This is a genomic window from Manganibacter manganicus, assembly GCF_002075885.1.
Taxonomy (GTDB): Bacteria; Pseudomonadota; Alphaproteobacteria; order Rhizobiales; family Rhizobiaceae; genus Mesorhizobium; species Mesorhizobium manganicum.
The window spans coordinates 114,599-170,831 of sequence record NZ_MDET01000056.1; the positions used below are offsets into that span (position 1 = coordinate 114,599).

A 56,233-nucleotide genomic window follows, 5' to 3' on the forward strand; every position below is an offset into this window, starting at 1 on the left:
GGCGCACCTATTTCAAGGAGGAGGTCGGAGGACTGGTGATGGGCGGCTACGAGCCGGATCCGATCGCCTGGGAGACCGGCTTGCCCGGCGGCGACGTGCCGGACGATTGGGAATTCCGCCTGTTCGACGACGACTACGACCATTTCGAGCAGCATATGAGCGAAGCGATTGCCCGCGTGCCGGCGCTCGCCAATGTTGGCGTCAAGCAGATGATCAACGGCCCTGAGAGCTTCACGCCGGACGGCAATTTCATCCTCGGCAACGCGCCCGAATGCGCCAACATGTTCGTCGGCGCCGGTTTCAACGCCTTCGGCATTGCGTCCGGCGGCGGCGCCGGCTGGGTGTTGGCTGAGTGGGTGATCGACGGCGAAGCGCCGCTCGATCTGTGGACGGTCGATATCCGCCGTTTTTCCGGCCTGCACCGCGACCGGCAATGGGTGTGCGAGCGCACGCTGGAAGCCTATGGCAAGCACTATACGGTCGCCTTCCCGCATGAGGAATATGAGAGCGGGCGGCCGCGCATCGTCTCGCCGCTCTATGAACGACTGAAGGCGCAGCGCGCCGTGTTCGGCTCCAAGCTCGGCTGGGAGCGGCCCAACTGGTTCGCGCCGCAAGGCATGGAAGCCAGAGATGTCTATTCCATGGGGCCGCAGAACTGGTTCGAGGCGGTGGGCGAGGAGCACCGCCACGTGCGCGAGGCTGTCGGCATCTTCGACCAGTCGTCCTTTGCCAAATACGAGCTTGCCGGGGCGGATGCGGCCAAGGCGCTGGACTGGATCTGCGCCAACCATGTTGCCAAGCCAGCCGGTCGGCTCACCTATACGCAACTGCTCAACACCCGCGGCGGCATCGAGGCTGATCTCACCGTGGCTCGATTGGCGGAAGAAAAGTTCTACATCGTCACCGGCACGGGCTTTCGCACGCATGATTGTGCCTGGATCGGCGAGCATATCGGCAGGGAACTGGATGCGCGCCTCACCGACGTGACGGAAAAATTCGGCACGCTGTCGCTGATGGGGCCGCGCGCCCGCGACACGCTTTCCGCCATCACGGAAGCCGACGTTTCCAATGCCGGCTTTCCCTTTGGCCATGTCCGCGAGATTATCATTGCCGGGCATTCGGTGCGGGCGCTGCGCGTCACCTATGTCGGCGAACTCGGCTGGGAACTGCATGTGCCGATCGCCGCCATCGGCGAGGTTTTCGACGCGCTGATGAAAGCGGGGGCGGCGCATGGCATCCGGCCGGTCGGTTATCGTGCGCTGGAATCGCTTCGGCTCGAAAAAGGCTATCGCGCCTGGGGTTCAGACATTACCCCCAACGACACGCCATTCGAGGCCGGTCTCGGCTGGGCGGTGAAGCTGCGCAAGCCGGTCGATTTCCTTGGCCGCGCGGCGCTCGAAAAGGCCGCCGGCACACCGCTCGCCAAACGCTTTGCCGGCTTCACCGTGGACGACCCGGATGTCGTGCTGCTCGGCCGCGAAACCATCCTGCGCGATGGCGCGCCGGTCGGCTATCTCACTTCGGGCGGCTATGGCTACACGGCGGGCAAAGGGATCGGCTACGGCTATGTGCGCCATGCCGATGGCGTCTGCGACGAATACCTGAACGCGGGCGCTTACGAACTGGTGGTGGCGATGGACAGGGTGCCGGCCCGCATCCATCTGGAGCCGCTCTACGATCCGCGCAACGAGCGGGTGAAGGCGTAAGGAGCCTGCGGCGCGCAGTCATTACGTGCTTCGAGACGGCGCCCCCTCATGCTGAGGAGGCGGCATGGCCGCCGTCTCGAAGCACGCACCACCCGGCACCTTACGGCATCAATCGTTGAAGAAGCGCCCTTCCTTGACCTCCGGCACATAGCCGGCGCGGATGGCGAAATCGCCGAAATGCTCGTCCGGCTGCCGTTCTCGGGCGAAATGAGCGATGACGGTGCCAAGCTGGCCGAGGATCGCTTCCTCGCCGACATTTTCGAGAATCATCTTGTTCAGCCGCTGGCCGGCGAAACCGCCGCCGAGATAGAGATTATACTTGCCCGGCGCGCGGCCGGTCAGCGCGATCTCGGCGATATAAGGGCGCGCGCAGCCGTTCGGGCAGCCGGTCATGCGAATGGTGATCGGCTCCTTCGTCAGCCCGTGCTCGGCAAGGATCGCCTCGATCTTGCCGATCAGCGTCGGCAGATAGCGTTCGCTCTCGGCCATGGCGAGGCCGCAAGTGGGCAGCGCCACGCAGGCCATGGAATTGACGCGCAAGCCGCTGCCGGCATTAAGCGCGTCGAGCCTGTATTCCTCGATCAGTTTTTCGATGGCCGGCCGGTCTTGCGGATCGATATCCGAAATGGTGAGGCTCTGGTTCGGCGTGACGCGGAACGTGCCCTTGTGGATTTTCGCCAGTTCGCGCAGGCCATCCATCAGGCGGCCGATGACGCGGCCATTCTCGATGAACAGGGTGCAGTGCTCACGCCCGTCCTCGCCGCGCGCCCAACCGATCAGGTCGCCATTGGAGGTAAATTCGTAAGGCTGCGCCGGCTTGAACTTGAAGCCGAGCCGCTGCTCGATCTCGGCCTTGATCCAATCGACGCCCTTGTCGTCCACCGTATATTTGAAGCGGGCGCGGGCGCGGTTCAGCCGGTCGCCATAGTCGCGCTGCACTTCCATCGTCGCATCGCAGGTTGCAATCACCTTGTCTGCATCGATGAAGCCGATTACCGTCGCCAGCCTCGGATAGGTCTGCGGCGCCTGGTCGGTGCGGCCCATGCCGCCGCCGATGGCGACGTTGAAGCCTTTCAGGACGCCATTCTCGGAAATGGCGATGAAGCCGAGATCCTGGCTGAAAACGTCGATGTCGTTGACCGGCGGAACGGCGAAGCCGATCTTGAACTTGCGCGGCATGTAGGTGCGGCCATAGAGCGGCTCCTCCGGTCCCTTGACCGGCTTGCGCTCCTCGCCATACCAGATCTCGTTATAGGCGCCGGTCTTCGGTATCGCATGGTCGCTGGCCTGCTTGGCCAGCGCATAGACATGCGCATGCAGCGCCGACAATTGCGGGTTGACCGAGCACATGACGCCGCGCGCATCGTCGCCGCAAGCGGCGCGGGTGTCGAGCAGCACATCGCGCAAACCCTGCATCAGCGCGCGCAGATTCTTCTTGTGAACATAGTGGAACTGAAAAGTCTGGCGCGTGGTCAGCCGCAGCGTGTTGTTGGCATAGGCTTGAGCCAGTTCGTCCAGCTTCAGCCATTGGCTCGACGAAAGCACACCGCCGGGCAGGCGCACGCGCGCCATGAAGCGGTAGGCCGGCTCCAGCTTCTGGCGGCGGCGCTCGTCGCGTATGTCGCGATCGTCCTGCTGGTAGATGCCGTGGAACTTCATCAGCTTGATGTCGTCGCCGGGAACGGCGGCGGTCAGGTCGACTTCAAGCCCCTTGGCGATGGTGCCACGAAGCTGGTCGCTCTCGGCCTTCATCGTCTCGTCGGGACCAAGTTTTTCAAGCGGCTGCGACAGGTCGCGGCTGCGGTCGATCTCGATGGTATGCGCGGTCATTTTTGTCTCAATAAACGTCGATCTGGTAACGATGGTCGCGCTTGAGCGCGGCGATGTATTCGGCGGCCTGATCCTCGCCGCAGCCGCGCTGCTCGCCGACGATGGTGGTCAGCGTCGCATCCACGTCTGGCGCGAGATGGGTGCCGTCGCCGCAGACATAGAGATGCGCACCTTCCTCCAGCCAGGCATAGACGTCGCGCGCTTCCTCGCGCAGCCGGTGCTGCACATAGGTTTTTTGCGCGCTGTCACGCGAGAAAGCGACGCTCATGCGCGACAGCACGCCATCCTTCAGCAGGGACTGCCATTCGGTCTGGTAGAGAAAATCGCTGTCGGAATTGCGCTCGCCGAAGAACAGCCAGGACTTGCCCTGCGCACCGCGCGCCTCGCGTTCCTGCAAAAAGGCGCGGTAAGGCGCGACACCGGTGCCGGCGCCAACCATGATGATCGGCCGCTCGTCTTCGGGTAGGCGGAAATGCGGGTTGGCCTGAATATAGACCGGAAGCGTGGCATCCGGCTCGCCGCGTTCGGCCAGATGGCCGGAAGCAACGCCGGCGCGCGGTTCGCCGTTCAAATCATAGCGCACGGTGGAAACCGTCAGATGCGCCTCGTCGGGCATCGAGGCCAGGCTGGATGCGATGGAATAGAGACGTGGCTGGAGCGGGCGCAGCCCGGCGGCAAAACCGGCGGCGTCGATACCCACCACCGGGAAGCGGCGCACGATATCGATGATATGATTGCCGCGCAAAAATTCGGCGCGTGCCGCGGCACCCGCCTCGCCGCGCAGTGCTTCCAGTTCGGCAGCGCCGCTCAGCGTCGCCCAATGGTCGATGAAGCGCGGCGTCGCGGCCGTAATCTCAAGCGCCCCGACAAGTGCGGCGCCAAGCGTGGTGTCGCCCGCCTTCAGCGTCAGCGGCGCGTCACTGGATAAGCCCAGCGTCTCGACCAATTTGTCGGCCAGCGCGGGATCGTTGCGCGGCATGATGCCCAGCGCGTCGCCCGGCTCATAGCTCAGGCCGGAGCCATCCAGCGACAATTCGACATGCCGTGTTTCCTTTGTCGAGCCACGGCCGGTCAGCACCAGATTGTCGATGATGGTGGCAGTGAAAGGATTGCGCTTGTCGAATGCGCCCGATGCCGGCGCGGCGGCTGCGGGCGCGGCTGCACTGGCCGGGACCGCATCTTGCTTCGGCGTCAGCGCCTCTATCGCCGCCTTGCTCCAGCTTTCAGCCGGATCGTCATAGTCCACGTCGCAATCGACGCGCTCGCGCACCCGCTCGGCGCCCAGTTCGGCCAGACGCGCATCGAGCCGCTTGCCGGCGCCGCAGAACTGTTCATAGGTCGAATCGCCCAGTGCCAGAACCGTGTAGCGCACGCCCTCGAGCCGAGGCGCCTTGCGGCTTTCGACAAACTCGAAGAAACCGACACTCGAAAGCGGCGGATCGCCCTCGCCATGCGTGCTGGTAATGATCAAAAGATCCTGCTCGTCCTTGAGCTTGCGCGGCTTGTAGTCGGCCATGTCAACCAGGGTCGGCTCCAGCCCCTTGGCCTTCGCTGCCTCAACCAGTGCCTTGGCCAGCCCGGTGCTGTTGCCGGTTTCGCTGCCGTATAAGATGGTGAGCGTGCGCGCAGGGGCTGAGGCGGGAGCGAGAGACGGCGTCTCGCCTGCCGGCAACGGGATGATCGCCGCTTCGCCGCGCAGGGAACGCGCGGCATAATCGATGCCGGCGAAATAACCGCTGATCCACAACGCCTGACCCGGCTGGAGCGAGGTGGCGAGGCCGCTCAGGCGCTCCAACTGGTCTGCCGAAAAACCCGGACCGGGAAATTGCAATGCCGTCATCTGATCATATCCCTTGGCCAAGCCCGACCGCATCGCCATGGGCGGGGCCATGGATCGGACGGTGTAAATTACCCCGCCAAACAAGGTTTTGACGGCTGCCGGAGAACACAGGTGCAACGGCTTTTGCCTCGTTTCAAATGAATGATATTGCTTTATATAAGCAAAAAAATTGCATTTAATAATTCTTGAAACGGGCATTCTAGCGGCCACGCCGGATACGCATCTTCCTTCTAAGCAGCGCCGCCACAATGGTCGAAACGTGCGCCGGCGCGCGTGCAATTTTTTTTCGGAATGGCCGCTGGCGCGGCGGAAATCGAGGCCGCAGGCGAGGCATATCGCCCGGTTTTTGGCAAATCCGTTCGGCAAGGCCATTGTTCGGCCGAACGGCGAAGGCGAAATTCGCGCACCGTGAAGACGTCGGATTCCGTTCGTCTGAACGACGCTTCCAGCTTTGCATCCGAAAAATTTCCATGCATCTGTAGGAAGGCGATACAGGAAAGGACGAAGGCCGTGGCGATCGAGTGGAAAGACCTGGGCGAAGAGGAAAAGACGGCGCTCAAACGGATGAATCGCGGCCCCTATCCCGAACTCGATCCGGCCTTGGGCGAACGACTGATCGCGCTCGGCCTGGCCGAAAGCCGGCCGCGCGGCATCGGCATCAACCGGGCCGGCCGCGAGTTGGTAATCAGTACGCTGCTGGCCGCCCGCGACAAGGACTGAGGCCGCTCAGTCAGCCTTGCCGGCGGCAGCCGATTTCAATGCCTCCAGCGCCGCCCGCAGATCGGCACGCTCCTCTCCCGCCTCGGCATAGACGGCATAGACAGGAAAGCTGAATTGGCGCGCGCCTTCGACGATCTCCAGCGCGCCCGCCTCGATATGCCCGGCCACCTCGGTCGCGCGGAAATAACCGAGGCCGCCTTCACGCAGGATATAATCCAGCCCCAGAGCGCCGAGGCCGACGACGAGATCCGGTTCGCCGAGCGTGTCCGAAAAGGCTTCGGCGGGAAATTGCATCCCCCAGTCGACATGGACATGGACGCCGAGGTCCGGATTGTCCGCGCCGGAGCCGCGCTTGCGGCTGCGCACCAACAATAGCCGTTCCTCATGCAACAATAGCACCCTGAATTCCTGCGAAAGCGCAGGGGCGCGCAGAACAGCGATATCGAGCGCGCCAAGCTTAAGCAAATCAAGCAGTTGCGCGCCGGCGGCGGTGTCGGCACGCAGCGCGATCTGCGGATTTTGGCGCCTCATCCCAACAATCCAATCCAACAATAGCGGATTGCAAAAATTGGGTTCACAACCGAGCGAGATAACGCTGGTGCGGCCGGGCGGAATCGCAAGTTTCTGACGCGCGCGCTCCCATATTTGCACGAAAGACAGCGCAAAACGCTCGAACTCACGCCCCGCCGGCGTCAGATGCGCGCCCTTGCGGTTGCGCACGAACAGTTTGCGGCCAAGCTCGTCCTCAAGCGTGCGGATGCGCGCGCTGACCGTCGTCTGGGTGACGTGCAGCCTCTCGGCAGCGTGCAGGAAACTGCCGCATTGTATGATTTCCAGAAAGGTGCGCGCCCGGTCGATATCCAATCTACACTCCTTATGATGCAATAAAATTGCATCAAAAAGGCATTTAATTCAGTCCCGCTGCCTTTTTCAAGCGGTGCGATGCTTGGATTCACCAGGTAAAGGCCGGCAGAAGATAGTCGGGCCGCGCGTCGTGACGCTCGAACAGCGCCGTCAGTTCGGCATCCCCGGCATCGGCCAGAATGCCCGTGGCGACCAGCGCGGTCGCCAATCCGCTGGCCTGCCCGCCGGCAATATCATGCTCGACGCTGTCGCCGACGCAGACCACATTTTCCGGCTGCGGATTTCCGCAAAGCGCCAATGCGGCACGATAGATTTCGGCAAAGGGCTTGCCGATCCAGAACACTTTCCCACCCAGTTCCTGATAGAGTTCGGCGATGCGCCCGGCGCCGAATTGCCGTCCGGTGGCCGTCAGCATGATCTTGTCGGGGTTGGTGCAATAGCACGGCACGCCCCGGCGGGCGGCAGGCTCAAGGAGCTTGCGGTAGTGGCCGATTTCGTAACGATCGCCTTCACTTGCCGCCAGAAGCACAACATCTGCTTCACTGCCTTCAGGGACAAGACGAAGGGTGAGTCCATCGACCGCCGAGCGATCGCCGTCACGCGAAATCAGCAGGCATCGGGCTCCGGAAGAAAGCGCCCCGCCGGCAAGCATTTGCGCCAGACGTCGCCAGGCCACCTCTCCGGAACTGACGAAATGATCCCAGGAGCCGGGCGCAAAACCCAGCCGCACCAACCGCTCTTCGTTCGGTCCGGAGCGCTTGCCTGAATTGGAGATCAGCGCGATGCGCTTGCCTTCATCCTTCAGCCGGGCAAGGCAATCCACGGCGCCCGGATAAGGTGCGGCACCGTCATGCAGCACGCCGAACTGGTCGAGCAGGAACACATCGTAGCGACGCGCCAGGGCAGCGATGCCCGGCAGCCGCGACTCTTGTGACCGGACCTGTCGCATCGTTCATCCTTGCTGGCCGTGACACGTCATGCAGCGCACATTGCATGCCACGATTTCAGCCGCAACCGCATTGATCCAGGATTGCTCCAACCTCCTTGCGGGCGTTGCACCAAGCCGCCTGCGAGCCAACCAACAGTCAAACAAGAAAGGAATTCGGAATGAAGTTATTGCGGATTGCGATCATGACGCTCGCGGCTGGGCTGATGCTGGCCGAAAATGCGATGGCGGATGAGATCGTTCGCCACAAGATCCCGAACTAGGACTTTTGGCTCGCCAGCCCGGCCTTCCTGGTCGAAATCGAAGTGGCGGCGGTGCGCCCGTAACATCGGCAACCGCCCGATATTGCGAACGGCCCGGCACATTGTCGGGCCGTTTGCCTTCGGCTCAACCCATAATTCTTATTTGCCCAGCACCCGTGCGGTCGTGTCTTCGCGATATGACGGATCGCTTTTCTTGAGGAAGGCGGCGTGCCAGCTTCGCGACATCTGTTCGATGCCGGCGAGTTGACGGGCCAATTCTGGAGCCAACGCCGGAGAGAACCGTGCGGTAATGACCGTCGTTAGCGGCCAATCCGGCTGCGGCCTTTCCAGCAACGCAATGCGATCGCCTTCCTCGATGAAGCCTTCCTCAATTACCCGGTAATACCAGCCCGTAAGGCCGGATTTCTGGAAACGAGCGGCCATATCGGCCAGATCGATATGTGCCGATAGTTTCCAGCAAGGCTGCCGGCCTTGCGTGACCTGCACCACTGCGCCGCCGATGCGAAAGACATCGCCAATGCAAATATCCTTTTCCGTCAACCCGCTGGCGGAGATATTCTCGCCGAAACCGCCAGCGACGAAATATCCGGCCTTCTGCGGCAGTTGCTTTTTCCAGAAGGCGTAATTGTCGGCAGCATAATGATGCATCGCCTTTTCCGGGCCGCCATGCACCGCAAGGTCCGCCTGCTCGTCTCCGACAAGGCCGGTCAATGTCAGCCGCAACCTTTCGGCGGTCCGCGACTTGCCTATGCCGCTCGGCGGCCGTCCCGGCCAACGCGGCATGGCCTTGCCGATGAAAACAGCATCAACTCTTACCGTGCCGATCATTATCGCTCCGTTCCACTGCGCCAGACAACCCAACATCACGATAAGCAGCCGTTTTGAAAACGCTAGCGCCCACATGTGACGGGGCAAGGTGATATGCCTAGCCGTTGTCGTCTTCGACAACACGAAGCCGCAACTGACCGGTATGCGACTCGGCGGTACGGCTCTTTGCCTCTGGCGCGGCATCGTCATCGGCCTGAGTGCCAAATTCGAGCGACTCGATCTTCTGGCCTCGTTTCGTCACCTTGCCGGTCGAGACCAGAATGTCGTCGATATCGCGCGAAGCCTGGCCGAAATGCGTCTGTAATTTGCGCACGCGCTCATCGAGGCGCCCGACATCCTCCATCAGGCGCACCACCTCGCCCTGAATGAGATGCGCCTGTTCGCGCATGCGCGCATCCTTCAGAATTGCCTGCACGACCTGGATCGACAGCATCAGGAGTGACGGAGAGACGATCACGACACGCACGCGATGCGCGCGCTGCACGACGGCCTCGAAATTCTCGTGAATCTCGGCAAAGATCGATTCCGACGGCACGAACATGAAGGCCGTATCCTGCGTCTCGCCCTGGATCAGGTATTTTTCGGCGATGGCGCGGATATGAACCTCAACATCGCGCCGAAAAGCTTGCGCAGCGAGTTTCTGCGCCGCTTCGCCCTCGGCGGCACGAATGGCGTTCCATGCCTCGAGCGGAAATTTGGCATCGATGACCAGCGACGGCGCATTGTTCGGCATATTGACGAGGCAATCCGGCCGGCTTCCGTTCGACAATGTCGCCTGAAATTCGTACGCGCCATGCGGCAGACCGTCGGCGACGATCGCCTCCATGCGCGACTGGCCAAAAGCACCGCGCGTCTGCTTGTTGGACAGGATCGACTGAAGTTGCACCACTTGACCGGCCAGTGACTGGATATTGGTCTGTGCGGTATCAATCACCGCCAGCCGCTCCTGCAGTTTCGCCAAGCTCTCATGCGTCGATTTCGCCTGCTCGCTCATCGATTGGCCGAGCCGTCCGGTCATGGCGTCGAGACGCTGGCCGATAGATTGAGTCAGTTCGGCCTGACGCGCTCCAAACACCTCGGCCAGCGCACCCATGCGGCCCTGCATTTCTGATTGCGCCTGAAGGACCGAAGCCATGCGCGCTTCAGCCGCGCGCGATTGTTCCGCGGCATCCGCCGCCGCGCGCTGCCTAGCCTTGGCCGAACGCCAGAATACAAAAGCCAGCAATATCAGGCAGCCAACCAGCAGCAGGCTGGCGCCCACAAGGAAACCGCCTAGCGTAACGTTGGTCGTCCCCAGGCGAAATATCGGGGCTGAAAGCCCGGTACCCATACTTTCCATTGCCATAGCATACCCGATTCGCGGCAGGCGTGCAGATCAAAACATGAACATATGGAATCGCGAAGGTTGACGCTTTCCAACCGACGTCTTAGGTGAGCGGCATGTCGATCAAGCCGCTTGTCATTCTTCCCGATCCGGTCCTGCGCCAGCTTTCCAAGCCGATAGAGCGGGTGGACGAGCCTTTGCGCAAGCTGGCCGACGACATGCTGGCAACCATGTATGACGCGCCTGGTATCGGGCTTGCAGCGATTCAGATCGGCACACCGCTGCGCATGCTGGTCATCGATCTCGCCAAGGAAGACGAAGAGCCGGCGCCTCACGTCTTCATCAATCCGGAAATCCTGTCTCGCTCAGACGAGCGTTCGGTCTATGAAGAAGGCTGCCTGTCCATTCCCGATTATTATGCGGAGGTTGAACGCCCGGCCGCGGTACGCGCCAGATATCTCGATCGCGACGGCAAGATGCAGGAAATCGAAGCCGAAGGGCTGATGGCAACCTGCCTTCAGCACGAGATCGATCATCTCGACGGGGTGTTGTTCATCGACCATATCTCCAAGCTCAAGCGCGATATGGTGGTCAGGAAATTCAAGAAACTCGCCAAGGAAAAGGCACCCAGCCGGATGGTCGGCTGAGCGATCTTTTTCGTTTCGGCATCGCCCCGTCCATCGATCGAGAGGGAACCGTGTCGCTACGCGTCGTATTCATGGGTACGCCGGATTTTTCCGTACCAACACTTCGCGCCATTCACGAAGCCGGCCATGAAGTCGTTGCCGTTTACACCCAACCGCCGCGCGCCGCAGGGCGACGCGGTTTGGAACTTACCCCCTCGCCAGTACAGCGTGAGGCGGAGCGGCTCGGCCTCCCGGTGTACACACCGCTTTCCCTGAAAGGCGAGGCGGAACAATCCGTCTTTCACGCACACAACGCCGATATCGCCGTCGTTGTCGCCTATGGGCTGCTTTTGCCGAAAGCGGTATTGGAAGCGCCACAATTCGGCTGCCTCAATGGCCATGCCTCGCTGTTGCCGCGCTGGCGCGGCGCGGCGCCGATTCAGCGTGCCATTATGGCCGGAGATCGGGAAACGGGCATGATGGTGATGAAAATGCAGGAAGGGCTCGACACCGGGCCAGTGGCGCTGGTTGAAAAGATGCCCATCGATCCCGACATGACTGCCGGCGAGTTGCACGATCGGCTTATGGCGGTCGGTGCCGCTTTGATGGTACAGGCATTGGAGAAACTGGAGCGGAGTCGCCTCACCTTCACGCCGCAACAAACCGAAGGGATGACCTACGCCCGGAAGATCGACAAGGCGGAAACGCGCATCGACTGGCACGCGGCATCCGGCGGAGTGCATAACCATATACGCGGTCTTTCGCCGTTTCCCGGCGCATGGTGCGAAGTGGTAATTGGTGAGCGCACAGAACGCATGAAATTGCTGCGCTCGATACAGATAGAAGGTTCGGGTGCAGCCGGTGAGATTCTCGATGACGAATTCACGGTCGCCTGCGGGAGTGGAGCAGTCAGGCTGATCGAAGTGCAAAAGGCCGGTGGCAAGCCCACTGCTGCGGCGCAGTTTCTGCACGGCGCAAGATTGGAAAAAGGAATGAAACTGTCATGAGCATGATGGCGATACGCGCAGCCACGCCGCGCGACCGCGATGCAATCCGCCTCGTCGAGGAACATGCTTTCGGCCAGCGCAGCGAAGCCGGCTTGGTGGACGCCATCGTCGCGCAAGGCGGCGCGGTGGTCGAACTGGTCGCCGTGGAAGACGGCCAGGTCGTCGGCCATATCCTGTTCTCCCGCCTCTATATCGAGGACGATACGGGTGAGTTTCCGGCTGTGGCGCTGGCGCCGCTTGCCGTCGAGCCCTCCTTCCACGGCACGGGCATTGGCGGCGCTCTGGTGCGCGAGGCCCATATAAGGCTGAAGACTGCCGGCGAGCGACTTTCCGTCGTGCTGGGCGATCCTGCCTATTACGGCCGCTTCGGCTATAGCCACGCGCGCGCGGCCGGCTTCGAAAGCGAATATCAGGGCGAAGCCTTGCAGGCATTGGCCTGGGACGAAGCCCCGGAAGCCGGTCGGCTTGTCTACGCACCGGCTTTCGGTTCCGAACTGGCTGCCTGACAGACCCGCAGCCGGATGCCACGCTTTCGCCTCGACATCGAATATGACGGCTTGCCCTATGCCGGCTGGCAGCGGCAAGCCGGGCAGCCATCGGTGCAGCAGGCGATCGAAGAGGCGATCAAGAAATTCTGCGGTGAGGAGGTTTCATTGCGCGGCGCCGGTCGTACCGACGCCCGCGTTCACGCCACCGGCCAGGTGGCGCATGTGGACCTTGTAAAAGCATGGCCGGACGATACGGTGCGCGATGCCCTCAATGCCTACCTTTCACAAGCTGGCGAACGTGTCGCGATCCTGGCCGCCACGGCGACAAGCGACGAGTTTGACGCCCGTTTCTCGGCGATTGCACGCCACTATGTCTATCGCATCGTAAACCGGCGCGCTCCACCCGCGCTCGACAAGGGCAAAGTCTGGTGGGTGCCAAAACAGCTCGACGCAGAGGCCATGCAAGCGGCCGCGCGAGTGCTGCTCGGCAGGCACGATTTCACCACATTCCGCTCGACGCAGTGCCAGGCCAGCAGCCCGCTCCGCACGCTCGACCGGCTCGATGTGGAACGTATGGGCGAGATAATCGAAATCCGCGCCTCGGCCCGGTCCTTCCTGCACAATCAGGTGCGTTCGATGGTCGGCTCGTTGAAGCGCGTCGGCGAAGGCGCCTGGACGGGCAAGGATCTCAAGGCCGCACTCGACGCCCAAAGCCGCGCCGCCTGCAGCCAGGTCGCGCCGCCCGACGGGCTTTTCCTCGTCAAGGTCGATTATCCCTGATTTGTTTCTGGCGGTGCTATTCCAGCAAGGTAATGCCGAGCAGCGCTTGCAGGACAAGCAAAAAGGCAAGCGAAGCCAAAAACATGCCGCCAAAGACGGCGGTTCCGACAACCGCGCCCTTGCCGATGACGGCATTGGTCATGCGCCATGTCATGACCATCGCCAGGAAGAACAAAGTGAGTGAAACCAGCCAGACAACACCATCGCTGGCAGGCAGCACCAGCCGGACCAGCGCCGATGGCAGCATCATCCAGGCGATAATCGCCGAACTCCAGTTCGACGCCACGACATAATGGACGAAGCGGCCGCCGATGCCGGCATGCGGCGCCAGCACCGCAAGTCCGATCAGTGGCAGGACCCAGGCACCGAGATCGATCGCGGCAAGACGGAGGAGCACGCCCAGCCGTCCAAGAAAAAGATCGGGATCGCCGATCTCGTTGGCAACCTCCACCCAGCCGACAATCATGGCGGGCAGAGCCACCAGAATGGCAAAGAACGAATTCCAGAAGCCATCAGCCGAAAGGTCAAGCAACCGCAAGCCATCGGCTTTGCCTAGCATCAGGCGCCAGGCGCCAGTCAGCGCCGATTGGGTTTCATCCGCCGATAGCATGGCACCTAATTCCGCCCTTTTGCGAACCAGTCCCCGATGAAACGGAGATAAATCTGCGTCAGCGTCTCGAGATCGGCCAGTGCTACGCGCTCATCGACCATATGCATGGTCTTGCCGACGAGCCCGAATTCGACGACGGGGCAATAATCCTTGATGAAGCGCGCATCCGAAGTGCCGCCCGACGTCGATAGAGCCGGTTCGCGGCCAATCACTGCCTTTACCGAAGCACCGAGCGTATCGACGAGTGCCGCGTCTCGGGTCAGGAATACGTGACTAGGCCGATCGCGCCACACAAGATCGTAGTCGATCCGCTCCTTGCGTCCCGTGCGGTACTTCCTGCGACCGCTGGCGGTATCGAGCCGGTTGTGGATTTCGGCCTGAAGGGTTTCGGCGCTCCAATTGTCGTTGAAGCGGATATTGAACACGGCGGTTGCCTTGGCGGGGATGACATTGCTGGCCGGATTGCCGACATCGAACGACGTGATCTCCAGATTGGTCGGCTGAAAATCGGCACTTCCCTCGTCGAAGATCGGATTGAGCAGCGCATCCGCAAGGGTCAGAAGACCCCGCACCGGATTGTCGGCCAGATGCGGATAGGCAACATGGCCCTGCCGGCCATGGACCGTGATTGCGCCGGAAAGCGAGCCACGCCGGCCGATCTTGACCATGTCGCCGAGCCTGTCGGGATTGGTCGGCTCGCCGACAATCGCCGCGTCCCATTGTTCGCCGCAGGCCGCCGCCCATTCGAGCAATTTCACCGTGCCGTTGATGGCGGCCCCTTCCTCGTCGCCAGTGATCAACAACGACACAGAGCCCTCAGGATCACCCTTTTCAGCGATGTAGCGGGCCAGGGCCGCCACGAAACAGGCGATGCCGCCTTTCATGTCCACGGCACCACGTCCGAACATCTCACCGCCGGCAATGTCGGCCGAAAATGGCGGGTGGCTCCAGGCCGATTCATCGCCGACCGGCACCACATCGGTATGGCCGGCAAACAACAGATGCGGTCCGTTGCCGGAGCGGCGGGCATAAAGATTTTCGATATCCGGGGTGCCGTCTTCGGCAAAGACCGGCCGCTCGACAGAAAACCCGAGCGGTTCCAGCATTGTCTCGAGGGCTGCAAGCGCGCCGCCCTCGTTCGGCGTAACCGACGGGCATCGAATGAGGGTTGCAAGATTAGCGGCGGGATCGGTTGTTGAGCTCATATGAGAAGCGATAGGCGAAAGCGCATCGCCTGTCACGACCACAAGTAAGGGCCAGGCGCCGGTGACGATTGGACCTCACACCACGCCTTACATGGGCGCGTTGGTCTGCTTGCCATAGCGGTTGGCCCCAAGCTGGCCGGGAAACAGGCAAAGTACAAGGAAGGCAACAATGGACACGAAAGGCACGAACAAGACGATCGCCGCGAGGCCCGGCTTACCGAGATCGTGCAGCCGTTTTACCGCCAGAGCGATATTCGACCATAGCGACACGAGGAAAGCAGCCATGAAGAGCATCGACCAGAATTCGCTTTCCGGCGTGCCTTCGGCGACCAGCGTGAAACGGTACAGCGGGAAAGCCTGCAGGATCGCGATCAGCAATCCTCCGAGAAAATAGGCCGCGCGACTGACGCGGCCACTCATCCTGAAGAAAAACCAGACGAGTTGAGATCCGTTCAACAAAAATTCTTACCTCAGTCGTCTCAAACACGATTATCCGATTTGATGGCCGCGCTCACCGATAACAGATAGTTATCAATCCCTGAGCAGTTCGTTGATCGAGGTTTTGGAGCGGGTTTTTTCATCCACGCGCTTGACGATCACCGCGCAATAGAGGCTCGGACCGGGATCGCCGTTGGGCAGCGGCTTGCCGGGCATTGAGCCGGCAACGACGACGGAGTTTTCCGGTACTTCGCCATAGAATATCTCGCCGGTGGCGCGGTCCACGATCCGTGTCGATTTTCCAATGAATACGCCCATGCCGAGCACCGCTCCATGCCGCACGATGCAACCTTCGACAACTTCGGAGCGCGCTCCGATGAAGCAATTGTCTTCGATAATGGTCGGACCGGCCTGCATCGGCTCCAGAACGCCACCAATGCCGACACCGCCCGAGAGATGCACGTTCTTGCCGATCTGTGCGCAGGAGCCGACGGAAGCCCAGGTATCGACCATGGTGCCCGAATCGACATAGGCGCCGACATTAACGAAAGACGGCATCAGCACCACACCGGGCGCAACGAAGGCTGAGCGGCGCACGACAGCCGACGGTACGGCGCGAAATCCAGCCTTTTCAAAATCGACGGCACCCCAGTTTTCAAATTTGGAGGGCACCTTATCCCACCATGACGCCTGCCCCGGCCCGCCCTTGACGATTTCCATGGGGTTCAGGCGGAAGGACAACAGCACCGCCTTCTTCAGCCATTGATTGACATGCCAGATGCCGTTTGCCTGACGCTCGGCAACGCGGGCAACGCCCTTGTCGAGCAGGTCAAGCGCCGTGCCGATCGCGTCGCGGACTTCGCCGTGCGTAGATGTCGAAATGGATTCACGATCCTCAAAAGCCGCATCGATCGTCTTTTCGAGGCTCGCCAGATCGGGCTTCGACATGATTGTGCTCCACTTAATGCGCTGCTAAGGGCCGGCTCTTAACCTGTTTGAAAGCCGCGCGGACCCTATTTGAAGGTATGGCGAGGGTCAATCGCCACCGCGCCAACGGGGCTGCGCGTATCGACACACTGGGGAAATTCTCGGCATGAATCCAACGGAAAAGTCGGGCTGGACGCCTCTCCAGCATTCGGGAGAGGATCTCGAGCGTTCGAAAGGTGCGCCGGACACGCCGCAGACACGCGCCGCATCCTATCGGCTTGCCTGGAACGACGAGGACTTCATGACGCAGCGCGAACTGCGTCCGGTGCGCCTGCAACTCGAACTTCTGAAACCGGAAATGATCCTGGCCGAACGTGGCATCCACTCGACGGTCGTGCTGTTCGGCGGTGCGCGCATCCCCGAACCCGGCGGCGAGGCGTGGGCGGCCAAGAACATGACGCAGAAGAAGAACCTCGAACGGAATAGCCGCTATTATGACGAGGCCCGCAAGTTCGCACGGCTATGCTCACAACAGTCGGTGTCCTCCAACTATCGCGAATTCGTGGTCGTTACCGGTGGCGGGCCTGGCGTCATGGAAGCCGGCAACCGCGGTGCCGACGATGTCGGCGCACCTTCGATCGGACTCAATATCGTCTTGCCGCACGAGCAGGCGCCCAATCTCTATGTGACGCCCGAACTGTGCTTCAATTTCCACTACTTCGCAATTCGCAAGATGCACTTCGTCATGCGCGCCAAGGCCATTGCCGTGTTCCCCGGCGGTTTCGGCACGATGGACGAGTTCTTCGAAACGCTCACGCTGATCCAGACAGGCCGCATGGAGCGCGTACCGGTGATCCTGTTCGGCAAGGAATTCTGGCAGCGGGCGATCGATCTCGATTTCCTGGCCGAACAGGGCACGATCAGCCCCGGCGATCAGGACATCATCGATTTCGTCGATACCGCCGAGGAAGCGTGGGAAATCATCAAGCGGTTCTACAAATTATAAGGCTGGCGCCGCCCGTTTATCGCCGACCGGCGATCGAGGTCAAAAACCCGGCCAGATCATCCGTCACGAAATCGACATCGTCCTCATAAGCCGCGTCGCGCTCCCATATCTCGGAAAAGGTCGGCTCGAAATTGCGGGGCACCACCAACACCGTGGTCATTCCAAGTTCCTTGGGAACACAGAGGTTACGGGCAAGATCCTCGAACATCACCGCGTTGGAGCCGGTGATGGCATGTAGTTCGGCAAAGCGCTCATAAGTCTTGCGTGCCGGCTTCGGCGTCAGACCAGCCGCGACAATATCGAAAATGTCTTCGAAATGGTCGAGGATTCCGAGTTGCTGAGCTGCGCGCTCAGCATGCCTGCGGTCACCATTGGTAAAAATGAACTTGCGACCAGGAAGCTGGCGGATCGCGGCACCCAGAACCGGGTCCGGCACCAGCCAGGAATAGTCGATGTCGTGGACTTTCTGCAGAAAATCATCCGGGTCGATGGCATGGCGGATCATCAGCCCGTTCAGCGTCGTGCCATATTCCCTGTAGAGTTCCTTCTGCAGCTTGCGCGCCTCCTCGCGCGGCAGCGACAAAAGATCCGACACATAGGCCGTCATGCGTACATCGATCTGTGAAAACAGATTGGTGTGATGCGGATAAAGCGTGTTGTCGAGATCGAATACCCAATCGGTAACATGGGCGAAGTGTGTAGGGTCGGGTGCCTCGGTCATGCGGGGGGTTATGGCACGATCAGCGTGCCCGCGCCATGTTCGGTGAAGAGTTCCAGAAGTACCGAATGCGGGGTCTTGCCATTGAGGATGACGACGCCCTCCACGCCGCGCTCGATAGCCTCGATGCAGGTCTCGACCTTCGGGATCATGCCACCGGAAATAGTGCCGTCGGCAATCAGTGCTCTCGCCTCGGCAACCGTCAGTTCCGGTATCTGGCGCTTGTCCTTGTCGAGCACGCCCGGCACATCGGTGAGGAACAAAAGACGCGACGCCGAAAGGGCGCCGGCGATAGCGCCAGCAAATGTATCGGCGTTGATATTGTAAGTATGGCCGTCGCGGCCCGGCGCGACGGGCGCGATCACCGGGATCAACTCGGAACGGGCAAGAAGGTCCAGGAGAGTGCGGTCGATCTCAATCGGCTCACCGACGAAACCAAGGTCGAGCACGCGCTCAATATTGCTGTCGGGATCCTTGATGGTCTTGTGCGCCTTCTCGGCGAAAACCATGTTGCCGTCCTTGCCGCACAGGCCGATGGCCCATTCGCCTTCTGCGTTGATCAGCGCAACAATTTCCTTGTTGATCGAACCGGCCAGCACCATCTCGACGATCTCGACGGTCTTCTGATCGGTGACGCGCAACCCACCCTCGAATTTCGATTCAATGCCCATCTTGTCGAGCATGGCGCCGATCTGCGGGCCGCCGCCATGGACGACGATCGGGTTGACACCGGACTGCTTGAGCAGGGCTATGTCACGGGCGAAGGCTTGGCCGAGTTCGGCATTGCCCATGGCGTGGCCGCCATATTTGACCACGACGGTCTTGTTCTCGTAGCGCTGCATGTATGGCAGCGCCCTGGAAAGCAGCGCGGCCTGCATCTCGGCGTTGACGGCGGCATCCGTGGACATCGGGTTCGGCTCTCGGCTGGCTGGACGGTCCCGGCCTCTTAACGAGAATCAGGGCCGGGAGCAAACGGCTTCTCGGGCCTGTCTCCAATCGATGTAACGAAAAGGGCCACCATTACGAATAAGCAGTAAGATCGGCCGGATGGCGATCCCCGGCGCGCATCCGTTCACCACGATTTGATTTCCGTTCGGCCGTGCAGGTGCGCTCAAAATGCGGGAGTGAGAGAGATCATGGATAGACGTCAGCTTTTATCTGGTAGCGCAGCGGCGATCGCTGCAATGGGCGCAATACCGCTGCTGTGGCGTAGCGTACGGCCGGAGAAAGCGAGTGCCGAAACCTTCGCCGTAACCAAGACGGACGCGCAATGGCATGCCATATTGTCGGATGAGGCGTTCAACGTGCTGCGAAAAGAGGGAACCGAATATCCCGGATCGAGCCCGCTGCTCAACGAACACCGCAAGGGCACTTTTGCCTGCGCCGGGTGCGCGCAGCCGGTCTATTCCTCGACAACCAAATTCGAATCGGGCACCGGCTGGCCTAGCTTCTGGGAAGCAATGGCAGGCGGCGTCCTGACGCGGGAAGATACCTCGCTCGGCATGGTACGGGTCGAATGCCATTGCAGCCGCTGCGGCGGCCATCTCGGGCATATTTTCGATGATGGCCCGCCGCCGACCGGCAAGCGTCATTGCATCAACGGAGTGGCGCTGAGTTTCACGCCGGCGACGGCCTGAAGCTCCGCTCCACCCTCCCGACGGGAGGATGGAGCGGCACGGCAAGACAGGCCGCGGGGGAAGAAGCCTGTCTTGTTTCAAAATGCCGATTGCTAGTGTCCGCCACCGCCACCGGCCGATTCCGGCGGCTTGCGCATGAGAATGGCAAACAGCGCCAATGACGCGAACAGCGCGGTGATCAGATAAAAGACATCGGCAAAGGCCATCACCGAAGCCTGCTGATGAGCCATGCCGGAAAGCCTCGACAGCGCCGCAGTGGCCGCGTCCATGCCGCCATGTGAATCGAAATTGCGTGTCATGTTTTGAAGTTGCATTGCGGTCTCCGCATCACCCCAACGCACATGCTCCGCCAACCTTTCATAGTGGAAAGCACCACGGCCGATCAAAAGCGTATTGATGACCGCGAGCCCCACCGCGCCGCCGAGATTGCGCGTCAGGTTGAACACGCCCGACGCATTTTTCAGGCGCTCGGGCGGCAGCGTTCCGAGCGCGATATTGCTGATCGGCACCATGCACAGCATCATCGAGGCGCCGCGCAGGATCTGTGGCACAAACAGTTCCCAGAAATCCCAATCGGCGGTGAGGCGCGACATCTGCCAGGTGCCAAGCGCGAAGCCGAGGAAACCGATCATCATCATCAGGCGCGGGTCCATCTTGCGCGACAGAAAGCCGGATATCGGCGCCATGACGAACATCGCCAGGCCGGAAACAAACAACGCATCGCCGATCATCATGGAATCGTAGCCGCGAATGCGTCCGAGAAAGACCGGGTAGAGATAGGTCAGTCCGTAAAGGCCAATGCCCATGACGAAGGAAAAGATCGAGCCAAAGGCGAAATTGATGTTGGAGAAGGCGCTCATGTCGACGATCGGCTCCTCCGCGGTGAAGATCCGCCAGAAGAATATGAGTGCGCCGATCACCATGACGACGGCACAGACGAACACCGCCTGATCCTGCAACCAGTCGTGGTTCGGCCCTTCCTCCAGCACATATTCAAGCGAGCCGAGAAAAGCGGCCATGCCGGCAAGGCCCCACCAGTCGAATTTCTTCATGAGCGAAAGGTCCGGCTTGTCGAAGTCGATCAGCGCCCAGGCCGCACTCGCCACTAGGATACCGGGTACAACATTGATGAGAAACAGCCAGTGCCAGGAAAAGGCATGGCTGATATAGCCGCCTATGGTCGGACCGATGGTCGGCGCCATGGTTGCCACCAGGCCGATCATCGGTGTCACCACCGCGCGGCGCGACGGCGGGAAGATGGTGAAGGCAGCCGCGAAAACGCTCGGGATCATGCCGCCGCCGATGAAACCCTGCAACGCGCGATAGACGATCATCTGATCGATATTGGTCGCGGTGGCGGCGAGCGCGCTGGAAGCGGTGAAGCCGGCTGCGGCCACCGTGAACAAAACGCGGGTCGAAAGCATGCGTGAGAGAAATCCCGACAGCGGGATCATGATCACCTCGGCGATCAGATAGGCCGTCTGCACCCAGGCGATTTCGTCGGAACTGGCGGAAAGGCCCGCCTGAATTTCGGTCAGCGAGGCCGAGACGATCTGAATGTCGAGGATCGCCATGAACATGCCGAACACCATCGCCAGAAAGGCGACGGTGCGGCGTGGGTCGAGCGCATCTGCACGAGGCGCCGGGCGCGGCGTGGCGGATGCCGGCGTTCCCAGTGCGACGGTTGCGGTGGCCATGATCGCCTCCTCGAACCCGCGTCAGTTGGCGGCGAGCGCCATCGTTGCCGCGGGCGCGGTGCGGCTATCGACATCGGCAACGACCGAAAGGCCAGCGCGCAGTTTGCCGGATTCCAGCACCTTCGCAGGAAGATCGATGCGCACCGGGACGCGTTGCACCACCTTGGTAAAATTACCCGTGGCGTTTTCCGCCGGCAGCAGCGAGAAAACGGAACCGGAAGCCGGCGCCAACGATGAGACCGTGCCCTCGAAGGTCTTGTCCGGCAGGGCATCGACCGACAGGCGCACCTTTTCGCCCGGCACCATTCGCGCGAGCTGCGTTTCCTTGAAATTTGCGACGATGTAGAGCTTGTTCATCGGCACGACGACGGCAAGCTTCTGACCGGGACTGACAAGATCACCCCGCTCCACCGAGAGATTGCCAATGACGCCGTCATAAGGAGCGCGCAGCACCGTGAACGATAGATCGCGCTCGGCCTTGGCCTTGGCCAGTTTCAAGGAGCCTAGCGAACTTTGCGATTCCGCCCGCTGGGCCTCAAGCACGCCGATATTGGCCTTTGCGGCAGCGATCTGTGCTTCGGCACCGGCAAGCACCGCATTCGCCTGTTCGACCGCCGTGCGAGCATCGTCAAGTTGCGCCTGCGTGCCGACATGGGCCTTGAGAAGCCGCGCGGCGCGACTTTCCGTACGCGCTGCATTGTCGGCGGCAGCCTGCGCTGAGCCCTTCTGCGCGTTAGCCTGCTGGAGCGCCGCCTGTGCCGCGACGATCTGCGCATCAATCCGCTCAAGCGTCTTGCCCAAGGTCGTGATCTCGGCCTGTGCTTGCGCGGCGGCGATCTTGTAATCGCCGTCATCGACGACAAAGAGTGGCTCTCCGGCCCTCACCTTCTGGTTCTCGATCACCTCAACATGGTCGATATAGCCGGAAATCTTCGGCGACACGAATGCCATATCAGCCTGTACATAAGCATCGTCGGTCGAGATCATGAAGCGGCCGTCCGTCCAGTAGCCGTAGCCATACCAGGCACCACCGCCAAGCAGCACCAGAAGAACGATCAGCAAGAAGAAGGAACGCGCCGAACGCTTCTTCCCAGCGGGTACTGTGGCGGCAACTTCATCGGGCGCGGGCGGCAGCGGCGCTTCTGCCGCAGGCGGTGCCTTTGCATTGGGAAAAGGGCGCAATTCGGCTATTGTCGAGGCGGACGGCGAGGACATCTGATCTCTCTTGATCTATTATACTGAACCGTTCGGTTCGACATTGACATAAACTTGGCGAGCCGCCACATCAAGAAAAAATCGAACCAATTGGTTCGAATAATTTCGAAGGGCTCGGAAATGAGCGACAATGAATCCGACATATGCGGCAGCAGACCGGGGACTCCCGAATGTCCGCGTCGCGGACGGCCAGCCGCGGGTCACGACCCCGTCAAGCGCCAGCAGATCATCGAGGGTGCGCGCCGCGTCTTCATCGACAAGGGCTTCGATGCCGCCTCAATGAACGACATTACCCGTGCGGCCGGCGTTTCCAAGGGCACCATTTATGTCTATTTCACCAGCAAGGAAGAACTGTTCGAGGCGCTGATTGAGGAAGAACGCGGCACGATCTTCAAAAATCTTTACGCAGCGTTAGAGCAAGGAGGACCGCTGCGCGAAACGCTGGTGGATTTCGGCATTGCGCTTTCGATCAAGATTACGTCCCATAAAGTAATACTTGCGCAACGCACGATCATCGGCGCTTCGGAAAGAATTCCGGAGCTTGGCCGTCGCTTCTACGAGCGCGGCCCCAAACACGGACATGAGCATCTGGTTCATTTTCTGGAAATGGCCGTGAAACAGGGACTGCTCGATATCGCAGACCTGGATCTTGCGGCTTACCAGCTTAGCGAATTGAGTCTGGCAGGCTTGTTTCGCCAGTGCCTTTTCGCCTACCGAACCGAGACTCCGAACGAGACGGAGATCGAATATGTCGTGCGCTCCGGCATCGACGTATTTCTTAAGGCCTACGGCACCGCCAAACTAGCGCGGCAGGAACACGGCAGGAAGTAAAGTAAGCCCGTCATTCGGAATGTACAGGCATTGCGTCACAACCAATCGGTTTCTATAGAGAATGATAGGATTTGCGGGTTATGATGAAGGCCCGTCGATCAAAAAGAAAAATGCGGCCATTAGGCGATAGGCGCTTGGCCGGATTGGGGGAGAAAGGGACCGGATGGCTGATCAGCTCGCAACAGAAATTATCGACAAGATCAAGGCTCATGCCGAACCTGGTGATGAGGAGATCACGGTCAATACCGAGCTGACATCGTTGGGCATCCACTCTCTCGAACTCACCGAGATCATTTTCGACCTGGAGGAAGAATACAATATCGAGATCGAGATGAACACGGTCGACGCCTGGAGCAATCTCAAGAATGTCGGGGACATGGTCGAGGCGGTCCGCGCGCTCATAGACAAGAAGCGCGCCTGAATGCGCAGACGTGTTGTTGTCACCGGCCTGGGTGGAATTTGCGGTCTTGGAAACGATGTGACCACGATCTGGCACGAGATGCGTGCCGGTCGCTCGGCCATCGGTCCGATCTCCAATACATCCCTGCACGACATCAAGATCAAGACCGGTTGCGAGATCAAGGCGTTCCCCGAGCATGACATCGAGCGCAAGCAGCTTGTCTCCATGGATCGCTTCAGCCTGCTGGCGGTGATTGCCGCTCGTGAAGCTGTGAAGCATTCGGGCCTCAGCATCAGCGACAACAACACCTACCGCATTGGTACAACTGTCGGCGTCGGCGTCTGCGGCTGGGAAGCAATCGAGGAAAATTATCGCGCCATCCTGCTCGAAGGCAAGAATCGCGCCGGCATCTTCACCGTCCCGAAGGTAATGCCCAGTGCGGCAGCGGGGCAGGTTTCGATGAATCTCGGCCTACGCGGTCCTGTCTTCGGTGTCACCTCGGCCTGCTCGTCGTCGAACCACGCCATCGCCTCGGCAGTTGACCAGATTCGCCTCGGGCGTGCCGACGCCATGCTGGCCGGCGGCACCGATGCACCTATGGTCTGGGGCATCCTGAAAGGCTGGGAAGCGCTGCGCGTGCTTTCGCCCGACACCTGCCGCCCGTTCTCCGCCAATCGCCAGGGTCTGGTGCTCGGCGAAGGCGCCGGCATGGCGGTTCTGGAGAGTTTCGAGCATGCCAGCGCGCGGGGGGCCACCATTTTGGGTGAAATCATTGGTGTCGGCCTTTCAGCGGATGCGTCGGATATTGTCGCGCCCACGGTCGAAGGGCCGGAAAACGCCATGCGCGCTTGCCTGGCCGATGCCGGCCTCACACCCGAGGATGTCGACTACCTCAATGCGCATGGCACCGGCACCAAGGCCAATGACCAGATCGAGACCGCCGCGATCAAGCGCGTCTTCGGCCAGCATGCCTATGCGTTATCTGTATCCTCGACGAAATCCATGCACGCCCATTGCCTCGGCGCTTCGGGCGCGCTCGAGATGATCGCGTGCGTGATGGCAATCCGCGAAGCTATTGTGCCGCCAACCGCCAATTTCGTTGAGCCTGACCCGGAATGCGATCTCGACGTGACACCGAACACGGCGCGCGAACGCAAGCTGAATGTCGCCCTGAGCAACGCATTCGCCTTTGGCGGCACGAATGCGGTGCTGGCTTTCAAGGGCGTATGATCCTGGCGGCATATTGATTGCGAGTCTCAGCACACTAATTTTGAGGCATCCCGCCACGGCGTCCGCGCCGAACTTCTCCCGGAGCCCATGATGACCGACCTTTCCGCCTTTCCGATCGTCCGGCGTTGGCCGGCCAAACATCCGGACCGGCTTCAGCTCTACTCGGCGCTGACGCCGAATGGCGTGAAGGTTTCGATCATGCTGGAAGAAATCGGCCTCCCCTATGAGGCCCATTCCATCGATATCGGCAAGGACGAAAGCTGGACTCCAGAATTCCTGTCGCTGAATCCCAATGGGAAGATCCCTTCCATCATCGATCCCAACGGTCCTGAGGGAAAGCCGCTCGGTCTGTTCGAATCCGGCGCTATCCTGCTCTACCTCGCAGAAAAGACCGGAAAGCTTCTGCCCAATGATCCCTCTCTCCGCTACGAGACGATCCAGTGGGTGTTCTTCCAGATGGCGGCCATCGGCCCGATCTTCGGCCAACTCGGCTTCTTTCACAAATTCGCCGGCCGGCAGATTACCGACAAGCGACCGCTGGAACGCTATCGCGCTGAATCGCGCCGGCTGATCGGCGTGCTGGAAGGCCGGCTCGACGGGCGCGAATGGGTCATGGGCGAGGATTACACCATCGCCGACATTTCGATGCTGGGCTGGGTACGCAACCTGATCGGTTTCTACGAAGCGCGCGATCTGGTCGGCTTTGACGACTTTCCCAATGTCGCGGCATGGCTGGAGCGCGGCCTCGCGCGCCCGGCTGTGCAGCGTGGCCTGACGATCCCGGCAAAACCCTGAAAAACGCGAAGACCGGTTCGGCCTGCTGTCAAGGTACTGCGCGCATGCCGACAATCATGTCGGCGGGGCGACGATGCGAAAGCACACGCTCGATATTTGGCATGTCGTTGGAAGCGATCCAGGCGCGGGCATCCTCGTCGGATCGGCCAAGATCGCGCCAACGCTGCATAAGCCGCCGCTCCAACTCCGCGCGCGGAACATCAACAAAAACCGTCATGTCGAACAGCGGCGCCAGTCTCGCCCATGGCGCTTCGTCGAGCAGCAGATAATTGCCTTCGACGAGGATGAATTTCATCTCGCCTGAAATGACTGCAGCCGCGGCGCGCGACAATTCCACGCTGCGGTCGAAAATCGGGATTGCAATTTCCGACTCCCCGGCCCGGATGCGCTTCAGCAATGCCTCGAAGCCGGTGAAATCGAACGTCTCGGGCGCGCCCTTGCGAGAACGCAAGCCACGACGTTCCAGAATGGCATCGTCGAAATGGAAGCCGTCCATCGGCACCACCTCGACTGTCTCCTGGGGCAACACATCGCGGAGCCTGGCCGACAAGGTGGATTTGCCGGAACCCGGCGGCCCGGCAATCGCGACGACAAAGCGCTTGGCCTTGCCCGCATGTTTGAAGATCGTTGCGGCGATGGTGGCAATTTCAGACATGGAAACTCCCCACTTCTCAAGCCATCTTGATGAACCCAAACGACACCGTTTGCCATCAGTTCCCGAGGAACATGCCGTCGAACGGAATATCGCGCCGCGAACCATCGGGCATATCGAGTTGCAGACGGTCGCTTCGCGACTGGACCGAGAGCGGCGGCCGGCCGCCGACCAGCGGCACCGCTCCAATCACCTGCCGGAATGCAACACGGCGTCCAAGTTCAAAACAGGTGGCAACCCCCTCGCGCTTCAGCCAGTTATCGCCCAGCGAAGCCGCATGGCCAACGGCGGTACGGCCATCCTCAATGCCCAGAACACCACGATGCCGGCCACTCCACGGCGCATAGTCACGACCGCCATTACTGATCCAAAGCATGGTGACCGGAAGTTCGGAAGGATTCTTCAGAACCAGCACCAGATCGGCCTCGGCCTCGCGCGCCACGGCAGTCCAGCCCGGACCGTCATGCGCGGCTTCAACCAGGACAACGAAATCCTCGTGACGGCGGTCCATGCGATAGTCGGTCAGATCGACTGTGCCACCGTCAGCGGCGAGAAAATGCGAAGGATCATCGCTGCGCGCGGGGTAGGCCAGAAGATAGCGCCCGCGCGCCGGGTCCGGCTCCAACGGATCGCCTGATGTGGCCACGAGGCGCTTCGGCGAAAAGGATAGACGTCCGCCCGATGCCATGACCGTCATGGCGTGGTGGGCAACAGGCATCGCACCGACGCCCCCGTTAAAGACATGTTCCTGGTAGAGAAAAGGATGCCCATCGCGCAAAGTCAGGATCTTGTCTACCTGCGCACCCATAATCCTGCGCTGCAACCGCAGGCGCGCGCACCAGCCACCATCGACCGGTCCGTTCTCTATAACAGTCCACGGGCTGTTGGCGCTCCAGCCATGTAGCGGCGCTTCCTCGATATCGCTGGCCGAAAACGGTGCGCACAGGAAATCGCCTGAAAGGCGCGCGACACCCTCGGGCAAACCTTCCGGCAGCATTGCGGCAGGCTCGTCGATCCAGGGCGCGCGATGCAGCGGCGTCAGTCGACGTCCATCATTTTTGACTTCCATTTTGCTGAGATGGCCGATCGCCAGATCGACCGATACGGAAATGCCGTCTGCCTCGATTTTCAGTTCGTCCATTTTCCCTCCGATTCGCCTTTTTCGAGCAAAGCGACCCGCGCTCGATCGCGCAAGCATCTCTCATTGCCAAACGCGGTAACATCGGTGGATCATCCTTAAGCGAAATGGACGTCCTAGCCGGCTTGCTGTAGGGTCCTCACCTATAATACCCGTCTTGCACAGATTTTGCCCTTGCTGTCTCCTCATCTGTTATCTTCCTCATTCAAACTGCTCGTCGTGGCGGCTCTCATAGTCTTCGTCACAGGCTGCACGACGACCACATCACCGGAAGCCGTTCTGACCGTGCCGGCGGCGCCGCAAAAATATGCCGCCATCGTTGTCGATGCCCATACTGGCCAGCAATTGTTCGCCGAAAATGCCACGGCAGAGCGCTATCCGGCCTCGCTGACCAAGATGATGACGCTTTACCTGCTGTTCGAAGCCCTTCAGCAAGGGCGTGTAACAAGGACAACGCCAATCCCGGTTTCCGCGCATGCGGCATCACAACCGCCAACCAAGCTTTATTTCAAGCCGGGGCAAACGATCGATGTAGATACCGCCATTCATGCCCTGACAGTCAAATCCGCCAACGATGTCGCAGTGGCGGTTGCCGAATATCTCGGCGGTAGTGAGGAAAATTTCGCGGCAAGAATGACCGCCAAAGGTCGCCAGATCGGCATGCGCAATACCGTATTCCGCAATGCTTCAGGTCTGCCGGACCCGGCCCAACACACGACAGCCCGTGACATGGCCTTGCTGGGAATGGCGCTACGCAAACATTTCCCCCAATATTATTCCTATTTTTCGGCCACCGAATTCGTTTTCCGCGGCAAACGTATCCGCGGCCACAACAGAATGCTGAAGAAAGTGGCTGGCGTGGATGGCATCAAGACCGGCTACACAAGAGCGTCCGGCTTCAACATTGCGACGTCCTACAATGCAGGTGGGCGCAGCCTGGTGCTGGTGGTAATGGGTGCCGACAGTTCGCGTAAACGCGAGGCGCATTGCCAGGCGCTGTTGCAAAGGGTGCTTGGGAAGTCGCTGGACGACACAAGGCTGGTCTATGCCGACCAGCCCGCGCTTTAAATTAAGCGGGCAGGAACGCTCAGGCGACCTGCTCGACCTGCTGAACCTCCGGCACGAAATGGCGCAGAAGATTCTGGATGCCGTGCTTCAGCGTTGCTGTCGAGGACGGGCAGCCCGCGCAGGAGCCCTTCATGTGCAAGAACACGGTGCCGTTCTGGAAGCCGCGGAAGGTGATGTCGCCACCGTCCTGCGCGACCGCCGGACGTACGCGCGTATCAAGTAGCTCCTTGATGGTCAGCACCAGTTCTTCGTCGCCCTGATCGTAAAACTCATCGGTCTCGCTGGTTTCCTGAGCCGGACCGGCATTTGCCATGACCGGCTGGCCTGACATGAAGTGTTCCATGATGGCGCCAAGGATAGCCGGCTTGATGTGCTGCCAATCCGCCTCTTCCTTGCTGACGGTAATGAAGTCATAGCCGAAGAACACGCCGGTAACGCCTGGAATATCGAACAATCGGCCAGCTAGCGGCGAAGCGATCCGGGCGCTCTCGGCATCGCGAAAATCAGCGGTGCCTTCCACAAGCACCTCCTTGCCGGGCAGGAATTTCAAGGTTGCCGGATTGGGCGTCGCTTCGGTCTGGATGAACATCGTCGTCTCCATGCCCATTAGGGCCGCAAAGATTGGAATAATTCTAAATAGACTTTTGGCCGAGCGGTTTCAAGCAAGGACAGAAGCGATGGCGGTACAAATCCGCGCCGGACCTCTCGCGAAAGCAAGGCTGGCACAGGGCTGGCTGTGCCTCAGCCTTGTAACGCTCGATGGCATTGCCGAAAAGCTCTGGCGATCATTCATCCTCAGCTCAGGCTGTCGATCTCGTCGTCCGAAAGGCTTTGCGGTATAACTGTCACCGGAATCGGGAAGGCAGCCGCCTTGCCGGCGATCGACGCGACAAGCGGTCCGGGCCCTTCCTTAGTGGCACTGGCTGCCAGGACGAGGATCGAAATATCCTGATCCTCCTCGATCAATTTGTGGATTTCCTCCACGGCCTTGCCTTCGCGCACCACCAGTTCCGGCTCGATGCCAAAACGCTCGCGCACCTTGTTGGCATAAGTGTCCAGCGCGGAATGGGCGGCCGAACTGGCTTCCTCGCGCATGATCTTCTCGACGCCGAGCCAATGTTGAAAATCGTCCGGCTCGATAATGTAGAGCAGGACGAGTACACCATTGGTGCTTTTCATGCGGCTCGCGGCATAGGCGACCGCGCGCTCACACTCAGGCGAATCGTCTACGATCGATAGAAATTTGCGACGGTGGCCGGCTTCGCGGCTGAGGCGCTTTGAAACCATGGATCAGCTCTCCCTCACATGCGGGCAATCTGCCACCGGCGCGTCACCGCCGCAAGCAACGGATGGAACCGATGTGGCATCGGCGTGCAATGGCGCGTGGTTCGCGGTCATTCAACCCTGGATCAGGCCGATAATATCGCGCACATTCTTCATCGTGGCTTCCGCCAGAACACCGGCACGTTCGCCGCCATCCTTCAGCACGGCATCTATATAGGCGCGATCGCCGAGGGTCCGGCGCATTTCGGAGGCGATGGGGGCCAGCCTGTCCACCGCCAGATCGGCAAGCGCCGGCTTGAACGTGGAAAATTGCTGGCCGCCGAACTCCTTCAGCACGGCTTCCTTGGTCATGTCGGAGAGACCGGCATAGATTCCGACCAGATTTTCCGCCTCGGGACGCCCTGCCAGGCCTGCGATCTCGGAAGGCAGCGCTTCCGGATCGGTCTTGGCCTTCTTGATCTTCTTTGAAATGGCATCGGCATCATCAGTAAGATTGATGCGCGAGAGGTCCGACGGATCGGATTTCGACATTTTCTTCGATCCATCGCGCAGGCTCATGATGCGCGCCGCCGGCCCGCCGATCACCGGTTCGGTGATCGGAAAGAACCCGTTGACCACCTCGTCGCCCATCTTCATCTCGACGCCCAATCCGAGAGCGGCGATGCGGTCCGAAAAATCATTGTTGAATTTCTGGGCGATGTCGCGCGTCAATTCCAGATGCTGCTTCTGGTCTTCGCCAACCGGCACATGGGTGGCACGGTAGACCAGAATGTCGGCAGCCATCAGGCTCGGATAGGCAAGCAGGCCCAGCGACGCATTCTCGCGGTCCTTGCCGGCCTTGTCCTTGAACTGCGTCATGCGGTTCATCCATCCGATACGCGCTACACAGTTGAATATCCAGGCCAGTTCCGCGTGCTGCATGACCTGCGACTGGTTGAAGACGATATGCTTCTTCGGGTCGATACCGGCGGCCAGATAGGCAGCGGTGATTGCACGTATCTGATCCTTGAGATCGGGATAGACAAGTTGGGCAGTCAACGAATGCAGATCGACCACGCAATAGATGCAGTCATAGCTGTCCTGCAAGGCAACAAAGCGGCGAATGGCGCCGAGATAGTTGCCGAGATGCAGATTGCCTGTCGGCTGAACACCGGAAAAGACGAGAGGACGAAAAGAAGCTGAACTGACGGCGGTCATGATATCCTCATGGCTTGTGGAGGGCCGTTGAGCATGAGCCCTGAAAAGTTGCAGACTTTTCGGACAAGATCATGCGTCTGGAAACTGCGCGGCGAATGTCTTTCGACGGCGCGTTTATGGCTGATCGCGAAGGCACGATCAAGAGGCTTGCACACCGATCTGCATTACTGGCAAATCGTATCAACACAGATAAATTGCGAGCTTGCCGGAACCTTTTCAACCGTTCGCCATCCAAGGGAACGGAGGATGTCATGCCGCAAACGAGACAACAGAAACAACAGCCCCTTTTCGATGCCACCGATGCAACCCTTGTTCGCCTCGCTCTATCGCGCGAGGCAGAAGCATTTCGTGTCATCATGACACGCAACAACCAGCGGCTTTACCGCATGGCGCGTGCCATTCTGCACAATGACAGCGAGGCTGAGGATGCGCTGCAGGATGCCTATATGCACGCCTTCGCGCGGCTCGAAAGCTTTCGTGGCGATTCCGCGCTGGCAACATGGCTGTCACGCATTGTCATCAATGAAGCGCTGGGGCGCCTGCGCGAGAAACGCCGCGAAGCCGAAAGGAGATTTCCAACCGAACAGACGGTGCCGGACGCGCAGATCATACGCTTTCCCGTCGCCACGAGCGCCGACGATCCGGAGCGGAACATGGCACAGCGACAGATACTCGAATTGATAGAGCGGACAATGGACGGCCTGCCCGAGAAATTCCGCGTCGTCCTTATGGCGCGCACGATCGAAGGACTGAATGTCGAGGAAACGGCGGAACTGCTCGGCATCAAGCCCGAGACCGTGAAGACGCGGCTATATCGAGCCCGCAGGCTGCTGCACGAAAAGATCGACGAACAGATCGGACCGGTCATGCTCAACGCGTATCCTTTTGCCGGGCGCCGCTGCGAACGTGTCACAGAAGCGGTGCTTAGCCGATTGGCCCTCGAAACACAGGGTTAGACCGCCCGATCAGTGAAACCGCGGGAACCTTTCTTTAAACAACACATCCAATCGGGTGCTGGGTGCACGAGGCTGCACCCGAAAGGAGATCATGATGATAAAGACACTGCGTATGATCCTGGGCGGCACCTGCCTTCTGGTAATGGCCGGGCTCGCTCAAGCTGCCGATAAGCCGAACGATGCCCAGATCGCACATATCGCCTATACGGCCGGGGTCATCGATATTGATGCCGCCAAGCAGGCAATCAAGACGTCCAAGACCAAACTGGTCGTGGACTTCGCCAAGGACATGCTGCGCGATCACGAGGCGGTCAACAAGCAGGCCCTCGACCTGGTCAAGAAGCTCAAGGTCACGCCCGAGGACAATCCCACCTCGCAGGCGCTGACCAAGGCTGCCGAGGCCGAACGAGAAAAGCTCGCCAAGCTCCAGGGCGCCGCGTTCGACAAGGCCTACATCATCAATGAGGTGGCCTTCCACAAACAGGTTGATGATGCACTCAAGACCGTGCTCATTCCCTCGGCAACCAACCCCGAACTCAAGAGCCTGCTGGAAACCGGCCTGAAGATATTCGAAGGCCATGAGCAGCACGCCGAAATGGTTGCTGCCGAGATGAAATAGCGATGATGGCGAAACATATTTCGCTGATTGCGGGTGTTTTCGCACTGGCAAGCAGCGTATTGCCGGCACACGCCAGGACGATACAGGTCACCGTCACGGGGATGGCCTTTTCTCCGGCATCGGTGACGGCGAGCGTCGGCGACACGATCGAGTGGGTGAACAAGGACCCATTCGCCCATACGGCAACCGTCAAGGGAGCCTGGGAAGTGATGCTGCCGGTAGGCAAATCGGCAAGCAAAGTGATAAAGAAGTCTGGCATGGTCGATTATTATTGCCGCTTCCACCCCAATATGAAGGGCCGGATCACCGTGACACCTTGATTTGGAATGGCACTTGAACGGCAAACGGGCGACGGAGAAACCCGCCGCCCGTTTTGATTTTCGTGATCTGCCGCCGCTTCAGGCGTCGGCCTTGAACGTCTGCTTCTGAGAGCCAAGCCCCTCGATACCGAGTTCGACGACATCGCCCGCTTTCAGATAGCGTGGCGGCTTCATCCCCATGCCGACGCCCGGAGGCGTCCCGGTCGAGATCACATCGCCCGGATGCAGGCTCATGAACTGCGACAAATAAGAGACAAGGTTGGCAACACCGAAAACCATCGTTTTCGTCGAGCCATCCTGCATGGTCTGACCATTCACCTTCAGCCACATCTTCAGGTTTTGCGGATCCGCAACTTCGTCTTTCGTAACCAGCCATGGACCGATCGGGCCGAACGTGTCGCAGCTCTTGCCCTTGGTCCATTGGCCCTTGCGCTCGGTCTGGAAGGCACGCTCCGAAACGTCGTGCGAGACGCAATAGCCAGCCACATAGTCGAGCGCATCGGCTTCCGTGACATATTTGGCCGTCTTGCCAATCACCACGCCAAGCTCGACTTCCCAATCGGTCTTTTCCGAGCCGCGCGGGATCAGCACGTCGTCGTCGGGGCCGACAATGGCGGAATTTGCCTTCATGAAGATGATCGGCTCGCTCGGCACCTGGGCGCCGGTTTCGGCAGCATGATCGGAATAATTGAGGCCGATGCAGATGAATTTGCCGACATCGGCCACGCAAGCGCCAAGTCGCGGATTGCCGGAAACGACCGGGAGCGTCTTTATGTCGAGCTTCGAAAGGGCTGCAAGCGAAGCCGGCTCCAGTCCCTTGCCACCAAGATCGGCCACATGTGCCGACAGATCACGGATCATCCCCTCCGCGTCCAGCAGGCCCGGCTTCTCCGATCCTTCCTCTCCATACCGCAACAGTTTCATGAAAATCCTCTCCTGTGATCGTTGGTCTCAGCGAAACAATGTTCCGGTGCGAATGGAAGCTCACTCGCTTCGCTATTCAAAGTAAAATTACTTGCCTACAATGAAACTTAAATGTCAGCCGCGCAAGCTCTGTCAGATCGACCAGCCGCCGTCGATGTTATAGGCTTGGCCCGTTGTGTAGGTGGCGCCGGCAAGATAGACGGCAAGGTCGGCGATCTCCTCCGGTGTACCAAGCCGGCCCATCGGCTGACGAGAGATGAATGCGGCGCGGGCCGTGTCATAGTCACCCTGTGCCCGCATGCGCCCTTCCAGCGACGGGCTTTCCACCGTGCCGGGGCAGATAGCGTTGCAGCGGATGCCCTTGCCCACGTAATCGGCGGCGATCGCTTTGGTCAGCCCGACCACCGCCGCTTTGGTCAGCGAATAGACAAAACGGTTCGGCACGCCTTTCGGCGCGCCCGCCAACGACGACATATTGATGATGGCGCCCTCGCCCCGATCCAGCATGCCGGGCAGCACGGCGCGGATGGTGCGCACCATGGCGCGCACATTAAGATTGACGGCGAAGTCGAAATCCTCGTCCTTCACCTCCAATATGCTGCCGGAATGCACGAAGCCGGCGCAGTTAAAGAGAACATCCACCGGCCCGATCTCGGCAAAGCCGGCCTTCACCGCCGCATCGTCCAACACATCCAGCCGGCGCGTGACAACGCCAGGCGTGCCGGCCAATTCGGCCAGCGCCGCCTCATTGATGTCGGTGGCATGGACAGTCGCGCCTGCTGCGGCAAAGGCCAGCGCGCTCGCCTTTCCGATTCCCTGCGCCGCCGCAGTCACGACAACAACCTTGCCCGCCAGATTTGCCATTCCATATTCTCCCTGCTGCCTTCGCAAACGTTCTGTAGACAACCAAATTCCCGGTGTCGGGCCAAACAGCCTGGATCGCTCGGCAGACGGCCTGCGGCTAAATGTTTTTTCTGGCTAAAGAACACCTGCCACGCCGTCAAGGTGCTTGGGCACGCATTGCCATTCAGACTTGGCGCTCAAATCTGACAAATCACCTGGGCGAAGAACCTGTCACGAGAGTTGTAATCCGGATGATCACGCTGAAAGTGCCGGTCGCTCATGGCGAGTGCCGAAATACCTTCGACCGAAAAACTGCGAAAGCCCTTGCCGCTGCCACCCAAGACCTGGACTGCCGAAAGCGTCAATCCTCCCCCTTCCTCATAGCCCAGAATATAGGGTTCAACTGTGCGAATGCTGCCCTTGTAGACAAAACTCAACAAACGCTGCGTGCCGATCGCCCGACAGATGGTTTCGCTGGCTGACACGCATTGCTCCCGATCATTTCACCGGAAGACATAAGGCGCGGAAACGTCTCATCCAGAGATGTTTAATGAGAGGCCGGAATCTACCCGACGAAAGCCCGTTCGACGACGACGCTCGCCGGCTGGCTAAGGGAACCCTCGCGAAAACCCATTGTCTCCACCAGTTCCTTGACATCCTTGAGCATATGCATCGAGCCGCAGATCATGACGCGGTCGGTTTCGGGATCAAGCTTTTCCAGACCGAGATCGGCATAGAATTTTCCCGACCCGATCAATGCGGTGATACGCCCCATGCGCGGGGAATCTTCTCGCGTCGTGGAATTGTAGAGCGTGACGCGCCCATGCGTCAGTTCACCGATCAAGGGATCGGTTTGAAGCCCCGCAACAAGTTCCTGGCCATAGACCAATTCGGCCTTGTCGCGACAGGTGTGGGTAAGAACGACCCGCTCGAATTTCTCATAGGTGTCAGGATCACGCAGCAGGCTGGCAAACGGCGCGATGCCGGTGCCGGTCGATATCATGAACAGGCGCCGCGCCGGCGTGAGCGCGTCGAGTACCAGTGTTCCCGTCGGCTTCTGCCGCATGATGACAGTGTCGCCGGGCTGGACCTTCTGCAAGTGTTGGGTAAGCGGGCCATCCGGCACCTTGATCGAAAAGAATTCGAGTTCGTCATCCCAGGCCGGGCTTGCCACCGAATAGGCACGAAAGATCGGCTTCTCGGCATTGGGCAGGCCGATCATGACAAACTCGCCCGAACGGAAGCGCAGTGACTGCGGCCGGGTAATGCGAAAGGAAAACAGCCGGTCGGTGTAATGGCGAACCGATATAACCTTCTCGGCGTGGACATTGGCAGGAATGGGGAAGCCGAGCGGCTCGGCGCCGTCCGTTCTTGGCGTGGCAGCGGTGTTCATGAAACCATCCTTGGGCCGTGACCCACAGCAGCAGAGCGTCGCGTGCCGAACCTGAAGTCCGCACCTGCCCATGCTGGCAAAACGGTAAGACCTTGTCTGCGAAATTGATTAGTATACAAATGATATTTCCGTCAAGGCGGGCTCTCGAAACGACGTCTCGGGCAGCTCGTTCCATGTCCGCCCACCCCGTTTGCAGCGATGAACGAAAAACTCCTCGAACCGGCGAACGACCTCTCCGAAGGCAATGCTGTTGCCGGCATCGATGTCGGTGGAACCTTCACCGATCTCATCCTGATCGACAGCGGAGGCGGCAGGGTCCATATCGCCAAGACGCCGACCACACTCGACAATCAGGCATTCGGCGTGGTTTCCGCCTTAGGCGAGACGGGCTTTCCGATAGCCAATATCGATTTGATTGTCCATGGCACCACCACCACCACGAACGCGGTGCTGGAACGACGGTTGGCCAAGACCGGCATGATAACCACGCGCGGCTTTCGTGACATTATCGAGCTTGGCCGGCGCACCCGCCCACAGGCCTATGGCATGACTGGCAGCTTCGTGCCCGTCATTCCCCGCAATCTCAGGTTCGAAGTCTCCGAGCGTATGGAAGCGTCCGGTGCTGTGCGCACGCCGCTCGCCGAAACGGAAATGCGCGACGCCGTCGCCCGGCTTCTGGCTGCGGGATGCGAGTCGCTGGTGATCCATTTCCTGCATGCTTATGCCAACCCGGCGCATGAGCGCCGCGCGGCGGAGATTGCGGCCGAGACGTGGCCGAACGGCTACATCACAACCGGCCACTCGCTGCTTTCTGAAGCGCGTGAATTCGAACGCGGCGTGACGGCCGCCGTCAACGCATCGGTGCAGCCGATCCTTGAGCGATATGTCGAGAAGCTGCGCGCGGAACTCGCCGCCAAGGGCTATGCGCGCGAATTCCTCATCATGAACGGCAATGGCGGCATGATCTCGGCCCGCTTCGTAACGAAGGAAGCGGCCAAGACCGTGATGTCGGGGCCGGCCTCAGGCGTCATCGCCGCCGCCTATACCGGGCGGAGCGCCAGCTATCCGAACCTCGTCACCTACGATATGGGCGGCACCTCCACCGATGTGGCTCTAGTGCGCAATGCCGAGCCCGCGGTCTCCAACGAGATCGAGATCGAATATGCCATGCCGATCCATGTGCCGATGGTCGCCGTGCATACGGTGGGCGCCGGCGGCGGCTCAATCGCGCGCGTCGATGCGGCAGGGCTGATCCAGGTCGGGCCGGAAAGTGCCGGGGCAGCCCCCGGTCCGATTTGCTATGGGCGCGGCGGCACGGAGCCAACATTGACCGACGCCAATCTGGTGCTTGGCAGGCTCTCGCCGAAGAAGCTGCTTTCGGTCGACAATCCGGTGACCATCGAGCATGTCGCCGGCATCTTTGACGACAAGATCGGCATTGCCACCGGGCTTTCCGGCATCGAAGCCGCCGGCGCGGTATTGAGGCTCGGCAATATGAAGATGGCGGGGGCCATCCGCATGGTTTCGGTGGCGCGCGGACATGACCCGCGTGACTTCGCCTTGTTTGCCTTTGGCGGCGCCGGGCCGCTGCATGCCTCGGCGCTGGCGCGCGAACTTGGCCTGCCGAAGGTACTGGTGCCGGCGCGGCCCGGCATCACCAATGCGCTCGGCTGTGTGGTGGCGGACATGCGCCACGACTTCGTCAACACACTCAATCAGCCAGTCGCCGTTCTCGACGAGACGAAGGTGCAAGCCATCCTCGAAGATCATCGCCGCGAAGGCGAAGCGCTGATCGCCAAGGAGGCGATCAGGCCGCAGGTGATTCGCGTCACCCATTCCGCCGACATGCAGTTCATCGGCCAGACTCATATCATCAACGTACCGCTGCCATCACCCGCAATCGATCGCCAAACGCTGCAAGGTCTGTTCGAGAAGGCCTATTTTGCCCGCTTCAAGGTGGAGTTGCCGGAAATCCGGGCCAATCTGGTCAACCTCAACACGTCCGTAACGGGCGTGCGGCCAGTCGTCGATCTCAGCCGCCTGATCGATCCGGCCGGGCGCAAGGCAACACTTGAGGAAGCGTTGAACGAGACACGGCCGGTCTGGTTCAACGGCGCGTGGCACGACACGCCGGTCTATGCGCGCGAGAAGCTGCCACTCGACGCGACAATCGAAGGGCCGGCCATTCTGGAACAGATGGACGCGACCACCGTACTGGAACCCGGCGACCGGGCAAATAGCGATGCCGACGGGAACATCATCATCGAAGTCGGAGCCTGACCATGTCGCTCGACGCCATCACCCTTTCCGTCATCCAGGCCGCACTTCAACAGACTTGCGACGAGATGGACCTGACCTTTTCCCGCGCCGCCTTCTCGCCGGTGATCGCCGAGGCCAATGACCGCTCCGACGGCATCTATTCGGCAGTGGACGGCTCGCTGATCGCCCAGGGCAATCAGGGCCTGCCCGTCTTCGTCGGCGTCATGCAGTATTCGACCAAAACCGTCATCGAAATGATTGCCGAGGGTCGCTGCCTGCCTCCACAACCGGGCGACATCTATATCGTCAACGACCCCTATCTCGGCGGCACGCATCTGATGGATGTGCGCTTCCTGATGCCGGTTTATCGCGGCGGCAAAATCTTCTGCTGGCTCTCAAACACCGGTCATTGGCCGGACACTGGCGGCGCGGTGCCGGGCGGCTTTTCCGCCTCGGCCACCGCCGTCGAGCAGGAGGGATTGCGGCTGCCACCGGTCAAGCTGTTCAAGCAGGGCGTTCTCGATCTCGAAATCTATTCCATAATTTCGTCCAATATCCGCGTCGCCGACCAGCGCATCGGCGACATCAAGGCACAGGCGGCGGCGCTGATGGTCGGGCAGGACCGCCTTAATGAAATCCTGGATCGTTACGGTGACGATACGGTTCTCGATGCGGTTGCCGAACTGCGCCATCGCGCCTCCGACCAGATGCGTGCCAACATCGCGCTGATCGCAGACGGCATCTATCGCTCGACCGCCTTTGTCGATTCCGACGGCGTGGTGGACGCGCCGCTTGCCATCGCGCTTGCGGTGGAGAAGAAGGACGATGTTCTGATCTTCGACTTCGCCGGGTCTTCACCACCCTGCGCCGGGCCGATGAACAGCGTTCTGGCCACGACCCTGTCATCGGTCTATCTCGCCATGCGCCACATTTTCCCCGACGTGCCGATCAGCGCCGGCGCTTTTGAGCCGCTGGTGGTGAAAAGGCCGGAAGGCACCTTTCTGGACGCGAAATATCCGCGTCCCGTTTCAGGCTGCGCGGCAGAGGTGTCACAGCGCATCGCGGAAGCCGTGTTCGCCGCGCTGGTGCAGGCATTGCCGGAAAAGGTCACCGCCGCCCCTGCCGGCTCCAGCGGAAATTTCGCGCTCGGAGGCCACGACCCGGCGCGCGGCCGCGATTACGTCATGTACCAGATTTCCGGTGGCGGCTATGGCGGCAATTTCACCCAGGATGGGCTATCCAACGGCTGCTCGACCATCGGCATCTCGAAGTCGCCGCCGGTCGAGATCATGGAACAGGCTTTTCCCGTGCTTTATACGCATTACGCGCTCCGCGAAGGATCAGGCGGAGCGGGGAAACATCGCGGCGGCTTCGGCCTCGCCTACGAGGTCGAACTGCTGCGCGGCGAGGCCCGCGCCTCCTTCGTCATGGACCATGGCCGGGTCGGGCCGCAAGGCGTGCTCGGCGGCATGGACGGCGCCGTCAATTCCGTGACGGTGATCCGCGACGGTAAGGCGCATGTGCCACAGCATCTTTCCAAGGAACAGGACATTGCGCTGGAAGCCGGCGACCGTGTGCGCGTCGGGACGCCGGGCGGCGGCGGCTATGGCGACCCACGCGAACGGAACCACAATGCGGTGCGCCGCGATGTCGAACTCGGCTACTATACGGCCGAGCAGGCAAAGGCATTGTTCGGCTGAACGCCCGCCCGCGAAGCGTTACGCGATCTTCGTCAACAGCCGCATCAGGGAGACGGCTTCCTTCGCCGTCAGCGGCGCCAGTGTCTCGCTGGTGATTTCGCGCGCCAGCGGAATCAGGTTTTCGATCATCGTGCGGCCCTCGGCAGTCAGATCGACCATCAGACGACGCCGGTCGATCTCGTGCCTGCCAAGCCTGACTAGTCCTCGCGCCTTCAGCCGGTCGATGACGCCCTTGATGGTCGCGGCATCCATCGCAATGCTGGCGCCAAGCTGGCTTTGCGCGGTCTTGCCCCCTTCATGGAGCTTCGCAAGAGCCGCGAACTGCGGCGGGGTCAGGTCGGCCAGACGAGCGGTAAAGATGGCGATATGGCGCTGATTCGCCTTGCGCAGCACGAAGCCGATCTGATCCTGCAGATGATAGGTTTCGGCCGTGTCGTCGGCCTCGACCAGTTTCAGCAGGTTCTCCTCCTTGCTCACCGCTGCCCGTCCCAGACCTTGATATCCTTCTCCTCCAGGCCGCCCATGCGGCTGTGGATGCGCGGGCCGCAACTCATGGCCAGGCAGAACAGGATTTCATCCGCTCGCGGGCCGTCGCTCAGGCCGACCTCGAAAGCGTCGAAATGGCTGCGGACATAGGCTGCATTGATATGGCCCAGCGGCACATCAAGGCGTGAACCGAAAGCGCCTACCTTCATCGCCGAAGGCACGATTGCTTTGGCCTGGCCAAGCCGCTCGCGCATGGCGTAACCACCCGGCACATGCCATAACGCCCCGTGCTCGATCTCGCCTGCGCTTCCAACAATGGCGCCTTTGCCATAGCCGTCAATCGTTTTCACATCGCCCCCCAGTGCAGCGATCAGCCGGTCGGTCAGCAGCAGGCCGAGCGGCTTCAAATCCTCCATTGCCGATTGTAGCTCCTCAATATATTTGCCGGCAAAGGGATTGCTTACAATCGCCAGCGCGGCTGCCCTGCGTCGCGGCATTTTTGCTGTCGGACCACCTTCATGGAATATCTCTTCGACCAGCACGGAGATCTTTCGAATAGGAAATTCAGGCATGACTGGTTCTTTCCAGAGTGGGTTTTGAAATACGGGAAGGCATGTGGGTTAACGCCGGCGTTTCATTCAATACGCGTCCACACAAGCGGACATTGCCGCAGAGAAACATCGCAGCCGCTTGGATCAAGCCGCACAGGCGAAAATTTTCCGCCACACGGAGTCCTCGTTCGAGCGCCGCGGCAACCTCAACCGGCGACAACACACTGACACCTGTAGTTACGAGCCTGCCGCCAAGGTCACTATCGGGTGCAAGGTCACGCGCCGGCCGACGCGCGACTGCCGGATGACCGGGCAGATCGATCGCATTGGCAATTAGCGTCGCAGCAGCATCGGCAGCCGCGCCGGTATGGGCAAGCACTGTGACCGCATCGGCGATACCAAGTGAAAAAGATCGACCGCGCCAGCCGCTGGTGGCGACACCACGCACCGGGTCCGCCGCATGAACAGCGATCCGATCAGAAAGGCCGTGGCCGGTTCCCGCAATGGCGAACCGCATCGCCTGGTCGGAAGCGAGAAAGAAGGCCGTATCACCGCCATTATTGACATAGGCGCGCTCCAGCTTCCGCTCCGCGACCATCGCGGCCAGAATCTCATCGGCAACCGCCCCGGCAACGGCGGCCATCGGCGTGATGAACGCGTTGCTGGCCAGCGCCGCGACCGCAACTTCCATGCGCCGGGCCGTGGGACCGGTAAAGGAGCGTCGAACGACTGATGCCGGATATCGCAATTTCGGCAGTTCCGCGACGAGCTCGTCCAGAACAGTCCTGAACCGATCCACCGCCTGCTGATAGGCAGCCTGGCGTTCCTGCGGTGCGCCAAAAGCCTGGACGATCAGGTCGATCGGCCCGTGATTGAGGTGGAGCCGCTTACCATCTTCCAGCCAATGCGCCTGTGGTCCGGTCATGGAGTGCTCCCCGGCCGTCGCAATTGCGCCAGCGGCGGCCAGATATTTTCCGCCGGCTCCATTCGGCGCGGATTGAGGTATTCACCGCCCCGCGCAAGCACATCCTCGACGCTGCGGATCTCGGATTCGTAGCCGCCGAGCCGCACATAATCGCCACGGCGCATGGTGAACTCGATGGGCGCAACGAGAGCCGGTGTGGGAACATAACCGAACGCGCCTTGCGGCACGCGCATGACATCGACCATCAGTGTTATGCCGCCGCCCGGCCACACATAGGTTGGTGCACCGCCAACCGTGACATAAGTCTTGAGGCCCTGAACCGAGCGGGTGAGATTAACAGGGTTTTCAGTAACGCCAGCGCGCAAACTGCCGCCAGCGCCGCCAACAAACAACACCGTGCACAAAGCCGGTTCGCAATTCTCCTCGATCAGTTCGACCGATTTGTTCAGCCGCGCCGGAAATGGCTTTTCGACCGGCTTCAGATTCTCGTCCAACTCGAAATAGGCGAACTGCTCACCTGTCGTGGACACCATCAGCAGCGAGAGGCCAGCACGAGCGCCTTTGTTCGGGTTCCATTCGCCGAGAATGGAAAGCGGATCGGAAATCGTCGTGCCGCCCCAGCCGAGCCCCGGTTCCGACACCTTGAAATAACGGCCGGGCGTCGAGCGACGGCCGATGATCTTGATACCGGTATCGTCCCAGCCCAGTACCTTGCCGGCCTGATGCTCTGAAACCACCCCGGTGATGTGGTCGTCCACCACCACGACCTCGTCCACCAGCCCGCGCCATTGCGCGGCGAACATGCCGATGGTGGCCGACCCGCAGCCGACGCGCATGCGCTGCTCCGTCTTGCCGCCGATGACAGGCGGTTGGCCTGCCTGCACCACCACCGTTTCGCCGCCGTCAATGGCAAGCTCCACCGGCTTGCGATTGCACAGGTTGAGCAACGCATCGCAGGTTGCACGTCCTTCCGCCTTCGAGCCGCCGGTGAGGTGAAGCACACCGCCCAACGACAGCATCTGCGAGCCATATTCGCCAGTCGTGACGTGACCGACCACCTCGCCCTCGGCACGCACGATAGCAGTTTCGTCGCCGATATGGCGGTCGGTATCGACCTTTACCTTGACGCCACAATAGGAGAAAATGCCTTCCGTCACCACGGTGACGAGATCGACGCCTTCAACCTCCTGGCTGACGATGAAGGGCGCCGGCTTGTAGTCGGGATAGGTGGTTCCGGCACCGATTGCCGAGACGAAACGCCGGCCGGTATTGACCAGTTCGCCGCTCCACTCCTCACCCTGCGCGGCAAAAGGCACCAGTGCCGAACCGTTATCGGCTGCATGGTCGAGAATGGTCAGCGGATCACAACGCACGATACAGCCGTCCTGATTGCCATAGCGGTCGCAAGCGCCTGTACGCCCTTCCGCGATATAGCACATGACCGGGCAGGCATCGCAGCGGATCTTTTCCGCGACTTTCTTTTCGCCGGGATCATGCGTCTCGAAGCGCTCCGAAAGCTCGCTCATGAGCGGGCCTTCTTTATCGCCGCCATTATGCGCGAAGGCGTCGCCGGAACCTTCTCCACCATGATGCCGGGGGCATGCCGAATGGCATTGAGGATCGCGGGAGCGGTCGGGATCAGCACATGCTCGCCAAGCCCCTTGGCGCCGAAGGGGCCTTCCGGGTCCGGAACCTCGATCAATATCGTCTCGATCGGCGGCACGTCGCCGACCGTGGGGATGAGATAGTCGTGCAGGTTCTCGGTGCGGCCGGGGATATATTCCTCCATCAGCGCCATGCCGATGCCTTGCGCGATCCCGCCTTCGATCTGACCCTCGGCGAGAGCCGGATTGACGGCGCGACCTACATCATGCGCGGCTGTGATCTTGAGAAGTTTCACCGTGCCGAGTTTCATATCGACTTCCAACTCCGCGATCTGCGCGCCGTAGCCATAGACGGCATAGGGCTTGCCCTGCCCTTTTTCGTCCAGCGGGCTCGTGGGCGGATCGTAAGTCTCTTGAGCGCGGAAGATAAAACCTTCGGCATCAATGGGGAGCGCCGCAAGATCAATGCGGCGTACAGCGTCGCCTTCACGAACGACAAGTTGACCAGGCTCCAGATACAGGCTGGCCTTTTTTGAAACATTGGCAAAGCGCAGAATCGTCTCGCGCAAGGCGCGGCCGGCCTTTTCCGCCGCTTTGCCGGTCACGAAGGTCTGGCGTGAGGCGGAGGTCTTGCCGGCATCAGGCGTGATCGCAGTATCGGCGCCGACCAATCGGAATTTTTCCAGCGGCAGGCCGAGCGCATCGGCGCAGATCTGCACAATCACCGTGTTCGAACCCTGCCCAATATCGACTGCGCCCTGATGCAGTACCACCTCACCAGCCGGAGACATGCCAACCTTGATCGTGGACGGATTGGGCAATGAGGTATTGCCGCAGCCATACCAGCACGATGCCAGGCCGACACCCCTCATTACCGATGCATTGTTTGCGTTGAAACATTCGGCTTCCGCCAGGGCGCGATTCCAGTGCGGTTTCAGGGCCTCGAGGCAATCGACAATACCGACGCCGCATTCTAGGCGCTGCCCGGTCACCGTTTCGCTCCCGTTACGGAGTGCGTTTTTCAGGCGAAATTCGAGCCGGTCCATGCCGATCCTCTCGGCCAGTTCGTCATAAAGCGTTTCCTGGCAGATAGTCGCCTGCGGCACACCGAAACCGCGAAAGGCTCCCGCGATCGGTCCATTGGTGTGGATGGCGCGGCCCTCGGCACGATAATTCGGTGTGACATAAGGGCCGCTGGCATGTACCGGCACGCGGTTGGCGACGGTCGGCCCCCAACTTGCATAGGCGCCGGTGTTGAAATCGCCGTCGAAGATCATTCCGGTTACGAAACCATCCCGGTCGGCAGCGATTCTCGCCGTCATGGCAGCGGGATGACGCTTCGTCGTGGACATCATCGACTCGGCCCGCGTATAGGCAAGCGCTGCCGGCCGGCCAGTCTTCATCGCCACCAGGCCGATCAGCGGCTGCAACGATACATCGAGTTTGGAACCGAAGCCTCCACCGACCGCAGTCGGCACGACGCGAAGCTTTTCCGGCGACAACCCCAGCACCCTCGCCGTGTCGGCCCGGTCCATATAGGGTGCCTGCGTACAGGCGACGATGGTGAGCGTCTCACCGTCCCAGGCGGCAAAACCGGCCTCCGGCTCTATATAGGCATGTTCGACATAGGACGTTTCGACCGTTCGTGAAACGACATATGCGGCGCCGGCCAATGCCGCATCCGGCTCGCCCTTTTCGACAAAGCCCTTGATCAGAAGGTTTTTTGGCCGGTTGTCGTGGATAAGTTGGGCGCCATCGGCCCGCGCCGCACCCGGATGAAGGGCATGCGCCAGTTCTGTCCAGACGATCGGAAAATCCTCAAGGTCGAGATCGGCAATCGCCGCCGGTTCACCGGCGATAATGGCCACCGCCTCGCCACGAAACCGCGCAAAACCTTCGGCCAAAGCGGGTTGGTCGGCAAAAGGCGCGATGACGCCAAAGCGATTCTCGCCGGGAATATCGGCAGCGGTGAAAGCGGCGATGATGCCCCGGTGCTGTTTCAACCAGCCGTCAATATCTCCGAAGCTGAACCGGGCATGATAATGCGGTGAACGGACCACGAGCACGGACAGCGCATCTTCCGGAAAGCTGTCTCCGCCGAATTTCTCTGTCCCGAGAATTTTCGGCATGCCGTCCAGGCGAACCGGCGAAGCTCCAACTGCATGGCCGACTTCGGGGAGGCGCGGGTCGAGCGGCGCGCAGGAACTGTGTGGACGCGCCAGCGCAATCACCGCTTCGACGATCTTGCGATAGCCGGTGCAGCGGCAAAGGACACCGCCGAGTGCGTCTGCGACTTCCACTTCCGATGGCGTGGGATTTTTTTGCAGCAGGGCTGCAGCCGCCAGCAGCATGCCGGGGGTGCAGATGCCGCATTGTGTGGCGCCATGCGCCAGAAAAGATGCTTGCAGCGCCGAAAGACTACCATTGGCAAGCCCCTCGACCGTACAGACCGATTTGCCCGCGACCGAAGCGACCGGCATCAGGCAGGCACAAACGGGCTCGCCATCGACCAGTACGGTGCAGGCGCCGCAGTCGCCGGCATCACAGCCGATTTTGATGCCGGTCAGATGCAGATTATCACGCAGCGCCGCCGAAAGACGCCCGACCGGCGATGCCGTAACGCAAACCGACTTGCCATTGACCTCGAAGGCCATGTCTACGCGTGCCATACTCATGCTGCGGCCTTGTCGTCATGGCGAATGCCCGCCGAGCCGAGCACGGCGCGAGCGACGATCTCACGTGCCGCGTCGTGCCGATATTTCGCGGTGCCGCGCACATCGTCGATTGGAGCAAGCTCATCAAACGAAGCGGAGCGCACGACGTCGGCAAGCGCAATATCGACCGCCCGCCCGCATAGACCCGCTTCGACATGGGCGAGCCGGACGGCGACCGCCGAGCAGGCGCCAACCGCGACCAAAGCATCGGTCACTCTGTCGTTCTCGATCACAAGCCGTGCGGCAGCCATCGCAATGGAGATAACCAGATAGCGACGCGCGCCGAGCTTGACGAAGGAAGATGTCCCGGCAACGGATCTCTTCGGCACACGGATCGCTGTCACCATTTCCCCGGCCGCAAGAGCCGTGCGGCGATTGCCAAGGATGAAATCGCGTAGCGGCAGAACGCGTGTGGCGGCCACTGAACGGATTTCCACCTCGGCATCCAGCACCAGCAAAGCTGGGACACCATCGGCCGCGGGCGATGCGTTGCACAGATTGCCGGCAAGCGAGGCGACATTCTGAATCTGCACGGACCCGACTTCCCGCGCTGCCTGCTTCAATGCATCGAAAGCACGCGGCAAGGGGAAGCGCAGGACGTCGCTCCATGTCGCGCGCGCGCCAATCCGCCAATGGTCTTGCATTTCCACGATGTCGCGCAAGCCGGGAATGCCATTTAGATCAAGGATGTTCTCACGCAATGGTTTCGCACCAAGCGCGGGGTAAAAATCGGTTCCACCGGCGAGAATCCGCCACGCATCGCTGCCGAGAAGCGCAAGCGCCTCATCAAGCGTGGCAGGCTTTGCGTAACGGGTCACGCCATCCTCCCCAACAGGGATCCTCCAAAGGCCGTTCCCAAGCCCGGGCGGCACGTATGCCGGTCAAAATTCATTCGTATGCAAATGATATCAAGCGGCGACGGATTGTCAAAGCCAGCGTCGACGATGGCATCGATGGTTGACGCGACGCACCATCTGGTCAAGGGTCTGCCGCCATGCCCTTTTCAGGGTATCGGCATCGTCCCTGTCTTGACGCGATGGAGGCATTTTTGGCAGAGGAAGCGCTCGTCGTCATCGATTTGCAAAACGATTTCTGCCCCGGTGGAACATTGGCCGTCGAAGGTGGCGATGAAATCGTGCCGCTGGTCAACGATCTGATCCGCAATGCCGAGCACGTCATCCTGACACAGGATTGGCACCCAGCCAGCCATTCCAGTTTCGCTTCCAGCCATCCGGACAAGAAGCCATTTGAGTCGATGACGATGCCCTATGGCGAACAGACGCTGTGGCCGGATCATTGCATTCAGGGCAGCATCGGCTCGGACTTTCATTCCGGGCTTGCCTGGACCAAGGCCGAACTCGTCATTCGCAAGGGATTCAGGCCGACAATCGACAGCTATTCCGCCTTTTTCGAAAACGACCATAGAACACCGACAGGGCTTGCCGGCTATCTTCGAGAGCGCGGTATTGTCGCAATCACGCTTGCTGGCCTTGCCACGGATTTCTGCGTCGCTTATTCGGCCCTTGACGCGGTTCGGCAGGGTTTTGCCGCGACGGTGCGGCTCGATGCCTGTCGCGGCATCGATCTCAACGGGTCGCTCGACACAATGCTCGGCCAGATGCGCACCGCCGGTGTGACACTCGTATAGCATCGGCCTGCTGACTGTCTAAGCCAACAGGCGCTTGAACAGCGCAGCACAAATTCGAGGGAACCCGATGCGCCTCTGGAAAATGACGACGGCTTGCGCAGTTCTCGCCGCCGCCATCCTCTTCGGCGGCCCCGCATTAGCCGCCGAGGCGCATGGGCTACCCGGCGCGACCATGTCGCTGTGGTGGGCCTTGCCCTTCGCCGGCCTGCTGCTTTCCATTGCCACCGGCCCATTGCTTTTTCATCATTTCTGGGAAAACCACTATGGCAAGATTGCCGCGCTGTGGGGCGCGCTGACCGTTATCCCGCTGGTGATGGGTTTCGGCATTCCAACGGCGACGGAAGCTGTTCTGCATGCCATCCTGCTGGAATATATTTCTTTCATCATCCTCTTGTTTGCGCTGTTTACGATTTCGGGCGGCATCCTGATCGCCGGCAATATCCACGGCACGCCGACGGTCAACGCCGGCCTGCTTTTGATCGGCGCCATCCTTGCATCGGTCATCGGCACGACCGGCGCTTCGATGATCCTCATCCGGCCGATCATCCGCGCCAACGACAACCGGCCGTTCAATGCGCATGTCGTCATCTTCTTCATCTTTCTCGTCTCCAATATCGGCGGTTCACTGACCCCGCTTGGCGATCCACCACTGTTCGTCGGCTTCCTGCGTGGCGTCGATTTCTTCTGGACGACGGTCCACATCCTGCCCGACACGCTGTTCGTCGGTGGCGTGGTGCTCGGCGTCTTCCTTGTCATCGACATCATCCTGCATCGCCGAGAGGGCGGCGCCCCAAAGATCAAGGACCCGACACCCGATTCGAAAGTGCGGTTGCGCGGCCTTGCCAATCTTCCACTACTGGCCGGCGTCATCGGCGCCATCCTGATGTCTGCCGCGTGGAAGCCGGATGTCGTCTTCACCATCCAGGGCGTTGCGGTTGAACTGCAGAACATCGTGCGCGACGTCATCATTGTCGCACTGGCGCTGATCTCGCTTGTCGTGTCGCGCAAGGAATACCGGGAGGCCAACGGCTTCGAATGGGGACCGATCGCCGAAGTGGCCAAACTGTTCGCCGCCATCTTCATTTGCATCGTACCGGTGGTGGCAATCCTGAAAGCCGGGCATGACGGCGCGCTTTCGCCGCTGGTGGCGCTGGTGTCATTGCCGGGCGGGGAGCCCAACGATCTCGCCTATTTCTGGCTCACCGGCGTCCTGTCGTCGTTCCTCGACAATGCCCCCACCTATCTCGTTTTCTTCGAGATGGCCGGTGGCGACGCGCAGCACCTGATGACCACTTTCGCCAGCACGCTGGCTGCGATCTCGGCAGGTGCCGTGTTCATGGGGGCCAACACTTATATCGGCAATGCGCCCAATTTCATGGTCTATGCCATCGCCAAGCGGCGCGGCGTGAACATGCCGAGTTTCTTCGGCTATATGCTGTGGTCCGGCCTGGTGCTGATCCCTACCTTCATCGTGTCGAGCCTGATCTTCTTTTGAGAATCAGCCGACGCCAACATAGCGGTTGACCGCCGATGGATCGGCGCGGAGCGCCTCGACGGAAACGGTCTCGCGATTGCGGCCGTTCTCAATGAAGGCGACGCGATTGGCCACCGGCAGCACAGCATCGACGCGCTGCTCGACCAGAATGGTCGACACGCCCATCGCGCTAAGCCCGGCCACCGTTTCTCGGATTTTTGTGATCATCGATGGCATCAGTCCCTCGGTCGGTTCGTCGAGCAACAATACCTTGGGTTCCAGGCAGAGCGCGCGAGCCATCGCCAGCATCTGCTGCTCGCCGCCTGAAAGTGTCCCGGAGCGCTGCTTCAACCGCTCGCGCAGGCGCGGAAAAAGGTCGAGCACACGTTCGCGGACGGAGCCACCCTTGTTTCGCGCATTCAGGCCGATCTCGATGTTTTCGGCCACCGTCATCTCGGCAAACAGCCGCCGCCCTTGCGGCACATAGGCGATGCCGGCCTTCGGCACCTCATGCGCAGGCAGACGGGTGAGTTCCGTGTCGCCGAGGCGGATCGACCCGGCGCGCGCGCGCATCAGGCCCATGATCGCCTTCAGCGTCGTCGTCTTGCCTGCTCCGTTGCGGCCAAGCAGACACAACACTTCGCCTTCGCACAGCGAGAGATCCAGCCCGCGCAGCACCTGCACCTCGCCATAGTAGCAATCCAGCCCGGATATGGTCAGCGCATCAGCCATGCTGTGTTCCGAGATAAGCATCCTGCACACGAAGGTCGGCGCGGATTTCGTGGGGCGTGCCTTCGGCAAGGATGCGACCGGCATCGAACACGGTAATGCGGCCGGCAAGCTGCATGACGACGGGCATGTTGTGCTCGATGATGAGCACCGTGGCATCGCGGGCGATGTCGCGCACGAGGTCGATGAAATTCTCGATCTCACCGTCAGACAAACCCTGCGTCGGCTCATCGAGGATCAACAGGCGCGGCTTCAGAGCCAGGCCCATCGCCACTTCGAGCAGGCGCTGATGGCCATAGGCGAGTTCGCCGGCCGGCATTGATGCGCGGTCGGCCAAGCCGGTGCGTTCAAGCGCCCCCATGACGCCCGAACGGATCGATGCGGTTGAGCGGCTGTCCGACAGTCGCCGCTGCACCGGCAGCGCGACATTGTCATAAGCCGACAGCTTGGCAAAAACGCTGGTGATCTGGAACGTATAGGCAATACCTCTCCGCACGCGGCGAAAAGCAGGCAGGCCGGTGATATCGGCACCATCGAACATTACCGTCCCGGTGGACGGCAGGATGCGGCCACACAGAAGGCTGACGAAAGTGGTTTTTCCGGCGCCATTGGGGCCAATAATCCCACGTATTTCGCCGGGCATCAGCGTGAAATCGACGTCATCGACCGCGCGTAAACCGCCAAAGCGTCGAGACAAGCCAGAAGTGGTCAGAAGCGGCTTCATGGCAGCCACCCCAGCCATCGTTGGCGCACTGAGCCTAGAATGCCCTTCGGGAAAAACAGCACAAGCAGGATCAGCACGACACCAACGACCAGAAGATAAGCGGTGGTGTAACCTGAAGCGACATCGATGACATAATACATGGTGAGCGTGCCGAGAAGCGGCCCGAGCGTTGTCGCCGCACCGCCCACCAAAACCCACAAAAGCGGCAGGATCGAATATTGCACGCCGGCGAAGTTCGATCCGACATAGCCGAACAGCAGCGCATAGGCGGCACCCGCCGCCGCACAGATGGTGCCGGAAACGACCACGGCGGCCAATTTGTTGGAAAAAGTGTCGTAACCGAGCATTGTCGTGCGTTCCTCGTTCTCGCGAATGGCGACCAGCACGCGGCCGTAGCGCGAGCGCACAAGGGCAAGGCAGGCGAGAAGCACTGCCGCAAACAGGGCAAGCGCCGTGAGATACCGGACTTGTGGATCGGCCAGATCGAAGGGCTGGTCGCCAATCGTCAGGACACGCGCCTGCCGCGGCACCACCAGCCCCTGATCGCCACCCGTCCAGGGCGCGAAATAGAGGATGGCGAGATAGAAAACCTGCGCAAACATCATGGTTACGATCATGAAGGCGACACCGCTGGTACGCAGCGACAACAGGCCGATGACCAGCGAGAGCACCGCACCACAGGCGAGACCGGCGGCAAAGGCCGGCGGCGCGCCCCAACCCAGATGGACGACCGCCAACCCGGCACCGTAGAGGCCAGCGGCAAAGAACATGGAATGGCCAAGCGAAAGCAGCCCGGCATAGCCGAACAGCATGTTGTAGCCCATGGCGAAGACAGCCAGCACCAGAATGCGCGCCATCAGGCCATGATGATAGGCCGGCAAAAGGAAATTGAGCGCAAACAGCACTGCGATCACCGCCAGGTGCAAGGCGTAGAACCTTGCCGGCGCAATATCCCTCATCGTTGCGTAGCTCCGAACAGGCCTTGCGGGCGGAAGACCAGCACCATGGCGACGAGCAGCGTGGCGATCATCTTCGCGAGCGTGGGAGAAAAGAACATCGAGACGATGCCATCCGAAAGGCCGATGAGCAGGGCCGCAACCAGCGTTCCGCGCAGCGAACCAAGGCCGCCGATGATGACGACGATGAACGACAGCAGCAACGGATCCTGTCCCATGAGATAGTGTGCCTGGCTGATCGGCACGATCAGAACGGCAGCGATGGCGGCCAGCATGGCGCCCAGCGCAAAGACACCGGCATAGACGCGCTCTACTGGAATGGCGAAGGCCTGCGCGGTTTCGCGATCATATTGCGTGGCGCGCATGACAAGGCCGATCTTCGTGCGCGTGAGCACGAGCCAGACCGATAGAAGCAGGACGATGGCTGCGGCAACGACCGACAATTTATAGGCGGAATAGCCGAACCAGGGCAGCGACAGGCGGTAACTGAAGGGCGGAGCCACAGGCCTCGCCTCCGGCCCGTAAAAGGTCAGCGCCAGTTGCTGGATGATGTAAAGCAGGCCGATCGTGGCGACGATGGTGGCTTCGGGATCATAATTCAGCCGGCTCAGCACCAGCCGCTCTGACGCCCAGGCTATCGCGCCGACAATCAGCGGCGACAGCACCAGAGCGGCAAAAAAGCCAAGTGCAGGGTGCCCTCCAAGGGTCGAAGCGATGGCCCAGGCCAGAACCGCGCCCAGCATGAAAAACTCGCCATGCGCGACATTGACGATGCGCATGACACCGAACACCAGCGAAAGACCGAGCGCGGTCAACGACAGAACGGCAGCGCTGACCAGGCCTTCAAGAGTGGCCAGCAGGAGATGCGGTCCGAAGGCCATTCACAGTCCTTGACAGGGGCCGAGTGGAAAACGCGCGAGGCCGAGGCGAAATCGGCTAAAGCGGCATGGTCGTATAGTCAGCCTCGGGCTCGTACATACCGTCCTCGATGGCCGTCTTGTGCACCACGTTGAGCCGTCCGCCTTCCAGCTTGGAGATGTTCTGGATACCGAAGACCTGATGGATTTTGCCGTTGAATATCTTGGGGCCTTGCGGATGCTCCGGCCCCTCGGCGAACTTCGTCAGGGCCTCGGTCGCCTCGACCAGTTTGGCGCGATCCTGCGGCCCCTTGTAGCCGGCATCTTCCATAGCCTGCTTGATGACGTAAAGCGTCTCCCAGCAGCCGAACATATGCGCTGCCGTCGAAACGTCCTTCGGATCATCGACCGAAGCGCCATTGTCGTCGATGCCGACAGCGGCGCGATAGGCTTTTTCGGCATCCGTGTCGTTGGGCTGGGAATAACGAGGCGAGCCTTCCCAGAAATGGCTGCCGTCGATGTATTCCAGGCCGGGACTGTTGATATCGACGGCTTCAAGCGAGTCGATAAAGCCGAACAGCTTTGGCCCATTGGAGCCGTAGAACTCGCCGAGTTCCTTGACGAAGGTCAGCACGGCCGGGCCAACCATGACATGATAGATGACCTCGGTTTCAGACGGGATCTGCGGAAAATATTTGGTGAAGGAGGATTCCGTCGGCGGAATGGCGATCTTGGCCACCACCTCAGCACCGGCCTTCTCGAGCGCTGGCGGCAGGTAGTCGCGATGATCGTAGCCGAATGCGTAATCGGGGAAGACCATGGTGATCTTCTTGCCGAGATTGGCGGCAACCCACGGCGCAACGGATGTTACCTGCGCGCGCACATCGGTAATGCCGGGCTGCAAGCACCAGCGATTCAGCTTGCCGGAAGCGACATGGTAGCCCTCGCTGACCACATAATAAGGGATTTTCAGTTCGCCCGCCGTCGGCGCCGAGCCGATCACGACATTGGAGAATAATGTTCCATAAACGATATCGGTCTTGTGCTGCTTGGCGAATTTGGCGACCACTTCAGCGCCGCGTCCCGCATCCGTGCCGTCATCCTCTATGATGACTTCCACCGGCCGCCCGTTGATGCCGCCCGCCGCGTTGATCGCCTTGATGGCGGCACTTGTGGTGCGCTCATACCAGCGGCCATAGGCGGCGCCGATGCCGGTACGATGCGACTGGAAGCCAATCCTGATCGGTGACGAACTTTCAGCCTGCGCATAGCGCACGAAGCCGGGGGCCGCGATAAGGCCGCCTGCAGCAGCCAATCCCTTAAGAGCGTTGCGGCGCGTGATCGGCACCTTGGTGGGTATAAGAATTCCCTTGCTGTCAGTCACTGAGGTTCCCCTGATTTTCAATTATGGACCAACGGTTGAATGTCGAATTCGGCTCCCGGAAGGACAGGAAAAATCGCATGTGTACAAACTAAATCATCAAAGGCCGGAACTGACAAGCCAGCTTTCCGACCGGCCGCGCCGTCGCGGCGGGTAACAAGCCGCGAGCTCATCCCGCGGACGGTGTTGCCAGAAGCCACAGGCCGAAGACCGTATAGAGGATCATCAGAACGGTAAGCGGCAATTGGCTGGAGGTCGCGTGACGCGTGTCGCCGTGCAACCGAAAGGCCAGACCGTGGGCGATCAGAACCGCCAGCACATGCCCGACGATGATTGCGCCGGCCTGGAAATTCCATAGCACCCAGGCCGATTGGGCGCCGGCGACGATGCCCGCCTCGACATGCCAGTGTGCCGTGCCGAGCAGGTTCCAGCCAAGCGCGTAGGGATCGGATAAGGCAACCAGCGCATATTGGCCACCGACCAGAAAAGCCGTCAGGTAATGGGCAAAATGATACGCAAGTGCGATTGGCACGATCGACCAGACCAGCAGGCCGGCAGCCTGACTCAACCTGGTTCGACCGTCGGCCAGCCGGTGACCGAGAAACACCGCTGCCAAGAATATACCGGTCAACAGCACGAACATTCCGGCAAGCCCTACGGTGCCTATTCCCATCACTGCGGTTCGACCCGGAAATTCCAGCGGATTGATGCCGTTCAGCCCCAGCCAGAAGAAGGTCCGCGCCAGACCATCGAACGACACCGATGACAGGGCAAGCAGGACGAAGGCGATCCCGCTTGGCCGTAAAGGCTCGGCGTCGAGCAATCTGACGCCGGGCCAGCACAGAAGCAGCCGCCCGCTTTCACTGCGGTCTATGATTGAAAAACGTGCCACCATGGCGAAAAAGACGGAGAGAAATTCGCCGCGCCGGCTCCATTGCGCATAGCCGAAGACCAGCATCGCCGCGAATGTGAATAGCCAATAGAGGCCGGCCGCCGCCGCCAGCCGGGCAGGGTCGTCCGGCGCCGGATAGATCAACTCGAACCAGGCAAAGGCAAAAAACAGCAGACAGGCTGGCCAGTTGCCTATCCACGCCGGCAGGCGAATCAGCGGCGCGTTTGCGGATCGCCCGCTGAAACGGGCGACCACACGACAAAGCCCGTACCAGGGATTGAGCCATGTCCAGAGATTGCCGAGCAAGGCATGCAGCAGGGCCAGCCCTACCCAAAGCAGCGTCCAGATCGTCAGTGGCAGCGGGTTGGACAGCGGATCGCGGCTGCCCCATATGCCGGCGGCAAGAAGAACAGCGAAGATGACCAGCGAGAAAAGGCTGATTACCGGCCGCAGTCTTTGTCCGAAACGGAACAACGGCAGGCGGCGATGCCAATAGCGTTCGATAAAATCGTCAGGCAACAGAGCCAGGACCAGAAATGAAACCGCCACCGCCGCCGCGCCGCCGACAACATAGTAGCCGGTAGGCAAAAGCAGCACATGGCCGCGATCCGAAGCATGGGCAAAGGCGGCGACAGGAGAGAGGATCGCAGCAAGGCCGCCGAGAATAAGCGTCGCGGCCTGTCGCCCTGCCTGTGAAAACCCGTGTCCCTTCTCTAACCGTTCCGGCCGACCGGCAGATGACAATAAAGACAGGCAATTCTCAGGCACGTCTCAATTCTCCCCACCCGCGCTGCAATCCGTTCCGGCCGGGCCGCTCCCCGGCAAATCCGCCTCACACCTTGACCAGTTGCTCCACACGCCCCTTCCCGCCGAAGATCTTGAGATAACGCGCGATCTCGCGTGGATCGCCTGTCGCCTTGGCGGGATTGTCGGACAGCTTGACTGCTGGTCGGCCATTCGCCTCGGAAACCTTGCAGACCAGCGATATGGCGTCCAGACCTCCCGTCG

Annotated in this window: 56 protein-coding genes (2 of these 56 cut by a window edge); 20 read left to right on the top strand and 36 right to left on the bottom strand. The window is 60.7% G+C overall.

Going from position 1 to position 56,233, the window contains the following annotated elements; translation table 11 throughout:
* Positions 1-1,706, top strand: the 3' portion of a protein-coding gene (locus tag BFN67_RS20995) for a GcvT family protein (protein ID WP_080921399.1). 748 nt of this gene lie to the left of the window's left edge; 1,706 of the gene's 2,454 nt are visible here — the last part of the coding sequence; its start codon lies off the left edge, out of view; it ends in the stop codon at positions 1,704-1,706.
* A gap of 108 nt (positions 1,707-1,814) precedes the next feature.
* Here the strand turns inward: BFN67_RS20995 and BFN67_RS21000 are convergent, their stop codons facing one another.
* Both BFN67_RS21000 and BFN67_RS21005 read right to left on the bottom strand, forming a co-directional pair.
* Entirely contained in the window at positions 1,815-3,536 is a 1,722-nt protein-coding gene (locus BFN67_RS21000; RefSeq protein ID WP_080921400.1) for an NADPH-dependent assimilatory sulfite reductase hemoprotein subunit, read from the bottom strand.
* A 7-nt stretch (positions 3,537-3,543) separates the two neighbouring features.
* The gene (locus BFN67_RS21005) at positions 3,544-5,376 is read right to left on the bottom strand and encodes an assimilatory sulfite reductase (NADPH) flavoprotein subunit (protein ID WP_080921477.1); all 1,833 of its coding nucleotides are present in this window, start codon (positions 5,374-5,376) and stop codon (positions 3,544-3,546) included.
* A gap of 510 nt (positions 5,377-5,886) precedes the next feature.
* Between BFN67_RS21005 and BFN67_RS24200 the strand changes: the two genes are divergently transcribed.
* Positions 5,887-6,096 (top strand): hypothetical protein, encoded by a 210-nt coding sequence (locus BFN67_RS24200; RefSeq protein ID WP_139789280.1) that lies wholly within the window; start codon positions 5,887-5,889, stop codon positions 6,094-6,096.
* A 6-nt stretch (positions 6,097-6,102) separates the two neighbouring features.
* Here BFN67_RS24200 and BFN67_RS21015 read toward each other — a convergent pair whose 3' ends face one another.
* The 4 genes from BFN67_RS21015 to BFN67_RS21030 all read right to left on the bottom strand — a co-directional run bounded on the left by BFN67_RS21015 (position 6,103) and on the right by BFN67_RS21030 (position 10,336).
* Positions 6,103-6,960 (bottom strand): LysR family transcriptional regulator, encoded by an 858-nt coding sequence (locus BFN67_RS21015; RefSeq protein WP_080921402.1) that lies wholly within the window; start codon positions 6,958-6,960, stop codon positions 6,103-6,105.
* An 88-nt stretch (positions 6,961-7,048) separates the two neighbouring features.
* Entirely contained in the window at positions 7,049-7,909 is an 861-nt protein-coding gene (locus BFN67_RS21020; protein WP_080921403.1) for a TIGR01459 family HAD-type hydrolase, read from the bottom strand.
* A gap of 398 nt (positions 7,910-8,307) precedes the next feature.
* Positions 8,308-8,997, bottom strand: coding sequence for an MOSC domain-containing protein (locus BFN67_RS21025; protein ID WP_080921404.1), 690 nt, complete (start codon positions 8,995-8,997; stop codon positions 8,308-8,310).
* Between the two features lie 97 nt (positions 8,998-9,094).
* Positions 9,095-10,336 (bottom strand): DNA recombination protein RmuC, encoded by a 1,242-nt coding sequence (locus BFN67_RS21030; protein WP_080921405.1) that lies wholly within the window; start codon positions 10,334-10,336, stop codon positions 9,095-9,097.
* 101 nt (positions 10,337-10,437) lie between these two features.
* On the opposite strand from BFN67_RS21030, the gene def reads away from it, so the two are divergent.
* Genes def through truA form a run of 4 tightly spaced genes read left to right on the top strand, consistent with a single transcriptional unit; the run spans position 10,438 to position 13,222 of the window.
* The gene (gene def, locus BFN67_RS21035) at positions 10,438-10,968 is read left to right on the top strand and encodes a peptide deformylase (protein ID WP_080921406.1); all 531 of its coding nucleotides are present in this window, start codon (positions 10,438-10,440) and stop codon (positions 10,966-10,968) included.
* Positions 10,969-11,018: 50 nt separating this feature from the next.
* A complete protein-coding gene (gene fmt / locus BFN67_RS21040; RefSeq protein WP_080921407.1) occupies positions 11,019-11,954 on the top strand; it encodes a methionyl-tRNA formyltransferase in 936 nt (311 codons plus the stop codon).
* Positions 11,951-12,460, top strand: a complete 510-nt coding sequence (locus BFN67_RS21045; RefSeq protein WP_080921408.1) for a GNAT family N-acetyltransferase — start codon at positions 11,951-11,953, stop codon at positions 12,458-12,460. Before fmt ends, BFN67_RS21045 begins: the two co-directional genes overlap by 4 nt.
* Positions 12,461-12,475: 15 nt before the next feature.
* On the top strand, positions 12,476-13,222 hold the full coding sequence (gene truA / locus BFN67_RS21050) for a tRNA pseudouridine(38-40) synthase TruA (RefSeq protein ID WP_080921409.1): 747 nt from the start codon (positions 12,476-12,478) through the stop codon (positions 13,220-13,222).
* Positions 13,223-13,238: 16 nt separating this feature from the next.
* On the opposite strand, the gene BFN67_RS21055 is transcribed toward truA, so the two are convergent.
* From BFN67_RS21055 to dapD, 4 genes are all read right to left on the bottom strand, one after another.
* Complete coding sequence (locus tag BFN67_RS21055) at positions 13,239-13,832, bottom strand: transporter (protein WP_080921410.1); 594 nt, start codon at positions 13,830-13,832, stop codon at positions 13,239-13,241.
* Positions 13,833-13,837: 5 nt separating this feature from the next.
* On the bottom strand, positions 13,838-15,037 hold the full coding sequence (gene dapE, locus BFN67_RS21060; RefSeq protein WP_080921411.1) for a succinyl-diaminopimelate desuccinylase: 1,200 nt from the start codon (positions 15,035-15,037) through the stop codon (positions 13,838-13,840).
* Between the two features lie 87 nt (positions 15,038-15,124).
* Entirely contained in the window at positions 15,125-15,457 is a 333-nt protein-coding gene (locus tag BFN67_RS21065; RefSeq protein ID WP_139789283.1) for a DUF805 domain-containing protein, read from the bottom strand.
* A gap of 111 nt (positions 15,458-15,568) precedes the next feature.
* Entirely contained in the window at positions 15,569-16,423 is an 855-nt protein-coding gene (dapD, locus tag BFN67_RS21070; protein ID WP_080921413.1) for a 2,3,4,5-tetrahydropyridine-2,6-dicarboxylate N-succinyltransferase, read from the bottom strand.
* 145 nt (positions 16,424-16,568) lie between these two features.
* On the opposite strand from dapD, the gene BFN67_RS21075 reads away from it, so the two are divergent.
* The gene (locus BFN67_RS21075; protein WP_080921414.1) at positions 16,569-17,408 is read left to right on the top strand and encodes an LOG family protein; all 840 of its coding nucleotides are present in this window, start codon (positions 16,569-16,571) and stop codon (positions 17,406-17,408) included.
* Between the two features lie 16 nt (positions 17,409-17,424).
* On the opposite strand, the gene BFN67_RS21080 is transcribed toward BFN67_RS21075, so the two are convergent.
* Together BFN67_RS21080 and argB are read right to left on the bottom strand one after the other, a co-directional pair.
* Positions 17,425-18,129: a pyrimidine 5'-nucleotidase gene (locus BFN67_RS21080; RefSeq protein WP_080921415.1), complete on the bottom strand. Its 705-nt coding sequence runs from the start codon at positions 18,127-18,129 to the stop codon at positions 17,425-17,427.
* An 8-nt stretch (positions 18,130-18,137) separates the two neighbouring features.
* Entirely contained in the window at positions 18,138-19,034 is an 897-nt protein-coding gene (gene argB, locus BFN67_RS21085) for an acetylglutamate kinase (RefSeq protein ID WP_080921416.1), read from the bottom strand.
* A 228-nt stretch (positions 19,035-19,262) separates the two neighbouring features.
* Here argB and msrB point away from each other — a divergent pair, with 228 nt between their 5' ends.
* Entirely contained in the window at positions 19,263-19,763 is a 501-nt protein-coding gene (msrB, locus tag BFN67_RS21090; protein ID WP_080921417.1) for a peptide-methionine (R)-S-oxide reductase MsrB, read from the top strand.
* A gap of 92 nt (positions 19,764-19,855) precedes the next feature.
* Here msrB and BFN67_RS21095 read toward each other — a convergent pair whose 3' ends face one another.
* Both BFN67_RS21095 and BFN67_RS21100 read right to left on the bottom strand, forming a co-directional pair.
* Positions 19,856-21,460: a DHA2 family efflux MFS transporter permease subunit gene (locus tag BFN67_RS21095; RefSeq protein ID WP_080921418.1), complete on the bottom strand. Its 1,605-nt coding sequence runs from the start codon at positions 21,458-21,460 to the stop codon at positions 19,856-19,858.
* Positions 21,461-21,481: 21 nt separating this feature from the next.
* The gene (locus BFN67_RS21100; protein WP_080921419.1) at positions 21,482-22,675 is read right to left on the bottom strand and encodes an HlyD family secretion protein; all 1,194 of its coding nucleotides are present in this window, start codon (positions 22,673-22,675) and stop codon (positions 21,482-21,484) included.
* 120 nt (positions 22,676-22,795) lie between these two features.
* Between BFN67_RS21100 and BFN67_RS21105 the strand changes: the two genes are divergently transcribed.
* The 4 genes from BFN67_RS21105 to BFN67_RS21120 all read left to right on the top strand — a co-directional run bounded on the left by BFN67_RS21105 (position 22,796) and on the right by BFN67_RS21120 (position 25,931).
* Positions 22,796-23,506 (top strand): TetR/AcrR family transcriptional regulator, encoded by a 711-nt coding sequence (locus BFN67_RS21105; protein ID WP_080921420.1) that lies wholly within the window; start codon positions 22,796-22,798, stop codon positions 23,504-23,506.
* Between the two features lie 163 nt (positions 23,507-23,669).
* Positions 23,670-23,927: an acyl carrier protein gene (locus BFN67_RS21110; RefSeq protein ID WP_080921421.1), complete on the top strand. Its 258-nt coding sequence runs from the start codon at positions 23,670-23,672 to the stop codon at positions 23,925-23,927.
* Positions 23,928-25,136 carry a beta-ketoacyl-[acyl-carrier-protein] synthase family protein gene (locus BFN67_RS21115; protein WP_080921422.1) on the top strand — a complete coding sequence of 403 codons (1,209 nt, stop codon included), beginning with the start codon at positions 23,928-23,930 and terminating at the stop codon, positions 25,134-25,136.
* Between the two features lie 90 nt (positions 25,137-25,226).
* On the top strand, positions 25,227-25,931 hold the full coding sequence (locus tag BFN67_RS21120; RefSeq protein WP_080921478.1) for a glutathione S-transferase N-terminal domain-containing protein: 705 nt from the start codon (positions 25,227-25,229) through the stop codon (positions 25,929-25,931).
* Positions 25,932-25,959: 28 nt separating this feature from the next.
* Here the strand turns inward: BFN67_RS21120 and BFN67_RS21125 are convergent, their stop codons facing one another.
* Positions 25,960-26,586 (bottom strand): nucleoside triphosphate hydrolase, encoded by a 627-nt coding sequence (locus tag BFN67_RS21125; RefSeq protein ID WP_080921423.1) that lies wholly within the window; start codon positions 26,584-26,586, stop codon positions 25,960-25,962.
* A 55-nt stretch (positions 26,587-26,641) separates the two neighbouring features.
* Positions 26,642-27,724 carry a hypothetical protein gene (locus BFN67_RS21130; RefSeq protein WP_080921424.1) on the bottom strand — a complete coding sequence of 361 codons (1,083 nt, stop codon included), beginning with the start codon at positions 27,722-27,724 and terminating at the stop codon, positions 26,642-26,644.
* A gap of 207 nt (positions 27,725-27,931) precedes the next feature.
* On the opposite strand from BFN67_RS21130, the gene BFN67_RS21135 reads away from it, so the two are divergent.
* Positions 27,932-28,789, top strand: a complete 858-nt coding sequence (locus BFN67_RS21135; protein WP_425349815.1) for a D-alanyl-D-alanine carboxypeptidase family protein — start codon at positions 27,932-27,934, stop codon at positions 28,787-28,789.
* 19 nt (positions 28,790-28,808) lie between these two features.
* Here the strand turns inward: BFN67_RS21135 and BFN67_RS21140 are convergent, their stop codons facing one another.
* The 3 genes from BFN67_RS21140 to trpS all read right to left on the bottom strand — a co-directional run bounded on the left by BFN67_RS21140 (position 28,809) and on the right by trpS (position 31,270).
* Positions 28,809-29,378, bottom strand: coding sequence for a NifU family protein (locus BFN67_RS21140; RefSeq protein WP_080921480.1), 570 nt, complete (start codon positions 29,376-29,378; stop codon positions 28,809-28,811).
* A 206-nt stretch (positions 29,379-29,584) separates the two neighbouring features.
* Positions 29,585-30,076: a universal stress protein gene (locus tag BFN67_RS21145; protein ID WP_080921425.1), complete on the bottom strand. Its 492-nt coding sequence runs from the start codon at positions 30,074-30,076 to the stop codon at positions 29,585-29,587.
* Positions 30,077-30,187: 111 nt separating this feature from the next.
* Positions 30,188-31,270: a tryptophan--tRNA ligase gene (gene trpS / locus BFN67_RS21150; RefSeq protein WP_080921426.1), complete on the bottom strand. Its 1,083-nt coding sequence runs from the start codon at positions 31,268-31,270 to the stop codon at positions 30,188-30,190.
* Positions 31,271-31,521: 251 nt separating this feature from the next.
* Between trpS and BFN67_RS21155 the strand changes: the two genes are divergently transcribed.
* The 3 genes from BFN67_RS21155 to BFN67_RS21165 all read left to right on the top strand — a co-directional run bounded on the left by BFN67_RS21155 (position 31,522) and on the right by BFN67_RS21165 (position 33,165).
* Positions 31,522-32,226 carry an RNA polymerase sigma factor gene (locus BFN67_RS21155; RefSeq protein ID WP_080921481.1) on the top strand — a complete coding sequence of 235 codons (705 nt, stop codon included), beginning with the start codon at positions 31,522-31,524 and terminating at the stop codon, positions 32,224-32,226.
* Positions 32,227-32,338: 112 nt separating this feature from the next.
* Positions 32,339-32,845: a DUF4142 domain-containing protein gene (locus tag BFN67_RS21160; RefSeq protein WP_245295367.1), complete on the top strand. Its 507-nt coding sequence runs from the start codon at positions 32,339-32,341 to the stop codon at positions 32,843-32,845.
* Between the two features lie 2 nt (positions 32,846-32,847).
* Positions 32,848-33,165, top strand: coding sequence for a cupredoxin domain-containing protein (locus BFN67_RS21165; protein WP_080921428.1), 318 nt, complete (start codon positions 32,848-32,850; stop codon positions 33,163-33,165).
* A gap of 78 nt (positions 33,166-33,243) precedes the next feature.
* Here BFN67_RS21165 and BFN67_RS21170 read toward each other — a convergent pair whose 3' ends face one another.
* From BFN67_RS21170 to BFN67_RS21185, 4 genes are all read right to left on the bottom strand, one after another.
* Complete coding sequence (locus BFN67_RS21170; protein ID WP_080921429.1) at positions 33,244-34,089, bottom strand: fumarylacetoacetate hydrolase family protein; 846 nt, start codon at positions 34,087-34,089, stop codon at positions 33,244-33,246.
* A 132-nt stretch (positions 34,090-34,221) separates the two neighbouring features.
* Complete coding sequence (locus BFN67_RS21175; RefSeq protein ID WP_080921430.1) at positions 34,222-34,953, bottom strand: SDR family oxidoreductase; 732 nt, start codon at positions 34,951-34,953, stop codon at positions 34,222-34,224.
* A 176-nt stretch (positions 34,954-35,129) separates the two neighbouring features.
* Positions 35,130-35,417 carry a WYL domain-containing protein gene (locus tag BFN67_RS21180; RefSeq protein WP_080921431.1) on the bottom strand — a complete coding sequence of 96 codons (288 nt, stop codon included), beginning with the start codon at positions 35,415-35,417 and terminating at the stop codon, positions 35,130-35,132.
* 80 nt (positions 35,418-35,497) lie between these two features.
* On the bottom strand, positions 35,498-36,325 hold the full coding sequence (locus BFN67_RS21185; protein WP_080921432.1) for a ferredoxin--NADP reductase: 828 nt from the start codon (positions 36,323-36,325) through the stop codon (positions 35,498-35,500).
* Positions 36,326-36,523: 198 nt separating this feature from the next.
* Here BFN67_RS21185 and BFN67_RS21190 point away from each other — a divergent pair, with 198 nt between their 5' ends.
* Entirely contained in the window at positions 36,524-38,605 is a 2,082-nt protein-coding gene (locus BFN67_RS21190; protein ID WP_080921433.1) for a hydantoinase/oxoprolinase family protein, read from the top strand.
* 2 nt (positions 38,606-38,607) lie between these two features.
* On the top strand, positions 38,608-40,284 hold the full coding sequence (locus tag BFN67_RS21195) for a hydantoinase B/oxoprolinase family protein (RefSeq protein ID WP_080921434.1): 1,677 nt from the start codon (positions 38,608-38,610) through the stop codon (positions 40,282-40,284).
* A gap of 18 nt (positions 40,285-40,302) precedes the next feature.
* Here the strand turns inward: BFN67_RS21195 and BFN67_RS21200 are convergent, their stop codons facing one another.
* From BFN67_RS21200 to BFN67_RS21225, 6 genes are read right to left on the bottom strand one after another with little or no spacing between them, the layout of a single operon-like run.
* Positions 40,303-40,761, bottom strand: a complete 459-nt coding sequence (locus BFN67_RS21200) for a MarR family winged helix-turn-helix transcriptional regulator (RefSeq protein ID WP_080921435.1) — start codon at positions 40,759-40,761, stop codon at positions 40,303-40,305.
* Positions 40,758-41,342: an amino acid synthesis family protein gene (locus tag BFN67_RS21205; protein WP_080921436.1), complete on the bottom strand. Its 585-nt coding sequence runs from the start codon at positions 41,340-41,342 to the stop codon at positions 40,758-40,760. The genes BFN67_RS21200 and BFN67_RS21205 overlap by 4 nt, the downstream gene beginning before the upstream one ends.
* Positions 41,335-42,246, bottom strand: coding sequence for a UPF0280 family protein (locus tag BFN67_RS21210; RefSeq protein WP_080921437.1), 912 nt, complete (start codon positions 42,244-42,246; stop codon positions 41,335-41,337). The genes BFN67_RS21205 and BFN67_RS21210 overlap by 8 nt, the downstream gene beginning before the upstream one ends.
* Entirely contained in the window at positions 42,243-43,772 is a 1,530-nt protein-coding gene (locus BFN67_RS21215; RefSeq protein ID WP_080921438.1) for a 6-hydroxynicotinate reductase, read from the bottom strand. Before BFN67_RS21215 ends, BFN67_RS21210 begins: the two co-directional genes overlap by 4 nt.
* The gene (locus BFN67_RS21220; RefSeq protein ID WP_080921439.1) at positions 43,769-46,525 is read right to left on the bottom strand and encodes a molybdopterin-dependent oxidoreductase; all 2,757 of its coding nucleotides are present in this window, start codon (positions 46,523-46,525) and stop codon (positions 43,769-43,771) included. The genes BFN67_RS21215 and BFN67_RS21220 overlap by 4 nt, the downstream gene beginning before the upstream one ends.
* Complete coding sequence (locus BFN67_RS21225; RefSeq protein WP_080921440.1) at positions 46,522-47,382, bottom strand: FAD binding domain-containing protein; 861 nt, start codon at positions 47,380-47,382, stop codon at positions 46,522-46,524. The genes BFN67_RS21220 and BFN67_RS21225 overlap by 4 nt, the downstream gene beginning before the upstream one ends.
* A gap of 230 nt (positions 47,383-47,612) precedes the next feature.
* Between BFN67_RS21225 and pncA the strand changes: the two genes are divergently transcribed.
* Together pncA and BFN67_RS21235 are read left to right on the top strand one after the other, a co-directional pair.
* Complete coding sequence (pncA, locus tag BFN67_RS21230; protein WP_080921482.1) at positions 47,613-48,212, top strand: bifunctional nicotinamidase/pyrazinamidase; 600 nt, start codon at positions 47,613-47,615, stop codon at positions 48,210-48,212.
* A 67-nt stretch (positions 48,213-48,279) separates the two neighbouring features.
* A complete protein-coding gene (locus tag BFN67_RS21235) occupies positions 48,280-49,707 on the top strand; it encodes a sodium:proton antiporter (protein WP_080921441.1) in 1,428 nt (475 codons plus the stop codon).
* Positions 49,708-49,710: 3 nt separating this feature from the next.
* Here BFN67_RS21235 and BFN67_RS21240 read toward each other — a convergent pair whose 3' ends face one another.
* The 7 genes from BFN67_RS21240 to pncB form a co-directional block, all read right to left on the bottom strand.
* The gene (locus tag BFN67_RS21240) at positions 49,711-50,418 is read right to left on the bottom strand and encodes an ABC transporter ATP-binding protein (RefSeq protein ID WP_080921442.1); all 708 of its coding nucleotides are present in this window, start codon (positions 50,416-50,418) and stop codon (positions 49,711-49,713) included.
* Positions 50,411-51,139: an ABC transporter ATP-binding protein gene (locus BFN67_RS21245; RefSeq protein WP_080921483.1), complete on the bottom strand. Its 729-nt coding sequence runs from the start codon at positions 51,137-51,139 to the stop codon at positions 50,411-50,413. Before BFN67_RS21245 ends, BFN67_RS21240 begins: the two co-directional genes overlap by 8 nt.
* Positions 51,136-52,098, bottom strand: a complete 963-nt coding sequence (locus BFN67_RS21250; protein ID WP_080921443.1) for a branched-chain amino acid ABC transporter permease — start codon at positions 52,096-52,098, stop codon at positions 51,136-51,138. The genes BFN67_RS21245 and BFN67_RS21250 overlap by 4 nt, the downstream gene beginning before the upstream one ends.
* Positions 52,095-52,976, bottom strand: coding sequence for a branched-chain amino acid ABC transporter permease (locus BFN67_RS21255; protein WP_080921444.1), 882 nt, complete (start codon positions 52,974-52,976; stop codon positions 52,095-52,097). Before BFN67_RS21255 ends, BFN67_RS21250 begins: the two co-directional genes overlap by 4 nt.
* Before the next feature lie 55 nt (positions 52,977-53,031).
* Positions 53,032-54,336: an ABC transporter substrate-binding protein gene (locus tag BFN67_RS21260; RefSeq protein ID WP_080921445.1), complete on the bottom strand. Its 1,305-nt coding sequence runs from the start codon at positions 54,334-54,336 to the stop codon at positions 53,032-53,034.
* A 166-nt stretch (positions 54,337-54,502) separates the two neighbouring features.
* Positions 54,503-55,891 (bottom strand): hypothetical protein, encoded by a 1,389-nt coding sequence (locus BFN67_RS21265; protein WP_080921484.1) that lies wholly within the window; start codon positions 55,889-55,891, stop codon positions 54,503-54,505.
* 166 nt (positions 55,892-56,057) lie between these two features.
* Positions 56,058-56,233, bottom strand: the end of a protein-coding gene (gene pncB / locus BFN67_RS21270) for a nicotinate phosphoribosyltransferase (protein WP_080921446.1). It continues 1,129 nt past the right edge of the window; 176 of the gene's 1,305 nt are visible here — the last part of the coding sequence; its start codon lies beyond the right edge, outside the window — the gene reads right to left on this strand; it ends in the stop codon at positions 56,058-56,060.

Excerpts from the sequence above, each read along its gene's own strand:
- BFN67_RS21000 (WP_080921400.1), bottom strand. The coding sequence starts at position 3,536 with ATGACCGCGCATACCATCGAGATCGACCGCAGCCGCGACCTGTCGCAG.
- BFN67_RS21005 (WP_080921477.1), bottom strand. The coding sequence starts at position 5,376 with ATGACGGCATTGCAATTTCCCGGTCCGGGTTTTTCGGCAGACCAGTTG.
- BFN67_RS21020 (WP_080921403.1), bottom strand. The coding sequence starts at position 7,909 with ATGCGACAGGTCCGGTCACAAGAGTCGCGGCTGCCGGGCATCGCTGCC.
- BFN67_RS21025 (WP_080921404.1), bottom strand. The coding sequence starts at position 8,997 with ATGATCGGCACGGTAAGAGTTGATGCTGTTTTCATCGGCAAGGCCATG.
- BFN67_RS21030 (WP_080921405.1), bottom strand. The coding sequence starts at position 10,336 with ATGGAAAGTATGGGTACCGGGCTTTCAGCCCCGATATTTCGCCTGGGG.
- def (WP_080921406.1), top strand. The coding sequence starts at position 10,438 with ATGTCGATCAAGCCGCTTGTCATTCTTCCCGATCCGGTCCTGCGCCAG.
- BFN67_RS21045 (WP_080921408.1), top strand. The coding sequence starts at position 11,951 with ATGAGCATGATGGCGATACGCGCAGCCACGCCGCGCGACCGCGATGCA.
- truA (WP_080921409.1), top strand. The coding sequence starts at position 12,476 with ATGCCACGCTTTCGCCTCGACATCGAATATGACGGCTTGCCCTATGCC.
- BFN67_RS21055 (WP_080921410.1), bottom strand. The coding sequence starts at position 13,832 with ATGCTATCGGCGGATGAAACCCAATCGGCGCTGACTGGCGCCTGGCGC.
- dapE (WP_080921411.1), bottom strand. The coding sequence starts at position 15,037 with ATGAGCTCAACAACCGATCCCGCCGCTAATCTTGCAACCCTCATTCGA.
- BFN67_RS21065 (WP_139789283.1), bottom strand. The coding sequence starts at position 15,457 with ATGAGTGGCCGCGTCAGTCGCGCGGCCTATTTTCTCGGAGGATTGCTG.
- dapD (WP_080921413.1), bottom strand. The coding sequence starts at position 16,423 with ATGTCGAAGCCCGATCTGGCGAGCCTCGAAAAGACGATCGATGCGGCT.
- BFN67_RS21075 (WP_080921414.1), top strand. The coding sequence starts at position 16,569 with ATGAATCCAACGGAAAAGTCGGGCTGGACGCCTCTCCAGCATTCGGGA.
- BFN67_RS21080 (WP_080921415.1), bottom strand. The coding sequence starts at position 18,129 with ATGACCGAGGCACCCGACCCTACACACTTCGCCCATGTTACCGATTGG.
- argB (WP_080921416.1), bottom strand. The coding sequence starts at position 19,034 with ATGTCCACGGATGCCGCCGTCAACGCCGAGATGCAGGCCGCGCTGCTT.
- msrB (WP_080921417.1), top strand. The coding sequence starts at position 19,263 with ATGGATAGACGTCAGCTTTTATCTGGTAGCGCAGCGGCGATCGCTGCA.
- BFN67_RS21095 (WP_080921418.1), bottom strand. The coding sequence starts at position 21,460 with ATGGCCACCGCAACCGTCGCACTGGGAACGCCGGCATCCGCCACGCCG.
- BFN67_RS21100 (WP_080921419.1), bottom strand. The coding sequence starts at position 22,675 with ATGTCCTCGCCGTCCGCCTCGACAATAGCCGAATTGCGCCCTTTTCCC.
- BFN67_RS21105 (WP_080921420.1), top strand. The coding sequence starts at position 22,796 with ATGAGCGACAATGAATCCGACATATGCGGCAGCAGACCGGGGACTCCC.
- BFN67_RS21110 (WP_080921421.1), top strand. The coding sequence starts at position 23,670 with ATGGCTGATCAGCTCGCAACAGAAATTATCGACAAGATCAAGGCTCAT.
- BFN67_RS21115 (WP_080921422.1), top strand. The coding sequence starts at position 23,928 with ATGCGCAGACGTGTTGTTGTCACCGGCCTGGGTGGAATTTGCGGTCTT.
- BFN67_RS21120 (WP_080921478.1), top strand. The coding sequence starts at position 25,227 with ATGACCGACCTTTCCGCCTTTCCGATCGTCCGGCGTTGGCCGGCCAAA.
- BFN67_RS21125 (WP_080921423.1), bottom strand. The coding sequence starts at position 26,586 with ATGTCTGAAATTGCCACCATCGCCGCAACGATCTTCAAACATGCGGGC.
- BFN67_RS21130 (WP_080921424.1), bottom strand. The coding sequence starts at position 27,724 with ATGGACGAACTGAAAATCGAGGCAGACGGCATTTCCGTATCGGTCGAT.
- BFN67_RS21140 (WP_080921480.1), bottom strand. The coding sequence starts at position 29,378 with ATGTTCATCCAGACCGAAGCGACGCCCAATCCGGCAACCTTGAAATTC.
- BFN67_RS21145 (WP_080921425.1), bottom strand. The coding sequence starts at position 30,076 with ATGGTTTCAAAGCGCCTCAGCCGCGAAGCCGGCCACCGTCGCAAATTT.
- trpS (WP_080921426.1), bottom strand. The coding sequence starts at position 31,270 with ATGACCGCCGTCAGTTCAGCTTCTTTTCGTCCTCTCGTCTTTTCCGGT.
- BFN67_RS21155 (WP_080921481.1), top strand. The coding sequence starts at position 31,522 with ATGCCGCAAACGAGACAACAGAAACAACAGCCCCTTTTCGATGCCACC.
- BFN67_RS21160 (WP_245295367.1), top strand. The coding sequence starts at position 32,339 with ATGATCCTGGGCGGCACCTGCCTTCTGGTAATGGCCGGGCTCGCTCAA.
- BFN67_RS21165 (WP_080921428.1), top strand. The coding sequence starts at position 32,848 with ATGATGGCGAAACATATTTCGCTGATTGCGGGTGTTTTCGCACTGGCA.
- BFN67_RS21170 (WP_080921429.1), bottom strand. The coding sequence starts at position 34,089 with ATGAAACTGTTGCGGTATGGAGAGGAAGGATCGGAGAAGCCGGGCCTG.
- BFN67_RS21175 (WP_080921430.1), bottom strand. The coding sequence starts at position 34,953 with ATGGCAAATCTGGCGGGCAAGGTTGTTGTCGTGACTGCGGCGGCGCAG.
- BFN67_RS21185 (WP_080921432.1), bottom strand. The coding sequence starts at position 36,325 with ATGAACACCGCTGCCACGCCAAGAACGGACGGCGCCGAGCCGCTCGGC.
- BFN67_RS21190 (WP_080921433.1), top strand. The coding sequence starts at position 36,524 with ATGAACGAAAAACTCCTCGAACCGGCGAACGACCTCTCCGAAGGCAAT.
- BFN67_RS21195 (WP_080921434.1), top strand. The coding sequence starts at position 38,608 with ATGTCGCTCGACGCCATCACCCTTTCCGTCATCCAGGCCGCACTTCAA.
- BFN67_RS21205 (WP_080921436.1), bottom strand. The coding sequence starts at position 41,342 with ATGCCTGAATTTCCTATTCGAAAGATCTCCGTGCTGGTCGAAGAGATA.
- BFN67_RS21210 (WP_080921437.1), bottom strand. The coding sequence starts at position 42,246 with ATGACCGGACCACAGGCGCATTGGCTGGAAGATGGTAAGCGGCTCCAC.
- BFN67_RS21215 (WP_080921438.1), bottom strand. The coding sequence starts at position 43,772 with ATGAGCGAGCTTTCGGAGCGCTTCGAGACGCATGATCCCGGCGAAAAG.
- BFN67_RS21220 (WP_080921439.1), bottom strand. The coding sequence starts at position 46,525 with ATGAGTATGGCACGCGTAGACATGGCCTTCGAGGTCAATGGCAAGTCG.
- BFN67_RS21235 (WP_080921441.1), top strand. The coding sequence starts at position 48,280 with ATGCGCCTCTGGAAAATGACGACGGCTTGCGCAGTTCTCGCCGCCGCC.
- BFN67_RS21240 (WP_080921442.1), bottom strand. The coding sequence starts at position 50,418 with ATGGCTGATGCGCTGACCATATCCGGGCTGGATTGCTACTATGGCGAG.
- BFN67_RS21245 (WP_080921483.1), bottom strand. The coding sequence starts at position 51,139 with ATGAAGCCGCTTCTGACCACTTCTGGCTTGTCTCGACGCTTTGGCGGT.
- BFN67_RS21250 (WP_080921443.1), bottom strand. The coding sequence starts at position 52,098 with ATGAGGGATATTGCGCCGGCAAGGTTCTACGCCTTGCACCTGGCGGTG.
- BFN67_RS21255 (WP_080921444.1), bottom strand. The coding sequence starts at position 52,976 with ATGGCCTTCGGACCGCATCTCCTGCTGGCCACTCTTGAAGGCCTGGTC.